Origin of the sequence: Runella sp. SP2 (genome assembly GCF_003711225.1) — a bacterium.
GTDB lineage: Bacteria > Bacteroidota > Bacteroidia > Cytophagales > Spirosomataceae > Runella.
Map to the genome: position 1 here is coordinate 3,052,212 of NZ_CP031030.1, position 57,671 is coordinate 3,109,882.

Annotated in this window: 53 protein-coding genes (1 of these 53 only partly in view); 32 read left to right on the forward strand and 21 right to left on the reverse strand. The window is 43.9% G+C overall.

Features of this window, described 5'->3' with window-relative positions:
* Positions 1–27 precede the first annotated feature (27 nt).
* Positions 28–432: a hypothetical protein gene (locus DTQ70_RS12755; RefSeq protein WP_122931154.1), complete on the forward strand. Its 405-nt coding sequence runs from the start codon at positions 28–30 to the stop codon at positions 430–432.
* Between the two features lie 142 nt (positions 433–574).
* Here the strand turns inward: DTQ70_RS12755 and DTQ70_RS12760 are convergent, their stop codons facing one another.
* On the reverse strand, positions 575–820 hold the full coding sequence (locus tag DTQ70_RS12760) for a hypothetical protein (protein ID WP_164489995.1): 246 nt from the start codon (positions 818–820) through the stop codon (positions 575–577).
* A 428-nt stretch (positions 821–1,248) separates the two neighbouring features.
* The gene (locus tag DTQ70_RS12765; RefSeq protein ID WP_122931156.1) at positions 1,249–3,336 is read right to left on the reverse strand and encodes a TonB-dependent receptor; all 2,088 of its coding nucleotides are present in this window, start codon (positions 3,334–3,336) and stop codon (positions 1,249–1,251) included.
* 66 nt (positions 3,337–3,402) lie between these two features.
* Between DTQ70_RS12765 and DTQ70_RS12770 the strand changes: the two genes are divergently transcribed.
* The 5 genes from DTQ70_RS12770 (at position 3,403) to DTQ70_RS12790 (ending at position 9,024) form a co-directional block, all read left to right on the forward strand.
* A complete protein-coding gene (locus DTQ70_RS12770) occupies positions 3,403–4,320 on the forward strand; it encodes an AraC family transcriptional regulator (RefSeq protein ID WP_122931157.1) in 918 nt (305 codons plus the stop codon).
* Between the two features lie 125 nt (positions 4,321–4,445).
* Positions 4,446–4,892, forward strand: a complete 447-nt coding sequence (locus DTQ70_RS12775) for a CoxG family protein (protein ID WP_122931158.1) — start codon at positions 4,446–4,448, stop codon at positions 4,890–4,892.
* A gap of 218 nt (positions 4,893–5,110) precedes the next feature.
* Positions 5,111–5,572, forward strand: coding sequence for a (2Fe-2S)-binding protein (locus DTQ70_RS12780; RefSeq protein ID WP_122931159.1), 462 nt, complete (start codon positions 5,111–5,113; stop codon positions 5,570–5,572).
* 122 nt (positions 5,573–5,694) lie between these two features.
* Positions 5,695–8,058: a xanthine dehydrogenase family protein molybdopterin-binding subunit gene (locus tag DTQ70_RS12785; RefSeq protein WP_206019713.1), complete on the forward strand. Its 2,364-nt coding sequence runs from the start codon at positions 5,695–5,697 to the stop codon at positions 8,056–8,058.
* Positions 8,059–8,166: 108 nt separating this feature from the next.
* The gene (locus DTQ70_RS12790) at positions 8,167–9,024 is read left to right on the forward strand and encodes a xanthine dehydrogenase family protein subunit M (protein ID WP_122931161.1); all 858 of its coding nucleotides are present in this window, start codon (positions 8,167–8,169) and stop codon (positions 9,022–9,024) included.
* Between the two features lie 45 nt (positions 9,025–9,069).
* On the opposite strand, the gene DTQ70_RS12795 is transcribed toward DTQ70_RS12790, so the two are convergent.
* From DTQ70_RS12795 to DTQ70_RS12850, 11 genes are all read right to left on the reverse strand, one after another.
* Positions 9,070–9,642 (reverse strand): dihydrofolate reductase family protein, encoded by a 573-nt coding sequence (locus DTQ70_RS12795; protein WP_122931162.1) that lies wholly within the window; start codon positions 9,640–9,642, stop codon positions 9,070–9,072.
* A 107-nt stretch (positions 9,643–9,749) separates the two neighbouring features.
* The gene (locus DTQ70_RS12800) at positions 9,750–10,271 is read right to left on the reverse strand and encodes a hypothetical protein (RefSeq protein ID WP_164489996.1); all 522 of its coding nucleotides are present in this window, start codon (positions 10,269–10,271) and stop codon (positions 9,750–9,752) included.
* A 604-nt stretch (positions 10,272–10,875) separates the two neighbouring features.
* Positions 10,876–13,440 (reverse strand): cytochrome c biogenesis protein CcsA, encoded by a 2,565-nt coding sequence (ccsA, locus tag DTQ70_RS12810; protein ID WP_122931165.1) that lies wholly within the window; start codon positions 13,438–13,440, stop codon positions 10,876–10,878.
* Positions 13,441–13,453: 13 nt separating this feature from the next.
* Entirely contained in the window at positions 13,454–13,888 is a 435-nt protein-coding gene (locus tag DTQ70_RS12815) for a cytochrome c maturation protein CcmE (protein WP_122931166.1), read from the reverse strand.
* Between the two features lie 21 nt (positions 13,889–13,909).
* Positions 13,910–14,296, reverse strand: coding sequence for a type II toxin-antitoxin system VapC family toxin (locus DTQ70_RS12820; protein ID WP_122931167.1), 387 nt, complete (start codon positions 14,294–14,296; stop codon positions 13,910–13,912).
* Entirely contained in the window at positions 14,293–14,505 is a 213-nt protein-coding gene (locus DTQ70_RS12825; protein WP_122931168.1) for a DUF2281 domain-containing protein, read from the reverse strand. Before DTQ70_RS12825 ends, DTQ70_RS12820 begins: the two co-directional genes overlap by 4 nt.
* Positions 14,502–14,738, reverse strand: coding sequence for a CcmD family protein (locus DTQ70_RS12830; RefSeq protein ID WP_122931169.1), 237 nt, complete (start codon positions 14,736–14,738; stop codon positions 14,502–14,504). The genes DTQ70_RS12825 and DTQ70_RS12830 overlap by 4 nt, the downstream gene beginning before the upstream one ends.
* Before the next feature lie 19 nt (positions 14,739–14,757).
* The gene (locus DTQ70_RS12835; RefSeq protein WP_122931170.1) at positions 14,758–15,435 is read right to left on the reverse strand and encodes a hypothetical protein; all 678 of its coding nucleotides are present in this window, start codon (positions 15,433–15,435) and stop codon (positions 14,758–14,760) included.
* A gap of 9 nt (positions 15,436–15,444) precedes the next feature.
* Positions 15,445–16,101 carry a cytochrome c biogenesis protein CcsA gene (ccsA, locus tag DTQ70_RS12840; protein WP_122931171.1) on the reverse strand — a complete coding sequence of 219 codons (657 nt, stop codon included), beginning with the start codon at positions 16,099–16,101 and terminating at the stop codon, positions 15,445–15,447.
* Positions 16,102–16,120: 19 nt separating this feature from the next.
* Positions 16,121–16,783, reverse strand: a complete 663-nt coding sequence (locus tag DTQ70_RS12845; RefSeq protein ID WP_028522624.1) for a heme exporter protein CcmB — start codon at positions 16,781–16,783, stop codon at positions 16,121–16,123.
* A 63-nt stretch (positions 16,784–16,846) separates the two neighbouring features.
* Entirely contained in the window at positions 16,847–17,941 is a 1,095-nt protein-coding gene (locus tag DTQ70_RS12850) for an MFS transporter (protein ID WP_310588034.1), read from the reverse strand.
* Positions 17,942–18,377: 436 nt separating this feature from the next.
* Between DTQ70_RS12850 and DTQ70_RS12860 the strand changes: the two genes are divergently transcribed.
* From DTQ70_RS12860 to DTQ70_RS12890, 7 genes are all read left to right on the forward strand, one after another.
* Entirely contained in the window at positions 18,378–18,716 is a 339-nt protein-coding gene (locus tag DTQ70_RS12860; RefSeq protein ID WP_164489997.1) for a PadR family transcriptional regulator, read from the forward strand.
* Complete coding sequence (locus tag DTQ70_RS12865) at positions 18,713–19,453, forward strand: hypothetical protein (RefSeq protein WP_122931174.1); 741 nt, start codon at positions 18,713–18,715, stop codon at positions 19,451–19,453. Before DTQ70_RS12860 ends, DTQ70_RS12865 begins: the two co-directional genes overlap by 4 nt.
* A 167-nt stretch (positions 19,454–19,620) precedes the next feature.
* The gene (locus DTQ70_RS12870; protein ID WP_164489998.1) at positions 19,621–20,127 is read left to right on the forward strand and encodes a DUF2199 domain-containing protein; all 507 of its coding nucleotides are present in this window, start codon (positions 19,621–19,623) and stop codon (positions 20,125–20,127) included.
* Between the two features lie 372 nt (positions 20,128–20,499).
* Positions 20,500–20,871 carry a hypothetical protein gene (locus DTQ70_RS12875; protein ID WP_122931176.1) on the forward strand — a complete coding sequence of 124 codons (372 nt, stop codon included), beginning with the start codon at positions 20,500–20,502 and terminating at the stop codon, positions 20,869–20,871.
* A gap of 270 nt (positions 20,872–21,141) precedes the next feature.
* Complete coding sequence (locus tag DTQ70_RS12880; protein ID WP_229600146.1) at positions 21,142–21,387, forward strand: tyrosine-type recombinase/integrase; 246 nt, start codon at positions 21,142–21,144, stop codon at positions 21,385–21,387.
* A 69-nt stretch (positions 21,388–21,456) separates the two neighbouring features.
* Positions 21,457–22,143 carry a DUF3800 domain-containing protein gene (locus tag DTQ70_RS12885; RefSeq protein WP_122931178.1) on the forward strand — a complete coding sequence of 229 codons (687 nt, stop codon included), beginning with the start codon at positions 21,457–21,459 and terminating at the stop codon, positions 22,141–22,143.
* 372 nt (positions 22,144–22,515) lie between these two features.
* Positions 22,516–22,926, forward strand: a complete 411-nt coding sequence (locus DTQ70_RS12890) for a hypothetical protein (RefSeq protein ID WP_122931179.1) — start codon at positions 22,516–22,518, stop codon at positions 22,924–22,926.
* Between the two features lie 605 nt (positions 22,927–23,531).
* Here the strand turns inward: DTQ70_RS12890 and DTQ70_RS12895 are convergent.
* On the reverse strand, positions 23,532–25,016 hold the full coding sequence (locus DTQ70_RS12895; protein ID WP_122931180.1) for a glycine--tRNA ligase: 1,485 nt from the start codon (positions 25,014–25,016) through the stop codon (positions 23,532–23,534).
* A gap of 155 nt (positions 25,017–25,171) precedes the next feature.
* Here DTQ70_RS12895 and DTQ70_RS12900 point away from each other — a divergent pair, with 155 nt between their 5' ends.
* The 3 genes from DTQ70_RS12900 (at position 25,172) to DTQ70_RS12910 (ending at position 26,867) form a co-directional block, all read left to right on the forward strand.
* On the forward strand, positions 25,172–25,378 hold the full coding sequence (locus DTQ70_RS12900) for a type II toxin-antitoxin system VapB family antitoxin (RefSeq protein WP_122931181.1): 207 nt from the start codon (positions 25,172–25,174) through the stop codon (positions 25,376–25,378).
* Positions 25,359–25,766: a PIN domain-containing protein gene (locus tag DTQ70_RS12905; protein ID WP_122931182.1), complete on the forward strand. Its 408-nt coding sequence runs from the start codon at positions 25,359–25,361 to the stop codon at positions 25,764–25,766. The genes DTQ70_RS12900 and DTQ70_RS12905 overlap by 20 nt, the downstream gene beginning before the upstream one ends.
* Positions 25,767–25,901: 135 nt before the next feature.
* A complete protein-coding gene (locus tag DTQ70_RS12910; protein ID WP_122931183.1) occupies positions 25,902–26,867 on the forward strand; it encodes a helix-hairpin-helix domain-containing protein in 966 nt (321 codons plus the stop codon).
* A 7-nt stretch (positions 26,868–26,874) separates the two neighbouring features.
* On the opposite strand, the gene DTQ70_RS12915 is transcribed toward DTQ70_RS12910, so the two are convergent.
* Positions 26,875–27,903, reverse strand: coding sequence for a VPS10 domain-containing protein (locus DTQ70_RS12915; protein WP_122931184.1), 1,029 nt, complete (start codon positions 27,901–27,903; stop codon positions 26,875–26,877).
* A gap of 81 nt (positions 27,904–27,984) precedes the next feature.
* On the opposite strand from DTQ70_RS12915, the gene DTQ70_RS12920 reads away from it, so the two are divergent.
* Positions 27,985–29,385 (forward strand): S41 family peptidase, encoded by a 1,401-nt coding sequence (locus tag DTQ70_RS12920; RefSeq protein ID WP_122931185.1) that lies wholly within the window; start codon positions 27,985–27,987, stop codon positions 29,383–29,385.
* A gap of 177 nt (positions 29,386–29,562) precedes the next feature.
* On the opposite strand, the gene DTQ70_RS12925 is transcribed toward DTQ70_RS12920, so the two are convergent.
* The 3 genes from DTQ70_RS12925 to DTQ70_RS12935 form a co-directional block, all read right to left on the reverse strand.
* Positions 29,563–30,285: an ABC transporter ATP-binding protein gene (locus DTQ70_RS12925; protein WP_122931186.1), complete on the reverse strand. Its 723-nt coding sequence runs from the start codon at positions 30,283–30,285 to the stop codon at positions 29,563–29,565.
* Entirely contained in the window at positions 30,282–31,373 is a 1,092-nt protein-coding gene (locus tag DTQ70_RS12930) for a serine hydrolase (protein WP_122931187.1), read from the reverse strand. The genes DTQ70_RS12925 and DTQ70_RS12930 overlap by 4 nt, the downstream gene beginning before the upstream one ends.
* A 68-nt stretch (positions 31,374–31,441) precedes the next feature.
* The gene (locus DTQ70_RS12935; protein WP_164489999.1) at positions 31,442–33,970 is read right to left on the reverse strand and encodes a hypothetical protein; all 2,529 of its coding nucleotides are present in this window, start codon (positions 33,968–33,970) and stop codon (positions 31,442–31,444) included.
* A gap of 326 nt (positions 33,971–34,296) precedes the next feature.
* Between DTQ70_RS12935 and DTQ70_RS12940 the strand changes: the two genes are divergently transcribed.
* Together DTQ70_RS12940 and DTQ70_RS12945 are read left to right on the forward strand one after the other, a co-directional pair.
* Positions 34,297–35,040: a hypothetical protein gene (locus DTQ70_RS12940; protein WP_122931189.1), complete on the forward strand. Its 744-nt coding sequence runs from the start codon at positions 34,297–34,299 to the stop codon at positions 35,038–35,040.
* 42 nt (positions 35,041–35,082) lie between these two features.
* Entirely contained in the window at positions 35,083–35,718 is a 636-nt protein-coding gene (locus DTQ70_RS12945; RefSeq protein ID WP_164490000.1) for a TlpA disulfide reductase family protein, read from the forward strand.
* Positions 35,719–36,116: 398 nt separating this feature from the next.
* Here DTQ70_RS12945 and DTQ70_RS12950 read toward each other — a convergent pair whose 3' ends face one another.
* Positions 36,117–40,709 (reverse strand): translocation/assembly module TamB domain-containing protein, encoded by a 4,593-nt coding sequence (locus DTQ70_RS12950; protein ID WP_122931191.1) that lies wholly within the window; start codon positions 40,707–40,709, stop codon positions 36,117–36,119.
* Positions 40,710–40,750: 41 nt separating this feature from the next.
* Here DTQ70_RS12950 and tsaD point away from each other — a divergent pair, with 41 nt between their 5' ends.
* The 12 genes from tsaD to DTQ70_RS13015 all read left to right on the forward strand — a co-directional run bounded on the left by tsaD (position 40,751) and on the right by DTQ70_RS13015 (position 55,261).
* Positions 40,751–41,752 carry a tRNA (adenosine(37)-N6)-threonylcarbamoyltransferase complex transferase subunit TsaD gene (tsaD, locus tag DTQ70_RS12955; RefSeq protein WP_122931192.1) on the forward strand — a complete coding sequence of 334 codons (1,002 nt, stop codon included), beginning with the start codon at positions 40,751–40,753 and terminating at the stop codon, positions 41,750–41,752.
* A gap of 122 nt (positions 41,753–41,874) precedes the next feature.
* A complete protein-coding gene (locus DTQ70_RS12960; protein WP_122931193.1) occupies positions 41,875–44,277 on the forward strand; it encodes a gliding motility-associated C-terminal domain-containing protein in 2,403 nt (800 codons plus the stop codon).
* Positions 44,278–44,616: 339 nt separating this feature from the next.
* On the forward strand, positions 44,617–45,387 hold the full coding sequence (locus DTQ70_RS12965; RefSeq protein ID WP_409050426.1) for a DUF1080 domain-containing protein: 771 nt from the start codon (positions 44,617–44,619) through the stop codon (positions 45,385–45,387).
* 178 nt (positions 45,388–45,565) lie between these two features.
* Positions 45,566–46,417, forward strand: a complete 852-nt coding sequence (locus tag DTQ70_RS12970) for a sugar phosphate isomerase/epimerase (RefSeq protein ID WP_122931195.1) — start codon at positions 45,566–45,568, stop codon at positions 46,415–46,417.
* Between the two features lie 3 nt (positions 46,418–46,420).
* Positions 46,421–47,479: a ThuA domain-containing protein gene (locus DTQ70_RS12975; protein ID WP_122931196.1), complete on the forward strand. Its 1,059-nt coding sequence runs from the start codon at positions 46,421–46,423 to the stop codon at positions 47,477–47,479.
* A 30-nt stretch (positions 47,480–47,509) separates the two neighbouring features.
* Positions 47,510–48,337 (forward strand): sugar phosphate isomerase/epimerase, encoded by an 828-nt coding sequence (locus tag DTQ70_RS12980; protein ID WP_122931197.1) that lies wholly within the window; start codon positions 47,510–47,512, stop codon positions 48,335–48,337.
* Between the two features lie 145 nt (positions 48,338–48,482).
* Positions 48,483–49,295, forward strand: coding sequence for an alpha/beta fold hydrolase (locus DTQ70_RS12985; protein ID WP_122931198.1), 813 nt, complete (start codon positions 48,483–48,485; stop codon positions 49,293–49,295).
* Positions 49,296–49,301: 6 nt separating this feature from the next.
* Entirely contained in the window at positions 49,302–50,375 is a 1,074-nt protein-coding gene (locus DTQ70_RS12990; protein WP_122931199.1) for an aldose 1-epimerase family protein, read from the forward strand.
* Between the two features lie 61 nt (positions 50,376–50,436).
* A complete protein-coding gene (locus DTQ70_RS12995) occupies positions 50,437–51,657 on the forward strand; it encodes a class I mannose-6-phosphate isomerase (protein WP_122931200.1) in 1,221 nt (406 codons plus the stop codon).
* A 168-nt stretch (positions 51,658–51,825) separates the two neighbouring features.
* On the forward strand, positions 51,826–52,860 hold the full coding sequence (locus DTQ70_RS13000) for a sugar phosphate isomerase/epimerase (protein ID WP_122931201.1): 1,035 nt from the start codon (positions 51,826–51,828) through the stop codon (positions 52,858–52,860).
* Between the two features lie 100 nt (positions 52,861–52,960).
* Complete coding sequence (locus DTQ70_RS13005; RefSeq protein WP_122931202.1) at positions 52,961–54,115, forward strand: Gfo/Idh/MocA family protein; 1,155 nt, start codon at positions 52,961–52,963, stop codon at positions 54,113–54,115.
* Positions 54,116–54,490: 375 nt separating this feature from the next.
* The gene (locus DTQ70_RS13015; RefSeq protein WP_122931204.1) at positions 54,491–55,261 is read left to right on the forward strand and encodes an HNH endonuclease; all 771 of its coding nucleotides are present in this window, start codon (positions 54,491–54,493) and stop codon (positions 55,259–55,261) included.
* Between the two features lie 403 nt (positions 55,262–55,664).
* Here DTQ70_RS13015 and DTQ70_RS13020 read toward each other — a convergent pair whose 3' ends face one another.
* A complete protein-coding gene (locus DTQ70_RS13020; protein WP_122931205.1) occupies positions 55,665–56,741 on the reverse strand; it encodes a hypothetical protein in 1,077 nt (358 codons plus the stop codon).
* Positions 56,742–56,886: 145 nt separating this feature from the next.
* Positions 56,887–57,135 carry a hypothetical protein gene (locus DTQ70_RS13025; protein WP_122931206.1) on the reverse strand — a complete coding sequence of 83 codons (249 nt, stop codon included), beginning with the start codon at positions 57,133–57,135 and terminating at the stop codon, positions 56,887–56,889.
* A gap of 182 nt (positions 57,136–57,317) precedes the next feature.
* On the opposite strand from DTQ70_RS13025, the gene DTQ70_RS13030 reads away from it, so the two are divergent.
* A protein-coding gene (locus DTQ70_RS13030) for a PhzF family phenazine biosynthesis protein (RefSeq protein WP_229600125.1) crosses the window boundary here: on the forward strand, positions 57,318–57,671 show its beginning. The gene runs 483 nt beyond the window's last position; 354 of the gene's 837 nt are visible here — the first part of the coding sequence; it begins with the start codon at positions 57,318–57,320; its stop codon lies beyond the right edge, outside the window.

Here is a 57,671-nt window from a genome sequence, read left to right on the forward strand (position 1 = left end):
TTCGTACTTAAAACCCGAACCGACAACATGAAATCAAACCTTTTTTTCTACCTTATTTTGGCTGTATTGATAGTAGTAGATGCGTGGCTGCTCGCTCATCCCAATCTTCTAGGCAAAATTGGGGTAATGATGTTCAAATATGACATGATTAGAACCTTTCCCCGCGCCCTTGCCACCGTAGGTCTTACCGCTTTGGTATGCCAAGGAATTGTATTAGGGCTAAATCTCAAAGCCACCAAGAAGACTGCTTTCGCCGTGTTAGGTGCTTTTCTTGTGCTATCTATCGGTATATTAATCAATACTTATTTCAAATTTTCGTCAGGTACTTACGCCATGACAGGGGCAGGTTTTAAAACGGGTGCGCACCTCACGCCGCTGATTTTGATGCTTATTTTTGGGAATGGTCTGTACGAAACCTCGTCAAGAAAATAAAAAAAACACGCCCCAACTAAAAGTCGAGGCGTGTCCAACCCATACAGCCATTTTAAAAATATTTTGTCTTAACGTAAGATCGCTTGGATAAATTGTGTAACAACTTCTGTTGTTCTAACAACTATATAACATTCAATCCCTTTTAATTAGTTCCCTTACGTCGGTCTCTTCTATCTTCTTTGCGATCGCGAACATCTTCACGGCGGTCACGCTTGTCTTCTTTGCGGTCTCTGACGTCCTCGCGGCGGTCACGGCGGTCTTCCAAACGGTCACGGCGCCCTCCGTGGTGTCTTGCGTCGCGACGATCTTCCTTGCGGTCACGAATATCTTCTTTTCTATCACGTCGGTCTTCCCGATGGTCGCGTTTGTCTTCTCTTCTATCTCTCACATCCTCGCGGCGATCGTGGCGGTGATGTTTTCGGTGCTCAAATTTACGGGGTTTTTCCGTTGCCTGAGCCGAGATTGAGATAAATCCAAGTATTAACGCGGCAAAAATGAGTTTTGTTTTCATGGTAGCTGGTTGTCTAGGTAGTTTTTGTTTTCAATGATTAGACGCAGCATCCTGAAAAAGGTTTAACGATTTATCAACTTTTTTTTCAACGCTACCGAGACCATCCAAGTTGGGTGTACATAAACATTCTTTTTAAAACACATAGAAAACATTAGAATAAACACATAGTAAACATAGACAGTCTTTTGTGTGCTATGTAAAAATTCTATGTGGACTATGTGTTTACGTTTTCCTAGTCACCTGCAAAGTTTCGTACACCCTCCAAGTTTGATAACCGCGACCTAGAAACTTGGCAGGTCTTTCGATTACCGACTCACTCCCACTTTCAACCCACCAAACCAAAAGCGACCTTGCGCTGGCTCAAAATAACGGTTGGCACTCGCATTTATTTGAACGTTCTGAAAATAGGTTTCGTCCAACAAATTATTTACCCCCACAAACGGCTCAATGTGAAACTTCCGCCACGTTTTTTGTCCACCCAAACGCAGATTCAAAAGGCTATATCCATTGGCGGTCACGGCATTGGCATCATCGGCATACAGTTGGCTCGCATGGCGTACCTGCGCAATCGCAAATAGCCCCGAAGGCATAAAATACCGAAGTTCGACCTGCGCCGCGTGTTTAGGAATGCCTGGCAAAACATTTCCGTCAAATTTCCCCGCTGAGGTCTGATACTCACGGTAGGTGAAATCCGAATACGTATAGTTTGAGAACAATGTCAACCCTTTGGCCAACATCGCATTCAAACTTACTTCAATCCCCTGCCGTTTTGAACGACCCGCGTTTCGGTAAAACACCCGCCCCGCTTGCCCTGTAATTTGGTACGGCACCAATTCATCTTTCACTTCAATGGTAAACAATGCCAAATCGGCCCGTATCCGTTGTCCAAAATAAGTTTTCGCCCCTATCTCGTAATTCAAAGCTTGCTGCGGATTTAGCTCGGGGTTAAACCCACCCGTTCCTGAAGGATTATTCGACAACTCACTCATGGTTGGGGTTTCAAAGCTGCTTCCTAAGTTAGAATACAAATTGACCGCAGGAGAAACTTCCCACGAAAGTCCCAATGTAGGATTGATACGACTATAATTACGCCCGCCCGATTGGTCACCGTCCGACATAAAATAATCGGTTGCTTTTAAGCGAATCACGTCCGAACGCAGCCCTACCAACATCGTTATTTTTTTGTATGATAGCTCCTGAGTAATATACGAGGCAATGTTCTTAAACGATTCCAATTGGTCGAAAGTTAATTTTCCTCTCACCCCTGTCAGGTTATCAAATCGTCGGCGCGTGTCTCCTTGCGACTCTAAGTCAAGCCCCATCCGAAAACGGTAACTAAGGAAATCAAATTTCTGAGAAAACTGATACTGAAAACTCCCCCCTGCAAACGTTCGATTGATGGTTCCTGCCCCTGCGGCCTGAAACGCCAAATAATTGGCAAAATCACGTTTTGTCCCAAAAGCACGCACAAAAATCAGGTGATTACCCATCGTTTTTTCAAACGTAATGCCTATTCGTCCTTGAGTCACCGACTCACCTGCCAAAAATCGAAGGTTATTTGGGTGGGCTTGGCGACGGTTTTCGGCTACTTGCGCCAGCGTCAAACCGCCTGGGTCGTCGGCTAAGGGACTAGTACCGTAGTTGGCCAATACCGAAAGGCGCGTCAACGAATCAAAATCATAGCGGAGTTTAAGATTCAAAATCGTATTTTCCATGCGACTGTTTACGCGGTAACCTTCTGATTGATTACGAGTTGCGACAAACACCATTTGGAGTTTTTTGTGTTGCACCCCCGTTTTAAAACGCCAGCTTCGCAAACCGTACGAACCCACGGTTCCTTGCACCTCGGCCAATGGCATTTGAGCCACATTGTCGGTTTGTAGGCTTATTACCCCTCCCGCTGCGTTTCCAAACAACCCCGACGACGGCCCGCGCATCACCTCCAACCGCTGCATGGCGCCCATGTCGAGGTTATCGACGTCGGCTTGGCCATCGGGTGTGGATTCAGGAATGCCATCCACGTAGAGGCGAATCCCGCGAATCCCAAACGCTGCACGTGCTCCAAATCCTCGAATCGAAATACGGAGGTCTTGGGTGTAATTATCTGGATTTTGGGCAAAAAGCCCTGCCACCCCTCCCAGCGATTCAAACATCGAAAGTTGCGGCTGCCCTATTTGAATGCGGCCGCCGTTGAGCACCGTCAATGCCGCTGGCAAACGTTTTTCATTGATTTCAAGCCGAGTAGCCGTTACGGTCACGGGAGCGAGTTGACGCAGCAAAACCGTGTCTTTTTTCTGAGCTTTTACAGGCCCAACCCCAAGCAAAACAAATGTTGAAATGCTTAATAGAATTTTAATACCCAAGCCCTGTTGTTTTTGTATAAAAATAATCATAAAATTGTTGGTATATATCCAATAATCAGTGTGAACGGTCGCTATTCAAATTAACATTCCTTTTTTATGAATTCGTTCGACATTACAACCCATCTTCAGAGCAGAAAGTTAGAACTCGTTGTTGAAAACCGTACTGCTTATACCCTCGATAATGCCGAACTCAATATTTACGAAACCCACCAAGCCGCCCAAAACGTAGAGCTTACTTTTTCTAATCCCGTGTTGGCCAGCATGATTCGGGGGAAAAAAGTAATGCACTTGACCAACTCGCCTTCCTTCGATTTTTTTCCAGGTGAATCGGTGATTGTTCCTGCCCATCAAACCATGCGCATCGACTTTCCCGAAGCCAATAGCAAAAACCCTACCCAATGTTTGGCGTTGGCGATTTCGCCGACCAAAATCCGCACCATCGTCGAAACCCTCAACGAACATTCGCCGCTGGTGGATAATAATGAAGGCTGGCAATTTGCCAACGACAATTTTTATTTTACCAACGAAGCCGCTATTCATCAACTCATTGGACGCCTTATTTATTTGTTTACCGAAAACAATGCCGCCAAAGACTACTTCGCCAATTTGGTACTGCAAGAACTGATTGTACGGCTCATGCAAACCAGAGCCCGCATGGTGCTTAGTACCAACCTTCAGCAGTTGGCTAATACCAATCGGCTTGCGTACGCGATTAAGTATGTACAAGAGAATATTCACCGAAATCTAACCATCAAAGACCTCGCCGACAAAGCCTGCATGAGTGAGCCTAACTTTTTTCGGTGCTTCAAACAACAGTACGGCATTACCCCCGTAGAGTACATTAACCAACAACGGATTCAACTGGCAATGAAGCTTTTGTATAATACATCGTACAGTGTTTCGGACATTTGTTTTGCATGTGGCTATAATAACCTCAATTATTTCCAAAAAGTCTTCAAAAAAGCCACGGGCGATACCCCCGCCAATTACCGCAAAAAAATTGTTAAGTTCTAATTACGCCTTTTGATAGAATTGTTCTATTTTTTAATACAATAGTGCCATCCTTAGACTGGAAGATTATCGTAGCTTTGAATATTATTATTTTAATAATTTTTATTACTTAATCACGTCTTTGCTACATGGAACTTACAGGAACTCACACCCTCAACGCACCCGCAGAAACCATTTGGGCGATGTTGATGAATCCCGATACGCTGGCCAAAGTAACGCCAGGTATATCGCGCCTTGAACTCGAAAGCGAAGGTGTTTACAAGGCCATTGCTGAGGTAAAAATTGGGCCAGTTGCGGGCAAATTTGAAGGAAAAGCCGAGGTAGCCAATGCCGTAGCTCCCGAGAGTTTTACGTTACGTGTAGTTCAAAATAGCAAAATTGGCAACGTCAATGCCGACATCAACATGACGCTAAAGCCGCTCTCCGATTCCCAAACCGAATTATCATTTGACGGCAAAGCTGATATGTCAGGGCTATTGGCTCGTACGGGAAACCGCGTAATGAGTGGCGTCGCCAGCACGTTGACCAAACAATTTTTCAAAAATTTCGAGGACGAACTCTCCGCAGCAGGTTAAAAGTGCAAAACGTGCTGAGGGTTTCTCAAAACCCGACCTAAGAGACCTTCAAACGTGCAGAGGGTTTCTCAAAACCCGACCTAAGAGACCTTCAAACGTGATGAGGGTTTCTCAAAACCCGACCTAAGAGCCCTTCCAAGTTTTGAAGACTTGGAAGGGCTGAAACACAAAACATCTTTCCTTTAAACCGTGCGAAAGCACATAACCTTTTAAGAAGTATGCCAAAAATAACAGTAACTGTCAACGGTACTCAACGCACTCACGAGGTAGAAGGCCGATTGCTTTTGGTACATTACCTACGCGATGTGCTTGGCCTCACTGGCACCCACGTAGGCTGTGATACCAGTAGCTGCGGTGCTTGTACGATTCACCTCGACGGCCATGCGGTAAAATCATGCTCTATGCTCGCTGCCCAAGCCGACGGTGCCACCATCACTACTATTGAAGGGTTGGCCTCGGGCGACGAATTGCATCCACTCCAAGTAGGCTTTAAAGAAGAACACGGCCTTCAGTGCGGTTTCTGCACCCCAGGCATGATTATGTGCGCCGCCGATTTGCTCAAACGTAACCCCAATCCTACCGAACAAGAAATCCGAGAAGGATTAGAAGGGAACATTTGCCGCTGCACGGGCTACCACAACATCGTTCGGGCAGTGCAGCACGCGGCAGTAGCCCCCTAACCCCCAATGGGGGAAACATAACCCAATTTTTAGCGATTTCATAAAACCAATTGACTCCCTAATCAATGACGGTTAACAAGAGATAAAAAAACTCCCCCATCGGGGGTGGGGGGCTAACTATCATGAGCAATAAATTCATTGGAAAATCAGTAAAACGCGTTGAAGACAAGCGTTTTATTACGGGTAAAGGTCGCTATACCGACGACATCAACCTCCCAGGTATGACCCACGCCTATATACTTAGAAGTCCATACGCCCATGCCCGCATCAGGAGCATCGACACCTCTGCAGCCGCTGCTATGCAAGGAGTTGTAACCATTATGACGGGCGATGAAGTAGGCCATTATGGCGTTCCTTGTGGCTGGCAGGTCAACTTTAAGAATGGCGAAACGATGAAAGAACCGCCACATCCGCTGTTGGTCAAAGACAAAGTGCGCCACGTAGGGGATGCGGTTGTGATGGTCGTTGCTGAAAGCCGCGAAATAGCGCAAGACGCAGCCGAGGCCATTATTGTGGATTACGAAGTACTTCCTGCCATTACCGATGCCTCGAAGGCAGTAGAAGCTGGTGCGCCTTTGGTTCACGACGATGTTCCTAACAATATCTGTTTTGACTGGGAAATCGGCAATCCAAAAGCCGAGGTGGATGAAGCCATGGCGTCAGCGGCTCACATTACTACCTTAGAGTTTGTCAATCAGCGGGTTTCTCCCAATGCCATGGAACCACGAAGCTATATTGGCCATTACGACGGCGTTTACGATAAATATACGCTTTATACTTCTACCCAAAACCCTCATCTCATTCGCTTGTTAATGTGTGCATTCGTGTTAGGCTTGCCCGAGCACAAGGTTCGCGTAGTAGGCCCCGACGTAGGTGGTGGTTTTGGTTCAAAAATTTATCACTATACCGAGGAGGCATTGGTAACTCTTGCGGCTAAAAAAACAGGCCGCCCCGTGAAGTGGACCGAAACCCGTTCGGAGGCGTTTTTAACCGATGCTCACGGCCGCGACCACGTCACCAAAGCAGAAATGGGTTTTGATGGCGACGGCAAAATCGTTGGACTTCGTATCAAGACGTTTGCCAATTTGGGCGCTTACCTTTCTACGTTCTCAACAGCTGTTCCGACTTATCTGCACGGTACGCTTTTACAAGGACTTTACACCACTCCCAAGATTCACTTGGACATGACGTGTGTGTTTACCAATACCACTGCCGTCGATGCTTATCGTGGTGCAGGTCGCCCCGAAGCCACCTATTTATTGGAACGTCTTCTCGACCTTTCGGCCCTAGAAATGGGCGTTGACCCAGCAGAATTGCGCCTCAAGAACTTTATTCCTGCCTTCGACGGGGTGACGCAACCTGGCTACCAAACCAACGTTGCTTTGCAGTACGATAGTGGAAACTACCACGGCGTACTTCAACGCGGCCTCGAAATGCTTGGCTACGAAGACTTCCGCAAAGCCCAAAAAGAAGCCGCTGCTTCTGGCAAACTCCTTGGCGTAGGTTTTTCTACGTACATTGAAGCTTGCGGAATTGCTCCTTCGGCCGTTGTGGGTTCATTGGGAGCGCGGGCAGGTTTGTACGAAGTAGGACAAGTGCGCGTTCAGCCTACGGGAAAAGTAAGCGTATTTACAGGAGCCCACTCCCACGGACAAGGGCACGAAACGACGTTTGCCCAAGTAGTTGCCGACCGCCTCGGTATTCCGATGGAAGACGTTGACATTATTCACGGCGATTCTGACACGGTTGCGTTTGGGATGGGAACTTACGGTTCTCGTTCGTTGGCCGTAGGGGGTAGTGCCATTATGAAAAGTTTGGACAAAATCATCGAAAAAGGTGCCAAAATCGCCGCCCACAAACTCGAATGTTCGCCCGATGACATTGAATTTACGGATGGCAAATTTACCGTCAAAGGGACAGATAAATCACTAGGATTTGGCGACATTGCTCTGACGGCTTACGTGCCACACGTATATCCTGCCAACCTTGAACCAGGACTCGACTTTAGCAGCTTCTACGACCCGACCAACTTTACGTATCCGTTTGGTTGTCATATTGCGGTGGTAGAAGTTGATAAAGAAACGGGAGCGACCAAAGTCAAACGTTTCATCGCCGTTGACGACGTAGGGAATGTCATTAACCCAATGATTGTCGATGGACAAATCCACGGTGGTTTGGCGCAGGGCATCGGACAGGCTTTGTTAGAAGGAGTTGAATTTGACGGAAATGGCCAAATCATCAATGGTTCATACATGGATTATGCCATGCCTCGCGCGGATGATTTACCCATGTTTGAACTCGACCGCCAAGTAACGCCTTGTCCGCACAACCCACTTGGCGTCAAAGGAGCGGGAGAAGCAGGTTGTATTGGTTCAACACCTGCGGTAGTCAATGCCGTTGTCGATGCGCTTTGGTCAGCAGGCCATCAGGTAAAAGACATTCGTATGCCGCTTACTCCTGAGCGCGTGTGGTCGGCAATGCAATAGCCCCCAACCCCGAAGGGGGGTCTTTGTTCGGGGAATCTCTGCCCTAGTTGAGAGATAAAACTATACATCCCCCCTTCGGGGGCAAGGGGGCTTTTAATCATTCAAAACATGATACCACAAGCAGTTGATTATAAACGCGCAGGGTCGGTGAGCGAGGCAATTAGCCTTTTGGCAGAAAACCCAGACGCAAAAATTTTGGCAGGAGGCCACAGCCTTATCCCAGCCATGAAGCTTCGCCTCAACAGCCCCTCGTTGTTGATTGACATCGCTCGCATTCCTGAGTTACGTTATATCGAAGTCCGTGATGGTGGTGTCGCCATTGGTGCTGCCAGTACGCACCACGATATTATCTCCAATGCCGAAATTCAGAGTCGCTACGGGGCGATGATTGAAGCTGGAGAACTCATTGGCGATACCCAAGTGCGCAACGTAGGTACTTTGGGCGGAAGCATTGCCCACGCTGACCCGTCGGCAGACTGGCCTGCGGCCTTGATTGCGCTCAATGCCAGCATCAAAGTAGAGGGACCCAACGGTGCCCGTGAGATTCCAGCGACGGAGTTTTTCTTAGGATTTTTCTACACGGCACTTGAAGAAGGCGAAATTGTTACCGAAGTCGTACTTCCAGCCCCTGCGGCAGGTTCGCGGAGCGTTTATCGTAAGTTTATGCAACCTGCCTCTCGTTTTGCCATTGTAGGCTGTGCCGCTTCGGTCACCATTGATGGAGGTATTATCACCGACGCCACTGTTGCCTTTACGGGCGTAAGCGCCGACGGTGCTTTTTTGGACGAAGCCGTAGGAGCGGCGCTTGTCGGGAAGTCGGCCTCGCTCGAAGCCATTGAAGCCGCCGCCAATGCTGCGGCCGAAGGTGCTGAGTTGAACGAAGACCATTATGCTTCGAAAACCTACCGTAAACATCTGGCCAAGGTATATGCCAAACGCGCATTGGTAGGTGCTTGTGGCTTATAAGTAGTGCGGTGGGGCGGGTTTCTCAAAACCCGCCCCACCCAAACCTTACTGCGTTTTTTTACGGTAATTCATTACCACAATTCCACATTCAAAGGGCTTTGCGGTCACGAGTTCAAAGGACAATTTGTTCGTTAAATCCCCAAAAATGGGCATTCCGTTGCCAATAGCCACTGGGTTGACAAACAAATGAAGTTCGTCAATCAAGTTTTCTTTCAGCAGCGAAGACACAAATTTCCCTCCACCGTAGGCGATTATGTCTTTGCCTTCTTGTTGTTTCAACTGACTCAATTCTTCCGCCAATTCCCCATTTGTTACCACCGTATTTTCCCAAGGAGATGCAGTTAGCGTTTTTGAGAAAACGACTTTTGGCGTCGTGGTGAAAATTTTACCCACTTCTACTTCTGGGCTGTCAACGTTTTCGGCCACACTTTTCCAATGCGGAATAAACCCTTCAGCAAGATTTCTTCCCAGCACAATCGTATCAAACGAATTGGTCAGTTCAGTTACATAATTGATGAGGTCTTCTGTCCACGCAAAAGTCATCCAATCCATTTCTCCGTTTGGCCCTGCCACAAACCCATCAAGGGTCATTTGCATTTGTAATTTTAACTTTTTCACGCTGTGTATTTTTTGTCGTTTAATTGATAGAACAAAGGTAGGAGGCTTTTTGCTATCGTGAGAGGTGGAATTACGCCATTTTAAGGGGCGATTGCGACAAACATAGCTTACTCTGGGGTCAACACCAGTCGTTTCTCAATGTCCTGTAATTTGTATTTTATTTTCCGAACGCCACCAGTTGCTTTGGCATTGATGTCTCCTGCGAGATAAATAGGAAACTGTCGAATCAGGTGATCATCTTCCATTTTGAACATGTCGTGCCCCATGTATCCTTTTGATAATTCGGGCGTCAGAGGAGCCATGTGGATTTTGTCAAACGAGTCGGGGAAAAATTGATAGCCATACACTTTTCCAAACGCTCCGCTGCCGTAGGTACACGAGTAGATGTAAATCTCGGGGGAATTGTTTTGGTCCAAATCGGCGGTTTCGGCGTTGATAACCCAACCGTCGGTTTTCTGACGAATCGTAATTAATAATTGGTTATTTCGACTTACTTTCATCACCATTTCGCGCACCGCTCCCGCCTCACTTGTACTGATTTCAAATTGGTGTTTCTTAAAAATAAGCGTTTTTTCAAACCGTTCTGCCGTAATTTCTTCCGTTGTAGGCGGGCGTAGTGATGCTACCATTGTTACCATAACAAGGCCACTCAACAGCAGTATTTTCCCAAATTGAATCAAATTTTCAGAAGTACCTAGCTTCAAACCAGGCCATTATGTGTATTTATTTAACGATATTAAGCGTCTTTCTGTTAAAACACAAGCAAAAAGACGGCCAAAAGTATTTTTGCACCACAACTGCCCCTATTTTCTTTTGGAGTTCTTTCATTATTCACATCCAACATAACAATAGTAAGCCAAAACTGTATTTAGCAAAGAACTTTTCGATAAACAACAATTAATCAAGTTGTTACAGGGTATTTTTATGCTTTTTACTGTATATTTATTAGCTAGCTTCCTCAATCATTACTTTGTTATGAAAAATCTTTCAACCACCGTGTCTGCCTCACGAAAGTGTATTTACTGCGGCTCAAGTGCCATTGAGCGGGTACCCCGTCCTTTTTTATTCAAATATCCGTTGTTTTTTTTACCAATTCGACGGTACCATTGTGATGATTGTTCACGCAGTTTTTACAAATTCGTTTTGTGAGGAAGAAACAAAAAAGCAAGGACTTACGCCCTTGCTTTTTTGTTTGGTTAATTATCGTCCGACTTTTCGTTATTCATTCACGATTTAGTCCATTACTTTTTCAAGCTCCACACCTTTGTCACGAATCAAACGAAACTCCCTGAAACGACGTAGCGTTGACATGGTAAACCCAATGACCAGTACCAGCGTTCCGATCCAAAGTACGTTGATAAGCGGTTTTTCTACAGCTTTCATCACAATATAATCGCGTTGTTTGAAATTAGCATCAAAACTGAACGTTCCTGTTTTAGGGTCTATTTCCATAAATTGAATCCTAAGACCCAGTTCTTCGCTCACTTCGGGTTTGCGCATCACCATGCGGTCTTGATTGATGGCAAAAGTAGGAGCAACATAGTACTCACGTTCTTTGTCCAAAATCTTGATTTGTGCTTTTACTGCAATGTCATTCGGATTTAAGGCAACTCCTTCTACGGCATTCGTGCGAGTGACACTTTCGAGCACTGCCACGTAGTCGTTTACAAAAAAAGTATCTTGCAGCGCCACTCTGAAGTTTTCAGTAGGCGACCATTCTTCTGCGTCACCTGGATTGCTACCTATCATTGCGTATGAATACAAATCCTTGTTGAGTTCACGCTTAATATCTGGTGACGTTACCATACCCATTCGTTCGTTGAACTGTACGCGTGGAAAGAGCGTCGTAATTCTACCCGTTGGTTCACGGTACTCTACTTCATAGAACACGTTTTCAGGATACACCGCGACCGTATCTCCTTTTTTATGGTAAGTTTTTTCACCAACCGTAATATCCCGCAAACACACCGCGTGGAAATCCCCCTCGATGATGTCTAACCAGCTGCTTGGCACGTATTGCGGCACATCCCGAATTTCGGTGCGTGGCCCGCGGTAGGTCAGCAAGTAGTCGCCCATACGGGTTGATTGCCCCAACCATAATAACACGTTTTCTTTGTTTTCACGGTTATCGTCTTTGGTAAAAAAGTCTTCTTTTGAAATCAAAAGTCCTGAGCCATTGAGCGATACTACTTTTTGATAACCCGACGACCACAAAATACCGATCAACATCAAAGCAACACCGATGTGGGTAATGGCTCCTCCCGATAGCCGATAGCTTCCTTTCAAAACCCCCAGAATGATGGTCATATTTGCCACCAACGCAAACACTGAAGCCGTCAACAAAGCGATGTAAGGAAGTTTGTTAATTCCTCCAAACGTAATGAGGAGGGCTGTGATAAACAATGAAATCCAAACAGGCGTAAGCAAGTCCTGCATTTTGCCCTTTTGAACTCGTTTCCACCAAAAATACTGGCCAATTCCCGTCAAAATGGCAATGACCGCAAAAAACCAAAGCTGGAATTTCGTGTAATAGGTAATGGCATCGGTAGGTGGTGCCAGTTTAGATACCCCCCCGAAGCTTTCCACAATTTTATTCCACACAGGAATAGAAGTTGGAATAATGACCTGAAAACTTGCCAAACAAATCACGGTAGCACCAATAAATAGCCAAAACTCCCGTGAATAGGTTGAGACTTCTTCGGCATCGCTTGGGAGCAATTTCCAAGCGCGGGCCGATATAACAATAGAAACTGCAATGAAGGCCAACAAATAAAGCAATAACTGCCCAGAAAGCCCCAGGTCAGTAAACGAGTGAACTGATGAGTTGCCTAAAATTCCGCTTCGGGTAAGGAAGGTTGAATACAAAATCAGAATAAACTGAGCAGTAACCAGAATAATTGACGATTTTAGGGCTGACGCATTTTTCTTGGCAATAATCATGGTGTGCAAAGCGGCAATCCCTACCAACCAAGGCACATATACAGCGTTTTCGACGGGGTCCCAACTCCAATAACTATTGAAGCTCAGGGTTTCGTAAGCCCAGTAGCCTCCCATCAAAATACCAACACCCAAAATCACGCCCGTTAGAAGCATCCAAGGCAGCGCTGGACGAAGCCATTCTATCACTTGTTTTCGCCAAAGCCCCGCCATCAAATACGCAAACGGAACTAACGTGAGCGCGAATCCCAAAAACAGCGTCGGTGGGTGAATCACCATCCAGTAGTTTTGAAGCAAGGGGTTGAGCCCATTTCCGTCTTTAGGAATAAAATTGGGATTCATTGCCCAAACTTGTAAATCGGGCATAGCCTCGCGCATCGTTAAGAAAGGCGTACTTCCAATTTTGAAATCAATGCCTGGGATAATAACCCCTAAAATCATTGAGGTCAAAAATGCCTGTACCAACGTATAAACGGTCATCATGGGGGCTTCCCACAATTTATTGGTACGAATCAGTACAACGCCTAAAATAGCCTGCCAAAACATCCAAAGCATGAAGCTACCTTCTTGGCCTTCCCAAAAACACGAAATCATGTAGTACCATGGTAGCGCTTTTGAGGAGTGACTCCACGCATAATGGTACTCAAAATGATGCCCGTAAATGATGGTGTATAAAGTGGCGCATACGCCCAAAATAGCCGCAACATGTACGTAAAACGCTCCTCTTGCGAAGCGCTTCCAAGAACTAAGTTCTAACGAATCGGTTCGTAACAGCGTGACACGCAAATAAGCGTAAGTAGCCACGAGTGCTGTTACAAACGATAAAATGACGAGAAGGTGTCCTAAGTTTCCGAGGGTCATGGTTGAGTATTTTCTACAGTTTAGCAGCCGTCGCTTCTTTAAAATCAGGCTTTTCGTTGGTGTATTTTGAAGGGCACTTCATCAGGATTTTATTACAAGCGAAGTGGTCGCCTTCCATGCGCCCAATGACCACTACTTGTTCTGACTTATCAAAATCCTGTGGTTTGGGGCTACCATACACTACTTTTTTTACAACTTTGTTGGTATCGGCCAGCATAAACTCAAAGTGATTGGGATCCATAACGGGGTCGTATTTCATTCCAACTATCTGTCCGTTTGCGTCTTTGGTGAGTTTACCCACCACGTGAATTTCCGATTTTTCGCCTTCTTTGGCCAATTCTTCGGCTTCCGTAAAGTTGGAATATGTACTGGCGTTTCCGTAAGTTGAAACGATAATTCCAATCGCAATCGCGATGACTATAAGTCCAAAAATGTGTATCTTTTTCATTTGTTTACTGATTTTTGATGCTTACCAAATTCGTGTTACTCCGTACTCTTCAAATAATTTCTCTTTTGTTATAATGCTTAGGTTTTCAGTCAACGCCTGCGCAATCAATGTCCTATCAAATGGGTCGCGATGATGAAACGGGAGTTGAGATAGTTTGTTAATATGTTCCATTTCAACTTTCAAAAAATTAGACAATCCGTTTTCTAAAGCCCAATTTTCAGCTTCAATGAATGGTAACCCCAAATCCAGCTTATTCAAGCTACTTTTAATGGACATTTCCCAAAAAGAAGCCAAACTAACATAGCAATTTTGGAAGTCTGTTAAAATAATTTTTTTTGCCTTTTCAGAAAGCATTGCATCTCCACGCATAAACCAAATCAAAGCGTGTGTATCTAATAGGTATTTCATGGATACATGTACTCTTTAAAGTCCTCCAGAGGTTCATCAAAATCATCAGACATGATTATTTTCCCTTTAAAGCTCCCAAAAACTGGTTTCCGTTCTGGCGTTGATTCGCTTTTGGTTTTAGATACCAAAAAGTCAACAAAGTCTTCTACCTCTGTTTGTTTTTCCAGTGGTAGTTTTTCGATTTTGGCTATCAAATCTAAAAGGCTCATTTTTTTGCTTGTTTTTCTAGCTTTGAAACTTTCCTATCTATATTCACCAAAAAGGCAATAATCCCCACAAAAATGACCGATATAACCGCAAATACCACCCAAATTTTACCATCGGCACGCATTTGATCGGCCATTGATATTTCTTGTTCAACAGCTTGTTGTGCAAATAGGTTTACAGAAACCAACACAAAAAGAAGGGTAGTGATAAAGACGTTTTTGCTATATTTTTTCATTTCAACTCGTTATTTTAAATTATTCAATTCCTTTCCAAAGTACATACCCTAATTTGAAACCAATCGACGGGTGAGGTAGCATTTCAACATTGACTGGACGGGCTCGATTAAAAGGTGAATCGCTCGATGGTTTTCCTTCCATTCTTTTTTCACCCCACAACTCAAAGTTTGAACGATGAATCCGAACTCCTAAGCCAATAAACATTTCTAATCGCAAATGTTTATTCAAATTGTACAATACTCCTATTTTTGAAGCTGTCCCGAACACAAGACGGTCATATTCAGCTCTTCCAAAGGTATAATACAGCGAGTCTTGGGTCGAATACCCATTCCTTAGCTTGTAATTGTCCCTCATCACAAACACTTCTTGGGCAAAATACCATTCTGGGTTAGGGCCAGGCGTCATGTACCACCGAAACTCTTCCTTCATTTTGAAGTTTGCATGGTAATACTGCTGCCCCGAACAAGAAAGACAATTAACTCCGTAACTCAATCCACCTAGATTTGACCCAAATTCCGTGTTTATTCCAAAATTTCTTTTGGGACGGTATTCAAAACCAAACTGCCAAGCTGGACTTGTCAACGACATCAACGTGCTCGGCGTAAACTTAAAAGTCACTTTATCATACGCTCGACTAGAGGTTTGTCCCATCACCAACAAAGGGCTAACCACAAGAACTATCCACAATTTTTTCATCCATCTACTTTAGTCTGCCTGCTCCTCCAACATTCGCACTCGCACTCGTACCGTGGCCATCCACGTACCAAGTAACCCCCAACCAATCACTGCGGGATAAAAAATCCGTCGCATTTGGTTGTCCATGTCCAATTCACTGAACGCAGGATTTCCACCGTTGCCTGGGTGCAACGAATCGGTCAAACGAGGAAGAATAAAGATAAGAGGAATGAAAACTGCGTACGCCAAAATATTATACACGGCCGAAATACGCGCCCGACGCTGTTCATCATCAAACGACCCGCGCAAAATTAAGTAGGCAAAGTACATCAACATGCTGATAGCGACGCTATTGAGTTTGGGATCGCTTGGCCAAGGGTCACCCCACGTAACGGAAGCCCACAACGAGCCCGTAGCGCAACCCAAAATTCCCAACAAAATAGCGACATTGGTAAACTCTACCGACTTGAGGTCGTACTGCAAATCATTGGTACGCAAATACTTAATGGCATATACCAACGAGGTAGTGAGCATGGCAATCATGGCAAACCACATCGGTACATGGAAATACACGTTACGAATACTTTCATTTAGAATGGCACGGCGAGGAACCGTCCCCATCAATCCAAAGTAAAGTGTATAAGTCAGCAGTAGCACCGCTATTATTTTCCACCAGTTATTCTTCATAAGGTATTACTTTAATTCTCTAACTACGCCACAAATAAGGAAACAAAATTAAGGACAAACTAACCACAATGGCATCCAACGCCAACAAAATCATGACTTCTTCCGAACTAGACCCACGGTCTAAACCATCGAGGGCATTTTTTGCTAACTTCATCACCATCAACAACATAGGAATAATCACGGGAAAACTCAGAATCGCCATCAAGGCGCCGTTGTTTTCGGCTTTGGAGGCAATCCCCGCGACCATCGTCAACGACGACGCAAACCCGATGCTTGACAAAAAAATCGTTACCAAATACATCCACAGGTCACCGACAGGGTTTCCCATCACAAAAGCATAGAACCCAAAACCCGTCAACGACAAAACCAGCATCAATCCCGAATTATAAATGATTTTGGAAAGAATAATGCCTTGGGGACTTGCGATGGTATAATAGTACAAAAGACGTCCAGCGCGTTCTTGGGTAAAACTTTTGGAAATGGCATTCACTGCCGTAAACAAGATAATAATCCAGAACAACGTATTCCAAGTAATGGGAGTCAGCTGGTTAGCTTTGAGTTTAAAGCTCAAATAACAGACAAACACCGTGCTTACAATGTACAACAGCATCCCATTGAGGGCGTAGCGTTGGCGCCATTCGAGGGTTATTTCTTTTCCGATGAGGGTACGAAGTTCTTGCATCGGGGGCAAAATTACGACACAAACCAACGCGTTGTACTGAGGAACGTCATTAGTTTTTAATTTTTATCCAACTACGGTGCGATGCGTGCGTTTCCACCACAATAAGTAACCCAACGAAGCTAACGCCAAAACCGACGAAACATAAAAGGCCACGGGGATATTGGCGAGTTTTCCGCCGTACCACCAACCCGACCACCACGCCCCTACCCCAATACCTGCTTCCAAAGCGATGTACATGGTTGCCAATGCTCTTCCACGGTAATCAGGGTGGCTGAGGTCAATTGTCCATGCGGTCAAGGTAGGCGTGTTGAGTCCCCAAGAAAAACCAAACAAAATCGCCGCCGTCCAAAAACTCCACACCGATTGGCTAACGCCCAAAATACCCATCCCAAGCGCCAAAAGTATGGATGAAACAATCATCACAGGAACGCGCCCATAGACATCAGACGACTTACTAGCAAACACCCGTATCACCAACGAAGCAATGGTATAGACCGTAAAAAACAGCCCTTTGTTGTGAATCCCGAGGGTTTTGCTCACGTCTGGAATAAGCGTCAGAATAACGCCTGACGAAAATGAAACGGCAAACATCACCAAAAACACGTTGAGCACGCGCGGCTCAAACAAATCGGAACGGCTGATTTTGAGCATACTAAATCGAAAACGTTCTTTTTGCACCAACGTTTCTTTCATGTTGAGCAAAATCAAAATCGACAACAGTGCAAACGCCGATGACACAAAAAACATGGGGTTAATGCCCATCGACATCGTGAGGTAGCTTCCAATGGCGGGTCCTAACGACATACCCGTGGCGGTAAAAATACCCAACATCCCCGCCGCCTCTCCGCGACGGTTTTCGGGAATGATGTCGGCAACGTAGGCCGCCGTGGCGGTTGGTTTTGTTCCCGTTGAGAATCCGTGTAAAAAGCGAAGCAACAAAAAGCCCCATACCACGTGGACAAAAGGGTAAAACAAGCTCGCTACGCAGCACACCAACGACCCAAAAGCCATGACGGGCACTCGGCCAATGGTATCGGTCAGTTTGCCGCTGAATGGCCGCGACAACCCCGCCGTAAACGTAAAAAGTGCAATGATAAGCCCGATGTAAGGCTGTCCCCCCATCGCCGTCAGGTAATCGGGCAATTCGGGAATCATCATTTGAAAACTGGCAGAAAATAGGAAGTTACTGAGGCATAGAAGCCAAAATTGTAAATTGTACATAACGAAACTAACTGTGGAACAAAAAAACAAAAGGACTGAAAGTGTCCACGTGGTTTACTTTCAGTCCTTTTGACACAGCGATGAGGTTTGTAAACATGATAACTTGTAAAACCTCATAGCTGTTGCTCAATTTTATTTACGTTTATCGAATTCTAAAAACTGTTTCGGGCAAATCTTCCGTATTTGCATACAAATCAGCCAGCAGTAAATCGGCAAAATACGGCGAGAATCAACCAATAGATACTCTCTCAACGTCGGAATCTCTCGATAAAGTTCAAATTTTTCACCTCTGTCGTAATTGGCTGTACTTTGTGAGGTTAATTTTTATACCTAAGAAAATTTGGTATGTAGAAATATAATGTATATTTACAGTATGCAACAACAAACGTACCTCAAAGGCTGTCTGAGCGCCATTGTTCTTCAACTTTTGCAAGAAAATAGGCGCATGTATGGGTATGAAATTACCCAGCGGGTTCGCGAAATCACGGCAGGCGAACTGCAACTGACCGAGGGGGCGCTGTACCCTACCCTCCACAAACTCGAAGCAGAAGGGGTATTGACCACCGAAAACGCGCTCGTGGATGGACGCAACCGAAAATATTATAAACTGACCGAAAATGGCCATCAACAAGCCCAAACGGCAGTCTCAGAATTGACCGATTTTGTGTCTAACCTTCAAAAAATTTTGAACCTTAAACCTTCGCTCGGATGAAATTGACGACAGAACAACTCGACCTCATTAACAAAGAAATCATTCAAGGAGGCATCAAATACCAAGATTTGTACGAAGAACTCCTCGACCACTACATCACGGCCATTGAAGATAGAATGGCCAACGGAACAGCATTTGGCGAGGCTTTTGGAGAAGTAAATATCAGCTTTGTGAATTACCGCCCTCCACTTATCGAAAGATATTACTACGATGTCAGGAGCTTAAAAAAAGTTACTCAACACAGTAGTGGCCTTTCAAGGTTACAAAAAGATTATGAAAGAAATTTAAAAGGTGAAATCAAAAAAAGACACTGGCAAATTATGAAAAACTATTTTCGCTGGCCCACCATTGTTACGTCGCTTTTAGTGGGGGCGCTTACTTTTCAGTTTGCGTATTTGGTGCCCTTAAAAATTGGGGTTGGATTCTTCGGCTTCTTGTCTTTTGCTCCCTTACTCTTTTTATTACCCGCGACTTACCGACACACGATGGGTTATTTCAAGAAAGAGCGCAAGTTTATCAATTCACTCAAATGGACGGCCATCGGTGCGCAAGCCACCTTTGCACTTTCACTTTTCAATTGTTTCGTGTTTATACCAAGAGTAGTTGGCATAGAACTAAAAGCGTTTTCTCCTCAAATTCAAGTTGCAACGGTAGCCACTCTCATCTGCTTTTACCTCGCCTATTCCCTCAGCTTTTACCAGCTCTACAAAGAACGCTTTAAGGTCAAAACGACATAACCTCGATGGCGCGAGCGTCCCCGCTCGTAACCTTTATTAACAGGCTTCAAGCCTTTCTTGCGCCAAACTAGGCTCAAAGCCTTTTGATAGTTGTCACGGCTCGGGCCGCCCCGTCGCAAGAGGCGAGCGGCGGCGTTCTGAAATTTACTCACACTATTTTTATTCTTATGTCATCTTTTACTTTCAAATGCTCAAAATGTGATCAAATTCATGAGGGTATTCCAAGTTTCAATTTAGAAGCTCCTGTATATTATTATTCTATCCCAAGTGAAGAAAGAGAGTTCCGTACTAAACTAACCTCTGACACTTGTGTTATTGATGATGAATACTTCTTTGCAAAAGGTTTTCTAATAATTCCAGTTTCAGGCTTAGATGAAACTTTATTTTTCACCCCTTGGGTGTCACTAAGTAAATCTAATTTTACTAAATTTCAGGAATCCCTTGATATTGAAGATGCTTCAAAATATGGCTCAATGTTTGGTTGGTTTTCGTCACAAATTGAAGGTTTTGGTGATTGTGTAAACCTCAAAACAAACCTAATTTTACAAGATAATAATCATAGACCTGATATTGACATTGAGCCAACTGACCATCCTCTCTCCTTAGCCTATCACAATGGAATATCAAAAGAAAAATTAATTGAATTAGTTGAAATCTATTTACATAAATGGTAAACTATGTATAATTTATAGTTTTTTCCCGACTTCCCGATGGCGCGAGCGTCCCCGCTCGTGCCTTATATTAACAGGCTTCAAGCCTTTCTTATGCCAACTAGGCTCGAAGCCTTTTGATAGTCGTCACGGCTCGGGCCGCCCCGCCGCAAGATGCGAGCGGAGGCGTGGGTACCTATGAGGAGACACCACTATAACACAGCAATTATTACAACTAGAAAGTCCCTTGGCGAGCCTTCTCTAATATTTTCAATAAAAAAATAGGAAAATTTCTTAAAATTTGTTTCAATTGCTTAAAAATCGCTGCATACAATAGTGCTGGATGGTGCTGGTCTTTCGTACAATAACAAGTTGAAAAAATAAAATACAGACTCTTTGACATTAACTGAAAAAATACTTGTTTCGAGTAAAGACAACTTTACAATTGCACATAGAATTAAAATTGCAATTGAGGAGTCAAATAAATTATTTGCGATTTATGAAAATGAATCTGTCAATATTTTCAATAGCATTTTCGATTGGTTGACTTTTTTAGACTCCGAAGGCTATCCTCAATTACAAGATATTGACTCAATAATTATTTTTTTCACTCTCATGCAAGCAAGTTCGTTTGTTGAAGAAATAAACAAATATTTAAAAGTAAAATCTGACGATGATATTTTTCAATTCTACCGATTAAATGAAAATATTGTTTGGGGGTATTTGGTTAAATATGTATCAACCAAGGTAGTATATTTTCCCAACTGACCAGCATAGTAAATAGATTGATAAACTTTCAACAAAATACAGTTTGTTATATTGAGTTTTATGACTTGCATATTTTCGTTGGACATGTCATTTCAAGGTAGTTTCAATAGGTTTTTAAAATTATTGGGGAACAATAACTTACAGGACAGTTTCAAAGGTTTCCCCGATGGCACGAGTGCCACCGCTCGTGCCTTTTATTAGCAGGCTTCAAGCCTTTCTTATGCCAACTAGGCTCGAAGGCTTTTGCGGACCGAACCGCCCTGTTGCAAGGTGCGAGCTCTCAGGCACAGCTACACTACTCAATTACTCGAAAAGGGCATTGATGTAAGAACCTTACAAATATTATTGGGGCATACCTCACTCGAAACCACCATGAAATATCTACATGTGAGTGGTGAAGTCTGTGAACATGACATTTCTCATCAAAAAAAACCAGAAAAACTTTGCATTTCGTTCATTTCACCTATACATTTGTTAATAAGCTACAAAGTAGCCCAAAAATCATTAAACAACTAATAGTCAACATTTTAAAACGACCATTTATTTCATACTTTATATTTTGGAATTATGAGAAAGTAAAAGTATATGAATTACAAGATTTTTTCAGATGAAAGATACAATAATAACGTAATTTATATTGGAGGTATCTTTTGTACAAGCGAACGAGAACATATCTTATTGCCCCTTTTGCAAAGTGTAAAAGAAAATTTTAATTGCGAAGGAGAATTTAAGTGGACAAAAATTTCAAAGAGATCAATTATTGCTTACAAGCAATGGTTAAACATATTCTTTGATGACCCTCATGTTCGATTTTTAATTTTTAAAATTGACAAGAATACTTTGGAGTGGAGAAATTTTGAAAATGATAGTGGTTATAGAAATGCTCTAATTTCAGTTTATATTCAATTTTTATTATCTATTTTCAAAACAAAAAGCGACAATAATATTGGGTGGTTTATAAGTCATGATTTCGGTTTTTTCAAAAAAGATACTGATATAAAAAGCATTGAGATTAAACTTAACAAAGTTTATAAAAGGTCTTTGCCAAACAGAAAAAGGGTCATCCAACTATCAAAAACCATTGACTCTAAAAAAGACAATTTAATTCAGTTATCTGATTTATTAATTGGAAGTTTAGATTATACATTAAATCAAATAGAACCCGAATCTCAACCTAAAAATGAATTTTTAACATATTTTAGAAATTATTATAGTCTAAACCTATACACCAAAAATAAGTTAAAAAAAAATTGTCATTTACGATTGGGTTAGTCCTTTAACTTTTTGGGATAAAAAGCTAGAATCATAAGCAACTGACACAGTCTGATATTATTAATACATCCCCGACATTTAATTTGCTGAGTTTTTTTAAAGAACCTCAAGCATCACGCCGACAAGAAATTAGAGCGATTTCAAGGAGTCTTCAACTTTTTAGGGGGACAGCAACCACCTTTTTTCAAGGAATGCTTGCTTTATTCTAAATAGTCACTAAATTTGTTTTTGTTTGGTTAGGTTTCAAAATCAAATTAGAACGCGTCCCTGCGTTCCTTTTTACCATTCGTGCACCTCAAGTAATAAATCAAAAAAAGGCAAAACACGTATAAAGCCCAACTATCTCAATGCTTTTGGTTGGAATAAGAGAATATGAAGAAAACTTTAAAAATAATAACCTCAATCATTGGTATTTTCATTTTTACTCTATTCTTATTTTTATATTTTCTATTTCGTCCTGTAGGAAGTGGACAGTGGGAACTTGATAATTTTGAAAAAATTACCCAAAAAGATATTTACATTGATAAAAGCCCAAGTTCTGGTTTCGTTTTTTTGGTTAATGGTAGCATAGATGATAGTTTAACTATTTTGGCTGAGGACATATCACTAGACAGAAAACATACAATCAACTACTTAGGAAGTAAAGTTTTAATGAAAGGCAATTACGAAAATCAAGAATTTTTACGATTTGATTATTACAGCAAAGGGCATGTTAGATTTTCGTGCATACCCTTTAACAAAAAAATAAAAGGAAAAATAAAAATAATGTGGAGTGCATATTAAAATTTCGACAATAAACTATATTACAAGTAATTGCAAATCAACAAATCAACCCCAAGCACCACAATACTTTTGGCTAAAAGAAAAAAAGCAAAACTACAATTGATTAACCTCATCATCCGTAAGCCCAGTTGCTTCCTTAATTTGAGATTTAGATAAACCCATTTCCCGCATTTTTTTACTACTTTTTTTACTCCCTGTTGTACGGAGTCTTCCGTAGGGAGACTCCGTACCGAAAATAACCAGAGTGTTTACAACACGGTAAGTGCCAAACCATTTGCTTCATCGCCTCCCAAACCCCTTTATCCATGCTCCGATGGCGCGAACATCCTCGCTCATACCCTTTATGAGCCGTCTTCAAGCCTTTCTTGCCCCCAAACTAGGCTCGAAGCCTTGGAATAGTGAGCACGAGCAGGATGCTCGCGCAATCGTCTTTGTTTTTCCTTTTGTTACCAAAACTTCGCCTCGCTGAGGCTTTTTTGTTTTTAGGCGTTTAACCCAATAAAAAAGCCTTTGCCAGCGTTGTTAAACTTTGACAAAGGCTAGTAACTGTTCCCGAACTACGATTCGGGAACGTTTATGGGTTAGCGTCTCCGACGCCACGGCAATTAAATCGCTTCCAAAATCCGCTGTTCCGATACGGCGTAGCCAATCTTCGCTTTGAGTTCGTTGATGTGTACGCGCTCTTGCTCCATGCTATCGCGGTGACGAATCGTCACGGTGTTGTCTTCCAACGTTTGGTAATCAACCGCAATACAGAACGGCGTTCCGATAAGGTCTTGGCGCGTATAACGCTTACCGATCGCGTCGCGCTCTTCGTAAAACACGCGGAATTCGGTTTTCAACGCTTTTTCGATTTCGCGGGCTTTTTCTGGCAAACCGTCTTTTTTCACCAATGGGAAAATCGCGGCTTTGAAAGGCGCCAACGCAGGGTGCAATTTCAACACCGTACGCTCTTTTTGGTTTTCGCCTTCGCCCACCATTTCTTTGGTAAAGGCATTGCAGAATACCGCCAAAAACAAACGGTCTGCTCCCACCGACGTTTCTACCACGTACGGAATGTAGTTTCCGAAAGGCTTACCGTTTTCGTCGAGGTCGTTATCAAAATACTGTTGCTTTTTCTTTGAAAGCTCTTGGTGGTTTTTCAAGTCGAAATCCGTACGAGAGTGGATCCCCTCAATTTCGCGGAAGCCAAACGGAAACTGATATTCAATATCCACGGCGGCATTGGCATAGTGCGCCAATTTTTCGTGAATGTGGAATTTCAATTTTTCGACAGGAAGACCCACCGCTTGGTGAAATTTCAAACGCGTATCGCGCCATTGTTCGTACCACGCCATTTCGGTGCCAGGACGTACAAAAAACTGCATTTCCATTTGTTCAAACTCCCGCATACGGAACGTAAACTGACGCGCCACAATCTCGTTACGGAACGCTTTCCCGATTTGGGCAATTCCAAACGGAATCTTCATCCGACCCGATTTCTGTACGTTCAAGAAGTTCACAAAAATCCCTTGAGCTGTTTCGGGGCGCAAATAAATCAAGTTGGAATCTTCGGCCACCGAACCCACTTGCGTGCTGAACATGAGGTTAAACTGACGCACTTCTGTCCAGTTGGACGTGCCCGAGATAGGACATTTAATCCCTTCGGCAATGATTAATTCACGCACCGCCTCAAGGTTATTATCACCCAACAAACGTCCCATTTCGTTCAACAACTCCTGCGCTTTTTCGGTCTGACCCTCAGCGGCATACTGCTCGGCTTTTCCTTCGAGAAGTTGGTCGGCACGATAACGCTTCTTTGAATCTTTGTTATCAATCATGGGGTCGTTGAAGCCATCCACGTGACCCGACGCCTTCCACGTGAGCGGGTGCATGAAAATAGCCGCGTCAATCCCAACGATGTTGTCATTGAGTTGCGTCATGGCTTTCCACCACATGTTTTTGAGGTTGTTTTTCAGCTCTACCCCGTTTTGACCGTAGTCATAAACTGCTTGTAAACCGTCATAGATTTCAGAAGAAGGAAATACAAAACCGTATTCTTTGGCGTGAGAAACGATGTCTTGTAAAGAAGTTGCTGGAGCTTGGCTCATGAGGACGTTATGCGTTATTGGTTAATTGCGGTTTGCCGCTTCGCGGAGCCGCACATGCGGTTATCTTTAGTATTGGGGCGCAAAATTACGCAATTTGTGGCTAAACTTGTCGATGTGTATAATTTTTCTATTTTTGTGTGTAAATAACATGTACGATGAGAACGAATATAGAAATCGACGAAAGCAAAATTGCGGCCATACGGCTACTGAATTCAAATCTGAAGACGAAAAAAGAAATCATTGATATTGCCTTGGAAGAGCTTATAAACACCATGAGGCGGCAACGTTTACGCCAAATGCGTGGCAAAGGTTGGGAGGGAGATTTAGATGAAATGAGAACCCATGAAGTACCGCTTATATGACACCTCCGCTTGGATAGATTTCCGAAAGAACGTGGCCTCTGCTCTAACCAATCAGTTAGATGAAGACCTACTGGATAACTTAGTGTGTATCTGTCCCGTCATTATTCAGGAAGTATTACAGGGAATCCGAGAAGATGCTGATTTTGAAGCGTTAAAAGAAGATTTCAAAGCCTTGAAAATATTACAATTAGAGGCTACTGAAGTAGCTGTTGCAGCCGCCCAACTCTACCGCCAACTCCGCAAAAAGGGTGTCACCATTCGCAAACCCAATGACTGCTTGATTGCGGCTTATGCTCTTCATTTTGACGTAGAACTTTGCCACAACGACGTAGATTTTGATCAAATTGCCGCCCATACTGACTTAAAAATTTGGAAACCAGCTTTGTAAGCTAATGTGGCATTCATTCCTAAACACATAGAGCACAGTAGAATTTTCACATAGCAACCATAGCTAAAAGAATAAATCTAGGCCACATGTAGTAACTCCAATGCAGTCCTTGCGTCAAAGGCTAAAAAACAACCTATGTTTCAGCGCCTTTTATTTGCAATTCGTGACGAATTTGGGGTTTCCCGCAGCCAAGCGCGGGGTTTTATGGTGCTTGCCGCCCTGATGGTTTTGTCTTGGTTTGGGCCTTTTTTAGTAGGAAGGCTTCTCCCTCTCCCCTCCCCCGAAATAAGCCAAGCCGATCGCCAAACCGCCGATAGTTTGGTGGCTGTGTTAGAATCGATTCAGCCCGAAAAACCAACGTATTCTTCAAAAAATTACGCCAATTACTCCTCTAAAACGCCCGAAAGCCCACGCGCTCTCCCCGAACCATTTCCTTTTGACCCCAATACCGCCACCGTACAGCAATTTCAAGCCTTAGGAATGCCCACTTTCATTGCCGAACGCATCGAAAAGTATCGTTCCAAAGGAGGGGAATTTCGTAAAAAGGAAGATTTACAACGGATTTATGGGCTACAACCTACGCTCTATCAACGCCTCGAACCGTACATTAGCCTGGCAGCTCCCAAAGAAACAAATATTGCTACTGCTACCTCCGCTCCTGCTTCGCCACTACCTACTCCTCCTACTTTTGCTAAAAAAGCTGCCCCTGTTCCCTTCGACATCAACACGGCAGACACCACCCAACTCATTCGTTTAAAGGGAATTGGCAGCAAACTTGCGGCAAGAATTGTGAAATTCAGGGATGGTTTGGGCGGATTTATTTCAGTGACCCAATACAGCGAAATTTTTGGTCTTGATTCCCTGGCACTGAGCGAATTAAATCGTTGGGCGGCGGTTCGTACGCCTCCTCAAAAAATCAATATCAACACAGCTTCGGCTGAAGATATCGACCGACATCCGTACATTTCCAAGCGCCAAGCGCAAATCATCGTGCGTTACCGCGAACAACACGGCGCTTACAAATCAGCCCAAGAGTTGCTGAATATCAAGATTTTGGACGAAAAACTGGTTTCAAAAATAGCACCTTACTTGACTTTCTGAGAGCATTTTAAGGAAAACGCAAGTAAACCAGTGCGCCCTTAGCCCCAATCGCCCAGCAAGCATTTCCGACACAGGCCATGGCATGTAAACCCACAGGCGCGTCGGTCAAAGCTTGCCACGTTTTGGCATTGTCCTTGGATAAGCTTGTGCCCGCTGGGCCAACTGCTACAAAATAACCATTTTTCAATTTACGAACGGCTTCTTTTAAACCCGCTGGTTGAGTCGCAGTCGCCTTTTGCCACGTTTGTCCGCCGTCGTGGGTCACGATGACGTTATCCGATGCGTCTTTGTCAGCTTTGTAATTTCCTCCAACGGCTATCCCATTTTTTGCATCCCAAAAATTCAACCCAAAAATCCCAGAAGAAGCATTGGCCGCCATCGGGGTATCCGTTACTTGCCAAGTTTCGCCACGGTCGGTTGAATAAAATACGCGGGCGCGATCGCTCCCACCCGTGCCAATCCACACATTTTTCTTACCTTGGAGCACCATGGTAGAATTGCTAGCCGCAAAAGCTGCTTCACCCGCCTTATTTTCGGGCAACTGCGTCGGTGAAATACGTTGCCAAGTTTGACCGCCGTCAATGGTTTTAAGCAAATAAATTTTGGTACCAATGGGATCACCAAAAATCAGTCCATTTTTAGCACCCCAAAACGATATACCATCCAAAAAGACACCTTTTTCGGTTGTTTGCCAAACCTCTTTCCAAGTTTTGCCACCATCGTTGGTTCTAAAAATGCGCGCTTGTCCTTCCTCCGCCAAACCCGCACTTACTGCTACGGCCGTTTGGGCGTCTATGCCATGAATCCCACGAAAGTCTAGTTTTTCAGCACCTTGTACGTGCAAAACTTCCCAAGAAGCTCCCCCATTTACGGTATGTAACACCGTTCCTTTGGAGCCCCCTGCCCATACAATTTTCTCATTTACGGCCGAAATTGAACGAAAATGAGCATCAGTGCCGCTATTTTGTGGGGTCCACTGAGCATAACTTACACAAAGCGAGAGTTGTAGTAAAAAAAAGGACGCAATAAATTTCATCGTAGTCTTATATTTGTCGTAAATATAGTCAAAACAATCCTTGACATTTTACGTTTTTGCTTCATCAACCTTCTTAATGCCATGCACAAAACGGCCCTTAAATCACTTTCTTACGCAGCCTTGGTACTGCTAGTGACACTTTCTTCGTGTAGTTTGTTCAAAGAGGTAGCCTCTGGCGATGCCTTGGTGAATGAGTTCATCAAAGTAAACATGGAGTATTGGTATTATTGGAACGACAAAATTCCAAGCGGTGCTGACAAAAAACTGCCTTCTTCCGACTATTTTAACGCCATGCTTTATAGTTATGACAAGCAAGCACGCCCCGACGGAGACCGATTTTCTCGTTTTTTGGACAATGCCGAAACCACCGAAGCATCGCTCGCGGGGGAAAGTAAAACAACGGGTGCTCGACTCAGTTTGTACAACATCAATAATACCATTTCTGCCCTCGTTTTGTACGTCATTCCTGGCTCACCTGCCGCTCAAGGTGGTGTTAAACGGGGTGATATTATTGCTAAAATAACCGTTGATGGACAAGCAGTTACGGCCGACAACTATGCTAATTTACTCGCAGTTGGCACCAATTACGTCTTTACCTTGGGTCGATACGAAAATGCTGCTTTTGTAAGCACGGGACAAACCAAAACGGTAGTGGCGCAATCTCTCCAAGAAGACCCCATGCCGTTTGATACTGTTTATACCAAAGGCAACAAGAAAATTGGCTACTTGGTCTATAACCGTTTTTATTCTAAACCCAACAACAGCGACCAAGCCCTCTATGACCAAAAAATGGCGCAAATTTTTGGGAAGTTCAAAGCCGCTGGAGTCAATGAGTTTGTGCTTGACCTTCGCTACAACGGTGGCGGCTACATCTCTACGGCGGTGACGCTCGGCAGTTTTATTGCCAAAGGGGCAAATGACAAAGTACTGATGACCCGCGACGAATACAACAAAAACGTAACGCCTGACTTACAGAAACAGTACGGCGCCAACTACGGTCAGCGTTTTTTTGAAAATCGCGCCGAAAACATTGGCAGCAACCTGAGTCGGGTTTACGTCTTGACCAGTACACGCACGGCATCGGCCAGCGAAATGGTCATCAACTCCCTCAAACCTTTTATGGAAGTGTTTCTAATTGGAGACGTAACGGTTGGTAAAAATGTGGGTTCGACGGTCATAAAAGACACTAAAAAACGCTTTGTACAAGGCATCATGCCGATTATTCTCAAAACATACAACTCCGCAGGGCAGTCTGACTACACCGCAGGATTTACGCCCAATGTCACTGTAAAAGAGAGTATTACACAACCATTTTACACCTTTGGCGACTTGAGAGACCCATTACTTTCTGAAGCTTTTTATCAAATTACAGGCACGCGCAACGCCCGTAGAGGCATCAGCGAACCTGAGCCTATCGACAGGTTTAAAGTTCAACCTCAGGGGGCAGAAACTGAAATGTTTGTAGATATTCCCCAACAGTAAGTAATGTGTTACTGGATACTCACATCCAGCAAAAGAGGTTTCTCAAAACCTCGTCAAAAGTGGTGTTGGATGCTCACATCCAACAAAAGAGGTTTCTCAAAACCTCGAATTCGTTCGGTTTTGAGAAACCTCTTTGCTGGGTTATAGTAACCCACCACACAAAAATGCCCATTTAGCTTATTCGGCTTTCAACTGCGTTAGTTTTACTTTAGTGGGATTTGGGTTAATGATGTCAGTTTCCACTAGCCCGTCGCGCAAGCGGATGATGCGGTGGGCATATTTGGCGATGTCATCTTCGTGCGTAACAACGACAATCGTATTTCCTTTGGAATGAAGTTGGTCAAACAAATCCATGATTTCGTACGAAGTACGGGTGTCCAAGTTCCCTGTCGGTTCGTCGGCCAACAAAATACTTGGGTCATTGACCAATGCGCGAGCAACGGCCACGCGCTGACGCTGCCCCCCCGAAAGTTCATTGGGTCGGTGTCCAGCCCGTTGTTCCAATCCCACACTTTTCAGAGCAGCCATGGCGCGTTCGGTACGTTCTGATTTTGTATAACCTGCATAAATCAAGGGAAGTGCCACATTTTCGAGCGAAGTCATCCGAGGCAAAAGATTAAAAGTCTGGAACACAAACCCAATCTCTTTGTTTCGCACCTCAGCCAATTCATTTTCGGACATATCGCTTACATCTTTGCTATTTAAGATATACTTTCCCGAAGTAGGCGAATCCAAACACCCAATGATGTTCATTAATGTTGACTTTCCTGATCCAGAAGGCCCCATGAAAGCCACATATTCTCCTTTACTAACCGAGATGGTTACATCTTTGAGGGCGTCGATGATTTCGGTACCCATGATGTAGCGTTTGGCAATGTGCGATGTTTCGATAATTTTCATGACTGTATTTTTTTCAAAATGTCTAACACTTCCTTGCTATCAGCGTCATTTTTCATGATTCGCTTTAAAAACTCCTGAAACTCCGCCTGCAAAAGGGTTTGGTCAAACACCTTTAATTCATTGGTAAACAGGACAAATTCAATTTTATTTCCTTTTTTATCGGTGGCATACAAGGCATAATTCAACACAAATGCAGTTGAACCGCCTTTTGCCCCGAAATGCGTAAAATATCGCTTATTTTCAGGATTTAATCGCATTGGCCACTCCATCAGGTCATCAAGGACAGCTTGAGTGGCAGCGTCAAAATAGGTACGACTATTGATTTTTTGCATCAAAGAGCCATATTCTGCCGCCGTTGAAGATGGCAAACGATTCGACCAAACTTTTTGTACTGGCAACGGAATATTGGCTAACTTAAAATTGGCCTTGGCGGTTGTGTCTATTTTCAGTAATTCAAAATACTTATTGGCGCGTTCCACATAAACCGACATTGGTAAATTTTTCATCGCTGCCTCCGAATGTTCGTCCGAACAAACATACAGGGCCGACACAAAAGGGTACAACGGCTGGTGTTTTGTTAGACCAAGTTTTGGCAAATTATCATTGATGTTGTTCAACCCCAGTTTCCACATCAAATACTCCGTATTGGCATTGCTACTGTATTGAAGCATTCCTTTGGCTACTTCTAACAGCGGCACTGCGCTATTTTGCAATTTTTTGGTTTTTCTTTGTTCAGCCAACCATTGCGGATGAGCGCCGCCATCTGTTTCTGGAATGTAAAACCGCGCTAGTTCTCCTATCGCAATCAGTTCATCGGGTTTGATTTTTCCAGAAGCTACCTGCTGTGCAAACTCCACGGCAATAATTACCTTTACAGTACTTGCCAGCGGCATCAAGGTGTCCACCCTGTGGGCGACCTCCACCTTCCCGTTTTTAGCATAATAGATAGCACATTTTTGAGGATTTTTCTGAAGATACTCGGCTACAAAATCAGTTTCGTAGCGCAAATATTTAAAATAAAAATACCCAAACACACCGCTAAACAACAAGGCAAGTATGCCAAGACCCGTGGCAACAACTTTCCACATAATACGTGGTTTTTAAAAATTAACGAAAGTTCAAAAGCAGGGAAAAAACAATGCGTAAAGGTACATTTTTACTTGAAACTTTCGCGTTCTTTTTCGATGAGTGCGCGTTGGGCTTGATAGGTTTTCAAAAATGCTTGATAATCGGTAGTGGTCGTCATCTGAGCCAAGTCCTGTAATCCTTCCTCGGCAAAGTCTGTTAGATATAATTTTAAACACTGAAGAACATACAATTTTTGCAAATCGGGCGCTGACCGACGAAAGCGTAAGGCATTGAGTAGAATATCGTACGCCGCTTTTGGATTTTTTTGAGCGTTGAAATATTGAGTCGCCGCTGTTAATACACCCGTGTCAAACGGATGCTGTCTGACGGCTGTCCAAAAGTCGGCTGTTGTTTTCAACGTAGCAAGATTTACCAAGCTTGGACGGGCTTCTTTGATAAGCCAAAAATCCAGCATCTGACGGGCCATTGCTACCTTTTGGGAAGTATCCGCCACTGTTTCTGATGCCAAAATATCGAGGGCCGTCAATTTGTTTCGGGGATATTCCGCGTACGCTTGGGCTACTTGCAGTTCATGGTAAAAATTGCCATTGTTGCCCGTATTTATCAGTTTTTTAAACAAAATGGCTTGGTTTGTATCTTTCGTAAATTGCCCTAAGTTGTACAAATAAGCAAAGTTATTGACACTCAATGCCGAATCTTTGGCAAAATCTGGTGCGACCTTCACGGCTTCGGTGCGGGTATTTGTTAGCTGCGCAACGGCCAATCGGTTGGCTTCGTGCGACAGATTAACGGCTTTGTTTTCGAGCAACTGCGTTTCTTCAACGTCCTTTTTGGTAAGTCCCAACGACGCCAGCGACCCTTTCCCCGACGAGATAGTAAGTGCTTTTGCCCAGAAAGCCAGCAAATTACTCTCCGCCACGTCGCGGTTTTTAGCATTCTGACGGGCAAGCTCAAAGTAATAATACGTAGAATCTGCAATGGCCGTTCGAGAATACAAATACCCTAAATTATTTTGAATTTCACCATTATCAGGAAACGTTTTTAGTCCTTTTCGTAAATTAAAAACCGCATCAAAAAATAGGTTTTCATTCAACAGCGCTTGCCCCAAACCCACATACGCTTGAGGCGTTGGGTCTTTCTGCAAAGCTTGTTGAAAAAATGACCCTGCAGTTGCCTGATCACCTTGTCGCAAAGCCAAGGATGCCAAAGCGAAAGCCGACTTATGGTTTTGATAATCAATATCTAACGCCTGTTGGTAATAACCGCTCGCGACTGTCCACTCTCGCGTGACTGTGTGTAAATCGCCTAAGCCATTGTAATACCCCGCCTGCGCTTGGTCGATGGTATAAAAACGATTAAAAGCCAAAATAGCAACCCAGGCCATGCCACCAATCAGCCAAGCCTGCGACTGTAAAAATCGCATGGGTTTGTACACCACTTTATAAACGGCTTTGCCTTGTTTGAACAACGGCCAGAAGTTGAGGCCAACATAGACGACGAACAGCGTTCCGATGCACAATTGACTATACACCACCGCATCTTCAAAAACTTCAATGAACGAATTGTTGTGGGTAAAAAGCGCAAAAGACATCACGGTCGTCGTCACCAATCCTAGTCCGACGTATAACCATGCCCCAATCTCACGAAAAGGTAAAAATGCTTCGGTGCGTCGTGCAAAACTCCATATCCCTAAAACAAGGCTTATAGTATATATCACTACAGGACTTATATACCAAAACGCCGCATCGCTCTGACGGGTTACTTTGAGGTACAGTAGATAGGTACTAAAAATGTACAGCACCGACAAAAACAGAAAATTTAGCAAGCTCGTCTTGCCAAAACCTGTCCGTGGGTTGGTAACGACATACACAAAACCCGCCACAATTTCTATCGCCAACCAGCCGATAAACCCAACGCTCAACATCAACATGGGAAGCAAACTGTAGGTAGTAACCGTCAGTGCTGACACAGGTGCTTTGCTTCCAAAATAAAAAACGCCAACTAGGGTTCCTATGACCCCCGCAAAAAGAAAAATCCGCTGCACCATGGGCATATTCTCTCGAAAGGCGTGGATATAGTAACTTACTATGCCCAACACCGCAGCTACCACCACAAAGCCCGTTGAATTGTCGGTCCCAAAAAGTTGCAGTACCTCAAAATGGGACAGCGAAAACAGTGTAATGACTAGCATCATAGCGCCAATGTACCACCTACGCGGCAAGCCCGAAATTGCGGCCAACAATAGCACAAAACCCGCCAACACGCCGCCCAAATATCCCCAGCCAAGCCATTCGGGAACGTCGATTTGAACAGGTACAAATTGCTCTTTTAAAATATAGGTTTTTCCCAACAAAAAGAGGCTTTCTGCCGACCGCTGACTGCTATCCGCTAACTGCTGCCCGCTCACCTTCAAACTATCGAGCTTTACGGGTACTTCGTCCAATTCGCTCAAGACTTTCCACTCTATCGAATTTTCGATGCCACGGTAGTGAAAAAAGAGAAGACAAACCAAGCTAAACGTCAAAAGCCCTAAAGCAGTAAGGTACAAAAACCGTTCAGAACGGCTCCAATGTTGCCAAAAAAGAAGAAATCTCATTGAATTTGAATGAATACTGAATGTCATCAGGCGACCCTGAACCAAGTGTTACTAAAAACGCCCTTCCGAAACGGTTATTTTCTCGTTCTTCAAAAAATCGAAAAGCGTTAATCGCCGCAAGGTATAAAAGGAAGTCCAGTATGTCTTCAATACATTCACATAATTTTGTCGGGCTTGTACGGTTTCGTTGAGGGCGATGCTCAGGTCAGTCAACTATCGCTTACCTAACTTTGGACAACTACGGCTTTTTATTTTAAGAACAACTTGGTTATAGTCTTAGGTAAAAATTGTAGTTTTGGTATAGGCTAAAGTAATCCACTATTTCTATGAAAATACTCATCATTTCTTCACTAATTGCAATTATAAAAGTACTTGATTGCTTTGGAAATGGACATTGGAGCTCAAATAAGTATTTCCATTTTAGTCCTGATAGTTCGCAAATCGAATCAACAATTCGCTTCGAACTAAAAAACCTCCCAACTCCTTATATTATATTAAGATACAGTTTAAACTATCTAACTTATTCTACTGATACTTTAGCAGTTAGTAATGGAGTTTGCGAAAAGAAATATCATTTCGCAAAACCAATAAGCATGGAAGTGATAATAAATGGGATTCAGCGTAAAATATATATTGCGCCACGTCATCAACTAAGCGTTGTTATTGATAAAAATAACACTAAAAACGGAATTATATTTTTTGACTATTTCGGAATTGGGAAAATTGCTAATGATTATTTAGGAAACGTAAATATTAGCAGAAATTTACCAACTTTAAAAGATATAGGAAAAACAATAACTGAAGAGGAATATCTAGAAAAAATCGAAAGTCATTACAAAAAATTAGACTCAGTTTATTCTGTCTATGAAAATTTAAGCAACTCGCAGCCTGACGAATCAATTAAATCGTTTTTTAAAACTCAAAAAAGAGAATTAGCTTACCATAAATTGGGGCGTTTGATTAACTTCATTGATGCCCGAAATTACAAAGGAGATAAAGCAGTACAATTTTTTAATAAATATATCCAACCAGCAAGTCTCCTGAAAGAAGAAATTGATTTAAACTCATGAAGTAGTGTTCTTTTTTTTTGCTCGTATTTACCTGACTATATTTTGGCAAGGGTACGAGAATCAAAAGATAACGCTTTGTACCACAAAATTGGTCACTACGCCTATCTATTAGACTATTTATCAAATAATTACGATGGGGAAAAGCGCAATTACGCCATCACCAATAACTTATATTTTTTAGCTTCCGTAGCCAGAAAGTACCCACCTAACTATCCATCAGTAGATTCATTAATTACGCTATACGATTCTTACCTAAGCGAAGAAAGAAGAACTTTGATACGACAACGATATTATACTGAAATCGACCCTAATTCAACAAGATATACGGATAAAGGTTTTATCGATGAATTTAAAATTAGTACGCCTTCTAATCATGAATATGTACTCAATAAAAAGCTAACCCCTGTCACTGTCATTGATTTATGGGCAAGTTGGTGCGGAAATTGCATTGACGCATTTCCTTTGATTGAATCATTAACGACAAAATATTCTACCGAAAAAAAGGTTTCTTTTCTTAAAATCTCTTTGGATGATAAAGAAGAAAATTGGAGAAAAAGTACGAAGAAATTACAATTAAAACCTGAAGACTCTTACTGGATTGCTGGGGGTATGAAATCTGAATTTGCTAAAAAATTTGATGTAAAATATTTACCCAGATATATTATTTTAAATCAATAAGGTAAAATTTTAAAAATGTATGCCCCAGATGTTAGGAACACCAAAGAGTTTACCACTTTAATAGATAAACTAATCCAAGAAAATTAAAATGTATATTTAAACCATTAAACGTATGTCTTTTGAATACATTTGAAATAATATAAACCCATATCTTCGCTTAAAAAATGACTTATGAAAGCATATTATCGGCGTTTATCTGCGGATTTTAATCTGCGCCAATCAGCGGGTAAAACTTTAAAGAAACTTGGCTAACACTCTTTTTAAACTTAAAGGTGATATAATACACAACTCCCAGCGCTCTAATCGCTGATTTCGTCGGGTTGGGAGCAACCCTCCACACAAAAAATTCGGGTTGTGAGCACCCCTCGGCACATGTGAGCACCCCTTTACACGTTACGTTATTTCACAGTGGTTACCGAATTACGATAGGTAGTCAACCTTCCTGAGTCGGTTTTGGGAAGCGTTTCGGGGCGCGATTCTTTCGGCCCTAAATTTCTAAATGAATTGAAACTACGGGTAAACAAATAACTCGCTCCGTAGGAAACTGCCATCGGCGTACCTGTAGAAGCAAGATACTGATTTTGAACGTTGCGGTTGTACATCCGCAAGCGTTGACTTCCATCATCATTGAGCCAATATTCTAATGTCCAATCGAGCAATAAACTCGTGGCATCATATTGATTTTGGCCGTACGACAAGCGGCCATCGCGCGTGATACGGAAACGATCGTTTAAGAAACGGTACGAAAAGCGTAACTGCAAATTGTTGAGGGCATTGATGGTAGGGTCGTTCAAATTAAAGTTTAAGCCCGACACGCCCAGCTCTAAGTTTTCGTTCAACGACGACCCCCATTTGTTGATTTGGCTCGTTACCATTTCTCCAATGCTGTTTCCGATACCCGTCGCCGATTGCGCCAAGATGTTGTTTTGATCCGAAAAAAGCTGCCCAAATAACAACATACTACTCACCTGCTGCGACAGCGACTGTTCGTCACGCTTGAGGCGTTCTTCCAAAGCCGTTACAATGTACGAGTAAGCCGCAGGATATTCCTTAAACTTCAAACCATACGTCACTTGGGGCGACAGCATTCGCTCGCTTAGCCCAATGGTTACTTCCACTGGATAACGGCGCGACATAAGTGCGTCGCTGTTGGAAGTAGAAGTCGTAGTGGTACTTGCCGACAGTACAGGAGCCAACGAAACATTGGACAAATAACTTGCCTTTACATCGAGCGTAGCACCGTAAGGATCGCCCGTCCAAGAAATTCGGCTTCCTTTTTGGATTTGGAATTTTTTGTTGATGACATTTTGCAGGGTAAATAAATAGTCCCCGTTTTGAATCTCGTACGACCCTGCCATGTCAAACACGTCGCGGGTATCAATTTTAAGATTGATAAGCCCTTTTCCGTAGGCTTTGATGGCATCTCCTCCTTGTCGGTCAAACTGAATTTCGCAGTACGCATCGGGCGTCATGTTGAGGCGAAAATCCATTTTGATGTTACTTTCTTGGGCAGGAATAACTTTATCTTCTTTCGCGATTTGCGTGGTAGTGTCTTCTACTGGCGCCACAAACTGGACAAAGTCTTCGGAAGCCACTTCGGCCGCGCCATCGAGCGGAATGTATATTTTTGTTCCTTTATTGCTGGTCAAATCGGCACTGATATTCAAATTATTAATGGGACCGAAAATCTCCATTGTACCCGTTGTATAGGCGTTCCCGTAGAAAAGTTCATTGTCCCGAATCGTTGTATTTAACATTCGGAAATTGCGCATTTCAGCATCAAACCCTAACGAAAACTTGCTAAATCCATCGTGGTAAACGCCCCCACGTAAATTAGCCACGTTTCCTTCGGGGTCAGTTAAACGCAGATTTTTTACCCGAATATCACTTTCTCCAAAATAGACTTTGTCTTCAAAGGCCAGTACCGCTTTCAAATAGTCGAACGTCAAACGTCCTTTTTTCACATCTACCGTTCCATCCAGTACGGGCGATAAAGCCGCTCCTTTTACCGACACTTTGCCTGCTGCCTTGCCTGTGATGTTCGACACCAAACCCCGTGCAAACGGCTCAATCAAATTGAGGTTCGTTTCGTTAAACTCCGCAGTTAAGTCCAGCTCATCGTTGGTGCGGTCGGGGGTATAAGTCCCTGTAACGGTAAACTCACGTTTTTCGTTTTTGTCCAAATGAATGTCCACGTGCAAGTGCTTATCAACAGGATCCCACTCTCCATCGCCCATCAAGTTGCCCATCAAGAAATTATTGTAGGTCAGTTTCTTGATTTGGAGTTGGCTATCAAAAATCAACGTACGATATACATCCCTCATGGTCAGGCTGCCGTTGGCCACGCCCCCAAGGTTCACATTCAAGACGGGATTAAGCGTAGCCAATTCAAAATTATGGGTTTCAAAAGCCAGTTCCTCCAAAGGATTATTAGACATTTTTCCATTCAACGAAATCAACTGGTCTTTTTTGTCCGCTTTTAGGTTGACATTGCTCAAAAGCACTTCGGAGCCGTTGATAATAATCAGGTTGGTAGCATCCAAGTTCCAGTCTTCCTCCAACAAGCGGAGTTTCGACTTTTTGAATTGTAACGACATATAATCGCCCACAAACCGAAGTTCGCCGTTAAGCGTGGCGCGGTTAGGCAGTTTTTGTTGGCGTAAATTACTGCGAAACGCAATGTGGTCTTCGTTCCAAGCAGCCTCAATCTGCATGTTTTCGGTCGGGGCAATGCCCACTAACTTTTGCTGGTCAGACCGAATAATCGCCGATGCGAGTACTTGAGGCGTATTGGTAAACTTTGAGGTATTCAAATCTAACTCTGAGCGGTAAAACGAGTTATTCCCAATTTTGAGGGTATCAAACTGACCCGCCATCGAAAACATTGAAGTATTATCAACCGTAAACACCCCTTCCACGCGTGAACCGTTGGAGACATAACCTTCAGGAAAAAGAAACGCCAACAGACGATCCATTTTTTTAAATTTCAAATCGTACGCCACACTATAGCGCTCCCCGATTGGTTTCTTGAGTTGTTTATTTTCGTAATAAGCGATTTGGGCAGCTTCGTCTCCCAAAAAATACATTTGGTATTCATCAAACAAACGTGCCAAATCAACCACTGCTTTAGTCGGTTCAAAACGCCCATTGGCTTTAAAATTAAAGAACTCAGAGCGAATGTCTAAGTCACGATTTTTGTCTTCTAGGCGAGAGTCTACCAGCAAGGTATCAACGACCAAATTGCGGTTTTTAAAAGTAGCGTAGTTATTCAAAAATTTCGCCTTCCCCACCATTTCATCCATCGTATTCCCTTCCAAATCTACGTTCAACTCCGTATGAATCAGCAGTGAGTCTTTCATAAACTTGAGCGCGCGCAAATCAGCACGTTGTACAAAACCTTCGGCGTGATAAGAATACCTGTCTTTATTAAAGTTAAAAGTACCGTCCACGTCGGCTATGAGGTTGGTGTCACGGACAATCACCGAGCCTTTGAAAAGCTTATTTTGCAGCGTACCGTTCAGATATACATTTTTATAGACGTAGCCGTTGTAGGTAAATTTCGGCATTTTGCCATCAAAGCGCAGCCCTGCATTTTTGACGTCAAATCCTTTTCCGCTTATTTTTCCGTCCAAATCAAGTTGAGAAAACGCCTCATCCTCCACCAATTTTCCCAAATCAAAATCTTGGGTTTTCATGTCAGCGACGTAGGTAGGAACGGGCGCGGCAAGGTTCATCTCCAGTGCACGGACGTTGATTTGTCCCATCGCCGTTTTAAAATCCCCGCTCATGTTGAAGCGGTCTATTGTACCTTTGTATTTACCCGAGAAATCAACAACCCCGAATTTTTTCGCCAAATCATTAAACGATTTTTCGGGATAATATTGGTACAAATCAGCGGCATCGACCCGCGTCTCAACCATGTCAAAATCCAACAACGAGGTCGCAAATTCTGTGACTCCTTTGAAAGCTATTTTTCCACGCAGACGGCTATTTTTACCAAAACGTAAATCGGTGTTTGTCAATTTAAAATCATTGACCGTTCCCAGAAAATCCCCATGGACTTTCCAAGTTTCGTTGAGGGTAAACAAATAATCGGCAAACCAGCCCAAATCTTCCGACCGAACCCGCGAACTGTCAATGTGGGCTTTCATCAATACTTTGGCATTAAAATCGCCAAAAGCCGATGGCTTGTCGTAGTTGAAGGAAATATAATTGCGGATGATTGAATTACCAATGGGCGCGTACAAATCTGCCAACTCTAGCTTCGTACGGCAGTACATCACGTTAGAATTCAACCCTTTCACCGTCAAATTGGTGCGTTTATCGTAAGTATGCAGTCCTCGAACTTTCAAGGCAATGGTATCTCCCAAGACCATGAAATTTTTGGCCTCACCACTGATACCTTTCAAAGTAAAGTGGTTGTAATCAAAGGCTTTACCCGACATCCGTTGCTCACGAGGATCGTCAAAACGAAACGTCCCTTCAATCAAATGCACTTGCTTGATATAAAATGGGACGTTTTGGTCTTTTTTTCCAGGGGGAGAATTGGGGTTAGAAGTCAGCTCTTCGATACGGGCAATAAATTCGTCTAGGTTCAAATCGCCCGTTTTGGGGTTCTTTACCAACCACACCGACGGACGGTAAAGCGTGGCTTCATCGAGCCAAGTGCCAAAAGTCTTTTTATCTTTGCCAATCGCCAGCTCCAAAAAGTCGTGGTTGACGTCGAGGCGCTCCACTTGAATCATGGGGCGGCCTTTGCGGTCGCGAATCTCAACTTTTTCGAGCGAAACGGCGTTGAACCATTTAATGCTTACCCTTCCTACGGAAGTCGGGTGTTGTAGTTCTTTAGAAAGTTTTTGGGTAACGTAGCCTACGAGAGAGGTTTGTATCAGTGGAAATTGAATACACAAGCTTATCATCTCTGCCAACAGCACCACTGTGACAAAGAGGATAAAAAGTGTGTTCAGAATGTACCAAATGATACGTTTCATGGGCTGGGCGACTGCTCAAAATTAACGCAAAATTTCAACAAATGTCAACTATTTTAGCCATCGAATCTTCGTGTGATGAAACTTCCGCGGCCGTTATCTCTAACGGCAAAATCTGTTCCAACATTGTAGCGACACAAGTGATTCACCAAAAATACGGTGGGGTTGTTCCCGAATTGGCTTCTCGTGCCCATCAGCAACACATTGTCCCTGTGGTCGAAAAGGCGCTTCTGGATGCAAAAGTAAGCAAAAAAGACCTGAATGCCATCGCTTTTACGCGCGGGCCTGGCCTTTTGGGCGCATTATTAGTAGGCGCATCGTTTGCCAAAGCCTTTGCTTTGGGGCTGAATATCCCGCTCATTGAGGTAAATCACATGCAGGCGCACGTATTGGCACACTTTATTGAAGACCCAACTCCTTCCTTTCCGTTTTTGTGCCTGACGGTCAGCGGTGGACATACCCAAATTGTGCTGGTGCGCTCGCCCCTCGACATGGAAATTATTGGTGAAACGCAGGACGACGCCGTAGGAGAAGCCTTTGACAAAACCGCCAAATTGCTCAACCTTCCCTACCCGGGCGGCCCGTTGGTTGACAAACACGCCCAACAAGGAAATCCGTTGGCTTATAATTTCCCCCTCTCCGAAATGCCTGGGCTCAATTACTCATTTAGCGGCATCAAAACGTCCATTTTGTATTTTTTACAGGGTAAAACCAAAGAAAACCCACAGTTTGTCGAAGAAAACATCGCCGATATCTGTGCCAGTGTGCAGCATACGCTCATCAAAATGTTGTTACAAAAACTCCGCAAAGCAGCCCGCCAAACGGGGATTTCTGACATTGCGATTGCAGGGGGCGTATCCGCCAATTCGGGCTTACGAAAATCGCTTTTGGAACTCGGGGAAAAAGAACATTGGAATGTTTTTATCCCGCGTTTTGAGTACTGCACCGACAATGCCGCGATGATTGCGATGGCCTCTCATTTCAAATTTGAGGAAGCCGATTTCTGCGAGCAAACTGTCAGTCCCTTGCCTCGCATGGCGTTTTAGAGGCCGTTTAATAATTTTTTTTTAAATTTTAAATCATTGACTAGCAATAACCTATCATCATAACCACAAAATCACTAGCTTTATAATTCCTTTAAAACAACCCTTAACGTTTTGAATGCAGGATGATGAAGCGAGTGATTTTTGTGTTTGTACTTTTCTTGTCTATTTCAATTGATGGATGGGCTGTCCATATTTTTGGTGGTGATTTTCGGATGATAGCGCAGCCAACGCAGGGTAATTACCTTCTTACCCTCACGCTCTACTCTGACATGCTTACACTCAATCCAGTTGTAGGAGGTGATTTTTCCAACAACGACGCAAGTGCTACTGTGTACATCTTTCGTAAAAGCGACCATGTGAGAATGGACGCTTTTGAGTTGCCACAACAAGTAAACCAAAACAAACCTATCATTTATCAAAATGAAGCTTGTGCGGGAAACCAACAACTCCGTACCGTTGCCCAAATTTATAGTCGCGCTATTAGTTTGAGCCCCGCACGCTATAACGATTCTCAAGGGTATTACATCATTTGGGAACGTTGTTGTCGGACGGCTGGGGTGGACAATCTTCAAAATAGAGGTCAAAACGTCGGACTGGTTTTTACGTTGGAGTTTCCAGCCCTTACGCAAAACGGCACTTTTTTTCGTAATTCTTCCCCCGACCTCAGTATCCCCAACGGTGAATATATTTGTATTAATAGGCCATTTAGGATGAATATGAGCGCTACTGATGCGGATGGTGATGAGTTAAGATACACCTTAGTTACTCCCCTCAATGGTTACACCAATGAAACAAATCCGCGAGGACTAGGCGAATCGCGCAGCAGTTATCCCGAAGTTAGATGGGCGGCAGGCTATGGACTTTCCAATACCATTCCAGGAAATCCCGCATTGGCAATTCACCCGACTACGGGCTTTCTTACGGTAAGAGCTTCTCAATTGGGCAGATTCACCTTTGCTATTCTGGTAGAAGAGTACCGAAATGGGGTCAAGATTGGTTCAACCCGTCGGGAGTTTCAGTTAAAAGTCATTGACTGTGGCGGCACTCCACCTCCTTCACCCACAGTATTCAACAGCACCAATACCAGTTTACCCGCTTCGGTCGTCGAAATTTGCGAAGGGACGAATGCGACACTCCAGTTTACGTCACAGCCCAATGTTTCGTACCAATGGCAAAAAGATGGTATCAACATTCCAAACCAAAAAAGCACAACTGTCACCATCAACCAAGCAGGTGAGTATCAAGTAACGGCTAGTTATACCAGTCGGTGCGCCCTCGACACGGTTTCTCAACTCGTGAAAGTTGTCATAGTAAAAGGACCAACTATCAACTTTTCCCCCTCTGATACCCTGAGGATTTGTAATGGCGATACGGCTATCATACAAACCACCCAAGGAAACGGTTTTGTTTATGAGTGGCGTAGAGATGGCGCTGTGCTTCCAACTGAAACCCGTTCTAGTTTAGCCACAACTCAAATAGGCACCTATCAAGTCGCGGTTCGGGGTACAAATGCCTGTATCAGTCGTGACACCGCCGTCGTTATACTGCGCCCTTCGCCAGCAAAGCCAGACATTACCTCGGCCAAAACTCAATTATGTGGCCGTGACTCTATCAAATTACAAACAGTTCTAGCCCCTGGCTTATCCGTCGAATGGCGCTTTAATGGCCAAGTCCTTCCCCAACGTTCCAACGAGTTTAACACTAAGCTTGCAGGAACTTACCAAGTGCGGGTTTCCAGTGGTAGCTGTTCGGCCCTTTCAGACCCCAAAAGAATTACCCAAGTATTGGCAGACACCATCCGATTCGACTCATTGCTTGCGGTTTGTTATGACCCCGCACTTCGGGTGGCGCTTCAAGGTAGCCCCGCAAACGGGATATTTGTGGGAAATGGGGTTGAAACAAACAACTTAAATGTTCAAACAGCGGGGGTTGGTCGTCACTCTATTCAGTATCAAGTAAACTTTGGCAATGATTGTGTATTGTCCAAAACCCGCGTTTTGGAAATCAAACCTATTCCCGTTTTAAAAGCGCCCAACAGCGTTACTCAATTAAAAGATGCTTCGGTGAATGTGCAAGTCCAAAGTGAAACACCCAACGGCGAAACGTACCAATGGACTCCTCCAACGGGTATTGAAAACCCTACTGCGTTACAGACCAACATCTCAACCCCCGACAACGAAACCTATACCCTTACCGCCACTGCCTCCAACGGGTGTAGCGCTCAAATTAGCATTAAGGTGGTGGTGGTACATTTAATGTTTATTCCCGACGCATTCAGCCCCAACGGCGATGGTACGAATGACACGTGGGAAATCAAAAACCTTGAAAAATTTCCTGACGCGGAGGTATTTGTTTACAACCGCTGGGGTGAGCTCATTCACCATCAATCCAAAGACCACCCCTTGCCTTGGGATGGTTTTTACGAAAATAGCCCTGCTCCCATTGGCGAATATACCTACCTCATTTTGCCCAACACGGAGTCCGACAATGTAGCTCGACGGGGCAAGGTTTTACTGCTTCGATAGCCCAAATTCTGCACAATCTTCACATATTTTATCAATAAAAAGGGGTAATAATGCCCCTTTTTTTGCTTTAGAATAACATAACTTTGGGTTCAAAGCTACCCTTTTTTTGTATTCCAATAGAATGGGTAAACAACTGATTATAAGTCAAAAAACGCGGAGCACAGCGCAAATACAGTCAAAAATAATATAAATGAGCAGGTAGGTGTAGGATAGTCTTTCACACTCTTTTTAGAAATATTTGAATATTAATTTGTCCGTTGCTTAGTTCCTAAACCATTTTTTGGCTAAACATCAGGCTTATTCCTAAAACATAAAATCGTTATCTACATGCTTAACAAAATGAGTGCTAAACTTCTTCAAGCAGGTTTTCTTTCTGCGTTGATTGTATTAGGTGGTTGTAAAGTTTCTAATACAAGCACGGGTGCTTCTGAAAAAGGCTTCAAATCCATTTTTAACGGTAAAAACCTCGACGGTTGGGATGGTGACCCTACCTACTGGCGCGCTGAAAACGGTGTACTTATCGGCGAAATTACTCCCAGTACGTTGCTCAAAGCCAACAACTTTCTTATCTGGAAAGGTGGCGAACCTGCTGATTTTGAACTAAAAGGCGAATTTAACATCGCCAAAGCGGGCAACTCAGGCATCAATTATCGCAGCGAAAGATTAACGGATGTACCGTTCGCGCTGAAAGGCTACCAAGCTGATATTGATGGTCAAATCAATTACACTGGTCAAAACTACGAGGAGCGTAAACGCACTACCCTCGCTTACCGTGGTCAAATCACGACGATTAGCCCTCAGTCTTCTCCGATGACACCCGAGCAGGTACGTGCCAAAGTAAAACGCAATGCCTGGACCGACCTCCAAGTGACAGGTTCATTGGGAACTTCAGACGAATTGAAAACAAAAATCAAATCAGAAGATTGGAATGAATTTCATTTGGTTGTGAAAGGCAATCGTTTACAACATTATGTCAACGGCGTATTGATGAGCGATGTCACTGACAATGACCAAGTAAACGGCAAATCAAAAGGATTTTTGGGCGTACAAGTACACGTAGGTCCTCCCATGAAAGTACAATACCGCAATCTGCGTTTGAAGCAATTGTAATGCGGTTCACAGTTAATCGTTATTGGTTAATCGTTATCGGTGAAACCTCGATGGTGTAATGCTATAACCAATGTTAAACATCTAATAATCAATATGATTATACAGTTAACGATTAACAGATAACAGTTATACAAATAACAGTTAACGATTACACAGACAAAACTGCTCGAAAAGAATTATGAATAAAATTGGCTTTAATGTATTGGCTTGGTCGGCGGGAATGTCTGACGAATTATTTCCCATCATCGAACGCCTCAAAGAAATTGGCTACGACGGCGTCGAATATTTTATCGGTGCCCCCGATGAAGACGCCTACAAACGGGTAGGAAACCGCTCGCGTGAACTAGGTTTAGGCGTAACGGCCGTGACGGTAGTAAGTCCTGATACTAACCCAGTCAGCGAATCGGCAACGGTACGCGCCCAAGCCCTCGACCAACTTAAATGGGTGATTGACCGCGCCCACGACCTAAACGCCGAAGTACTTTGTGGCCCCTTCCACTCGGCACACGCGCATTTTGTGGCTCGTCCAGCTTCGGTAGATGAGTTTGCCCGCGCCGCCGAAGTACTACATGCTGCGGGAGAATACGCCGCGCAAGCCAACTTAATTTTAGCCCCCGAAGCCCTCAATCGTTTTGAGTGCTACCTCTGCAATACGATGGAGCACCTTGCCAACTTGGTGCAATTGACCAACCACCCCAACGTACGGGCCATGTTCGACACGCACCATGCCAACATCGAAGAGAAAAAATACGAGTCGGCCATCCGTACCATTGCACCTTACTTGAGTCACGTCCACATTAGCGAAAACGACCGCGGCACGCCTGGCGATGGGCATATCCCGTGGGACAATGCCTTTGCGGGATTGGCGGCGGTTGGCTACAAAGGCTGGTTGACGATTGAAGCATTTTCTCGCAATGACCCAGATTTTGCCAATGCGATTGGGGTATGGCGCGAGTACAATGACCCTTGGCACATTGCCGAAAATGGTCTGACGTTCATCCGCGAAATGTCTATCAAGCATAATTTATAACGTATGAAAAAAGGAAGCTTCCTCTTTATTTCCTGCTGCCTGCTTTTTGGACTGTTGGGGTTTGCAACGCCCCTGCCATCGGTTCATCCTGAGGATGCGTACAAAATTGTCTATAAAGGAGAAAAAGGCCCAGGGAGGGGCAAAAATATCGTGTTTGTCACCACCGACCACGAATACCGAAGCGAAGAATCTCTCCCCGCGTTAGCTCGTATTTTGGCCAAACGTTATGGTTTTACGTGCACGGTCGTTTTTGGATTAGATGACCATGGCAACATCTTCCCTGGAAGTTCTAATTTAAAAGGGTTAGCGGCCCTCGATAAAGCCGATTTAATGGTATTGTTTACGCGTTTTTCCCATTTTGATGATGAAGAAATGCAGCACTTCGACGCTTACATTCGTCGCGGAGGCCCTATTGTTGCTTTTCGAACTTCGACCCATGCTTTTAACATCAAGAGTGGCTCGAAGTGGGAGCATTATTCTTGGAACTACAAAGGAGAAAAAAGTGGGTGGAAAGACGGTTTTGGTGAATTGGTATTGGGCGAAACGTGGGTATCTCACTACGGCACCAACCACAAACAATCTTCAAAACTACTGTTGGAAGATTCCCAAAAACAACATCCTATTTTGCGCGGTGTCAAAGACGTTTGGGTGCAGTCGGGAGGCTATACCGCCTACCCCAACGGGGCTACCACCTTGGCACGCGGGCAAGTGCTCAATGGCATGACGCCCACCTCAGCCCCCGACCCTACCAAAGAGTTACTCCCTGTTGCATGGGTTAAAAACTATTCAGTTGAGTCTGGGCCAACGGGGCGTGCTTTTACTACCACCCACGGTGCATCTGAAGACCTGCTCAACGAAGGATTCCGACGCATGGCAATCAACGCCACTCTTTGGGCAATGGGAATGGAGAAAGAAATCAAAGCCAACAACCCCATTGAATTTGTCGGTCCTTACCAGCCCACACCTTTCAATTTTGACGGGTATAAAGTAAACGTAAAACCTGCTGATCTAGCAGATTTCAATTCGTTGATTATGCCTGGTGAAATTTTCAAGAAAAAATAATTTGTATTCATAACCCATCCTAATTCTAGTATGTCAGTAACACTTCCATTTCGTTTTGGCTCAGAAGTTTACACTTGGTTCATGAGCGGAAACGGTGCCACACACCAAGGGCGTTTAGGCCACATGATTGAAATTATTTCCAAAGCAGGTTTTACGGGAATTCAACCCATTTTTACGTGGATGGGCGATTTGGTAAACCCTGATTTGTTGGAAGCTAAGTTGAAAGAACAAGGCATTGAACTAGCCGCCGTGGCTTTGGCCTTGGAGTGGAATGGTAACGGAGAAAACGAAGACGAACGCCGCATCGCCGACAATGCCATCGCTTTGTTACAGCGTTTTCCTGGGGCGGTTTTAAATACGGTTCAAATTCCAACGGGCCGCCACGACCTCGCCGCGCGTCAGAAAAGCCTGGTGAATATTGTCAATACCGTTTCGGCCCGTGCCAATGCGTTGGGCGTGCCTTGTAGTTTTCACCCCAACTCACCGCATTCATCCATCATCCGTACCGAAGAAGACTATAAAATTGTGTTGGAGTCGTTGGATGCAACCGTGACAGGCTGGACGCCCGACGTGGGTCACATCATCAATGGCGACATGGACCCGCTCGCCAAAATGAAAGAATACGCCTCGCTTATCAACCACGTACACTACAAAGATTGGGACGGTAATCCTGAATTTACGTTGATGGGACGCGGAAAAGTAGATTTGCTCGGTGTTACGCAGTGGTTGAAAGACATCAATTATTCGGGTTGGATTATCTGCGAAGACGAAGGCGAAGAAGCCCTCGACGACCCCGATTTTGTGACCCTCCACGACGGGCGTTGGATTTTAAACGATTTAATTCCAAATCTGAAATAACCTTAAACTGATTTAACCACATAGAGCACAATAGAATTAACACATAGAATACATAGATAGCTAAATCCTCCTAGGTTTTCTATGTAAAAAAACTATGTGAGCTATGTGGTAAAAAAGCAAAGTCTCGTAATCAATCCTCAATAGTATGCCTTTCGTACAGACCAACGGTATCAATTTTTACTACGAAGAGCGGGGTGATGCCAACGCTCAGCCATTGCTCCTCATCATGGGAATCACGGCAGCAGGCGGTGTGTGGGAGCCCCACGCCTCGTACTGGGCAAACGATTTTCGGTGCATTATTGGTGACAACCGTGGCGTAGGCAAAACCGACAAACCGCAAGGCCCCTATTCAACGGCTCAAATGGCCGACGATTATGCAGGATTGCTCGACGCGCTGGGTTTGGAAAATGTGCACGTAGTTGGCTGTTCGATGGGAAGTACCATTGCCCAACAACTGGCGATTCGTCACCCTAAAAAAGTGCGCTCGTTGGTGCTGATGTGTCCGTGGGCGCGCTGCGATAACGTGGCCAAAGCCATTTTTACCCACATGATGCACTGCAAAGCACGCTTCCGTCCCGAGGAATTTAGCTTGTACATTCAGCAGTTGATTTATTCAAAATCGTCGTGGGATAACGAAACCATCGCAGCAGAACTGGAAGCAGGACGCGCCCAAGCGGGTCTCGACCCGTTCCCTCAGCCATTGCACGGACTGGAAGGACAAGCTTCGGCCTGCATTTCGCACAATGCCTTGGCGGATTTACCGAACGTTACGCAACCGACGCTTGTGATTGGTGGCCGCGAGGACATTTTTACGCCCGTTTGGATGGCCGAAGAAGTGACCAATGCGATTCCTAACGCGGAGTTGTATTTGTACGAAAATGCGGGACACATTTTCCATTTTGAGCACTTGGACGACTTTAACCCACGGGTAAAGAATTGGTTAAGTCAGCATACTTAATTATTTATGAACACAAACGAAACAAACACGCAACCTTGGACCAACAAACTGTCGCACGTGGCGCAGTGGGGAGGCATCGAAACCTCCGTACTCGACAACGGCGCAGGACGTGGGACGCGCATTGCGTGGATAAATACGGGAACGGGTTTGCGGTATAAAGTGGTGCTTGACCGCGCCATGGACATCGCCGAAGCGTTCTACAACCAACACGGTTTGGCTTGGTTGAGTCATGCAGGTATTACGCCACCTCAGCCTTTTTCGGACGGTGGCATTGATTGGCTTCGGACGTTCGGTGGAGGTTTAGTTACCACGTGCGGGTTGAGCCACATTGGTGGGCCTGAGTCGGACGAATACGGTCAGCGCGGCCTTCACGGCGAAATCAGCAATATTCCCGCCGAAATTGAATCCATCGTTCAGCCCGACCCTGTGGCGGGCAAGTTGGACATGAGCATTACGGGGATTATCAAACAAGCCCGCGTTTTTGGGCCCGTGTTGGAACTGCGTCGGACAATTTCGGGAACGCTCGGACAACCGACCATCAAAATCCACGACGAAATCATCAACCGCGCCAATACCCCCGCCCCGCACATGTTACTTTACCACTGCAACTTCGGTTGGCCGCTGGTGGACGAAGGAGCACGCTTAGTGTGGCAAGGCAAATGGCAGTCGCGCGATGGCAATCCACAAAATCCGATTTTTAATAACGACAACGATTTCCGCCGTTGCCCCGCGCCGCTCGAAGCCCACAGTGGCTTTGGCGAAGAGGCCGCCTTTATCGACATCGACGCTGACGCCAACGGACAAGCAAGTTGCGGAGTTTATAATGAGGCACTTGGGTTTGCCGTTGCAGTTCGTTTTCCCAAAGCTCAACTGCCTTGGCTCACCAACTGGCAGCACTGGGGCAAAGGCGAATACGTCACGGGCTTAGAACCTGGCACCCACCCGCCGATTGGGCAAGCGGCAGCACGGGCACAACAAACGCTCATTGAACTAGCGCCAGGAGAAAAGCGCAGTTACACCCTTGATATTGAAATCATTACCGACTCAGCCGCGCTTCGCGACTTTGTTGGGCACCCCTAATTATACACACACAATTTTCATTCATTAACTCTTAACAAGTGCAATTGCACCCCCTGAAAAAATGGCAAATTCAAGTATAGCAGCAAAAGCATTAGAGCAAGGACAAGGTATTTTACGGCTTGCCCCTACGTGGGTTCCGCGCTCGTTTTGCGTTCCTGGTCGTCGTATCAAACTTCACCCTGACGATTATTATGTACTAGGTGGTGTTCGTGGTGGTATCGACGAGCGTTGGCTTTCTTCTACCACTCCTGCCAAAAATGGTCCACTTACGGGCGAACACGAAGGTTTGAGCAAAGTAGTTTTTGAAGAAAATGGACAAACCGAACAAGTGTTGTTGAAAGACGTCATTGAAGAATTAAAGGGCGAAATCGTTGGCGACCGTCTTTGGGACGAATACCAAAGCTGGCCAATGTATTCAAAATTCTTTGACAACATGGGGCCACTGCCGCACCATATCCACCACAACGACGAAAAGGCAGCTTTGGTAGGGCAAAACGGAAAACCCGAAGCCTATTATTTCCCTCCCCAACTCAACAACCACGGTGGTGATTTCCCCTATACTTTCTTCGGAATTACGCCAGGTACTACCAAAGAACAAATCAAGCAATGCTTGATGGACTTCAATAAAGGTGACAACAAAATCACTAATTTCTCGTCGGCTTATAAATTAGAACCGGGTACAGGCTGGGACGTTCCTCCAGGAATTTTGCACGCGCCAGGTAGCTTGTGCACCTACGAGCCACAAAAAGCTTCCGATATTTTTGCTATGTACCAAAGCCTTGTGAATGAAGCAATTGTACCAGAAGAGTTGCTTTGGAATGGCACACCACAAGACAAAATGGGTGACTATGACGAGTTGGTTTCGGTGATTGACTGGGAGGCCAATGTTGACCCCAATTTTGCCGCCAATCACTTTATGATGCCTAGGCCCGTACATCCGTTGGAAGAAATGCAAGCCCAAGGATACGTAGAAAACTGGATTTGTTATCGTTCTGAGGCATACAGTGCCAAAGAACTCACCGTCTTGCCAGGCGCTACCGTTACCATTACCGACAACGCGGCGTACGGCTTAATCATGATGCAAGGACACGGCAAAATGGGCGTGTGGAACATCGAAACGCCTGCCTTGATTCGTTACGGACAATTGACCAACGATGAGTTTTTTGTCACTGAAAACGCAGCGAAAGCAGGTGTTACCATTACCAACTATTCGTCAACAGACCCTATCGTGATGTTGAAGCACTTCGGGCCTAATAACCCTGATTTGGTCGTAGTGAAGTAGTTGTGTTAGTTATCTGTTAATTGGAAACTGTTATCCGTTAACTGGAAACTGGATTATTGCTATTCTTACATTGCTGATACTCAACACCATTAACAGATAACAATTAACTGATAACGGCTAACAGACACTCACATAAAACTGAACATTCATAAACAAACCTTTTAGACAATGGCAGAAAACAATTTTCCAAAACTCCACAACGCCACTTGGCCTGGGATTGTGGGTAAAGGCCCTGATTCAGAGCCTGCAATTGCATTTGATACCATGCTCGAAATGACTGCGGCAGCAGAAGTGGACGGCGTAAAATTTGACGGCGTGGACGTTGGTCTTTTTGACCCTCACTACGACCTTGATATATCGGACGACGGCATCAAGCGCCTCGCCGACAAAGTAGCCAAGCACGGCCTCGAAGTAGGTAGCTTGGTGGCACCTATCTGGGGTGGCCCCGCGATGGGTACCAAAGAACAACGTGCCGAATTTGTTGAAATGGTGCGTAAGTCTTGCCACATCGGTCAAAAACTCCGCGAGTGGGGCCTTCGTCCAAACGGCATTGTTCGTATCGACTCGGCAAGTAGTCCGCACGATTGGGCCAACGACCCTGCGGGCAACACCAAGCTCATCGCCCAAACCTTCCGCGAAGCCTGCGACGTAGCCGCAGATTTTGGTGAAAGCCTAGCCGCCGAAGGAGAAATCTGCTGGGGCGGAATGCACTCGTGGAAATACATGCTCGATACGCTAGAGGCTGTTGACCGCAAAAACATTGGTTTCCAAGCCGATATGTCGCACACGACCTTGTATTTGTTGGGTTACAATGCGCCAGAACACCGCGTATTGCCCGAAGATTTCCAATGGGGCGACCGCGAAACGTTCCTCGAAGGTTTGCGCAAATTGACCGCCGCATTGCGTCCGTGGACCATCGACTTCCACGTTGCCCAAAACGACGGCACCGTGTTTGGTTCAGGCTCGCACGACAAAACGGGTCGCCACTGCCAAGCTACCGACCCGAACGGTAAACTCGACATCACCAACGACGCAGGGCTTTGGCTTCGCAACGAAAGCGGCGAGTTGACCAAAGCATTCAAGCACATTTGCTGGGATGGCTGTATGTTCCCGAACGCGGTCATGAACAACCAACAAACGTGGAACGACATCCTCGCGGCCATGATTAAGGTGCGCAAAGCACACGGATGGGTGGCCCCCTAACCCCCAATGGGGGGACTAGTTTTAGTCCTTTAATTCTACTTGTAAAAAACATAAAAACTGCCTTGTTGTTCCCCCATTGGGGGCCAGGGGGCTTGACTATATGAAAAAAGAAATCAGAATCGGATTAGTTGGGACGGGTTTGATGGGCCGTACCCACGCCAACGGATATAATCGAATTGCCAATTTCTTCCCAGAATTGGAATACCGCCCCGTTTTGAAAGCGGTGTGCTCACGTAACCCCCAAAATGTACAGGCATTTGCCGAGCAGTGGGGCTTTGAGTCGTACGAAACCGACTGGAAAGTATTGGTGAACCGCGACGACATCGACGCAATTGACATTTGTACGCCCAACGACAGCCACGCCGAAATCGCGTTGGCAGCGGCGGCAGCGGGTAAAATGATTCTTTGCGAAAAACCACTTGCGCGCACCTTGGCCGAAGGCGAAACCATGGTAGAAGCGGCCGAAAAAGCGGGGGTAAAAACCACCGTTTGGTACAACTACCGTCGGATTCCTGCGGTGACGTTGGCCAAACAAATCGTGGATTCGGGGAAATTGGGCAAGATTTTTCACTACCGTGCCAACTTCCTACAAGACTGGACCATCAACGCCGACCTACCGCAAGGAGGAACGGGGTTGTGGCGCATGGACGTCTCCTCGGCGGGCTCGGGCGTAACGGGTGACTTGTTGGCTCACTGTATCGACACCGCAATGTGGATCAACGGTGCTATCACCGACGTATCGGCCATGACCGAAACTTTTGTGAAAGAGCGTATGCACCAGCTTACGGGTAAAGTAGAGCCTGTGGGCATCGACGACGCATGTCTTTTCCACTGCCATTTTGCCAATGGTTCGTTGGGCTTGTTTGAGTCAACGCGCTATGCACGCGGCCACAAAGCCCTTTATACGTTTGAAATCAACGGCGAGCACGCTTCGATTCGTTGGGATTTGCACGATTTGAACCGCCTCGAATACTTCGACCACAAGGACGAATCTATCGTACGCGGCTGGCGCTCCATCCACGTCACCGACGGCGACCAACCGTACATGAACCGTTGGTGGATTCCTGGCTGCGGTATCGGATACGAGCACAGCTTTATCCACCAAGTAGCCGATTTCTTGAAAAGCCTCGAAGACGGCTCACCTTGCGGCCCAACGTTCAGAGACGCGCTCCAAACCCAAAAGGTATGCGAAGCGGTCATTGAATCGGCCAACTCTCGTAGCTGGAAAGATACGGGTGCTGAGACGATTGGGTAATCATTCTAACCTTTCCAAGGTGTTGAACCTTGGAAAGGTTAAATAAAAATTTGAGTTTTGTACTCATGGGCTTTTATCATTGGTTCTACGGTCAAAGAACCCTATTTTTTTAATTCTTCTGAATAATTTTCTACATTTAGGATTTTCAAGCAATCTCTAATCTGACCAATACTGCTTCCTAATGAAATCCTTCTCTGAAATTTTTATCTATTCTGACCAGCCAGTAACTTGCCCAAATTGTGGTTCAAGGTCAGAGATAATTTTAGAACTATCCCAAATAAACTATCAAACTCAAATCCATAAATGTAAGAATACAAAATGTGTGCATGAGTTTGAAATGCAATATGATGAAGAGTTTGATAATGGAGCTTTATTATGAAACAAGGGCAAAGACTATGGACACGAGATGAATTAATATTGGCAATTAATTTGTATTGCAAATTACCCTTTGGCCGTTTACATCGTTCTAATCCAGAAGTAATAAATCTTGCCACGCTGATAGATAGAACGCCAAGTTCAGTAGCATATAAATTAGTAAACTTTGCCAGTTTAGACCCAAGTCTAAAAGCAAGAGGTATAAAAGGTGCTTCTAATGCAAGTAAAGCAGATAATGAAATTTGGAATGAATTTTTCAACAATTGGGATGTACTCCCCTATGAGAGCGAAAAATTGTTAGCACAATTTGAACATACAACTGTTGAGCAATTATACCAGATTCCTGAAGATGCTCTACTAAAAGAAGGAAAGACAAGGGAGCAAGTAGTAAAGGTAAGAGTTAACCAATCATTTTTTAGAAGGTCAATACTAGCAGCGTACAATAATACTTGCTGTATTACAGGAATTAATACGCCTGAATTTTTAATAGCAGGACACATTCGCCCATGGGGGATTGATGAAAAGAACAGGCTAAATCCAAGAAACGGAATAGCAATAAACGCTTTACATGACAAGGCTTTTGAGGCTGGATATATTACAATTACCCCAGATTATAAAGTAAAAGTTTCGCCATTAATCCTGAAAAACAAAGATCAGCATACTCTTGATTTCTTTGGTAAATTTGACAATCAACCCATTATTCTTCCTTTACGTTTTTTACCTGACGTTGAGTTTTTAAAATATCATAACGAAGAACGATTTAAAATATAGCGATTGAGGGTTAGAAGCAAAATTCAAGAAAGAATTACGCCCGTTAATCAATATCTTTGAGCAATTTCTATGTTCAATAAAAAGAGCCTTTATAACACTTTCCCCAAAGCTGTGTATAACAGCTCTTTTTAAGCCTATTCCTCCCTTTAGAACTCAAACCAACTGAGTCATGATGACAAAGTAGAAGAGAAAATTACTCATCCTGTATGAGCTCACAGTTGTCAGGTTCGCTACATTGAAAGAACGCAATTGCGGATGTGTTAGGGTTTCAAGCCCAGTTGTCACATATTTTAAATTTTATTCTCCAAAAAATCTAAAAAAATCTATCAACTTAACCATTAAAACGGTTCAAAGTGATAAAAGTGAAAGTACTTTAGTAAATCAATTAAAATAGTAACTCAAACTATTCTCCAAAAACTTCAATAAGTTTTAACATGGCTACATTTGGGGCAGAATCTCTTGTATTACCTCGTATTCCGTAAGGAGTAACTGAATGTATTTTTTTGGGTCTTTTAATCAGCACAGAATGATTTTTTTCATGCCAATAAACATCGTATATTATCCCTTTATAAATAATTGACTTACATTTTTTGTATTCTCTGGTTATATTATTAGTTTTAAGACCTGTAAAAGCATACTGGTCTTCTACTATTTTTCCGTTCATTACAAAGTCTACATTTTTTATAAACAAGGTGTCTTTGTAATACCTTTGGCTAGTATTAACGGAATAAGCACCATTACTCCAAAGTACATGAGCGCTGAAATTTATCAAAAGATTGTGATAAGGAAACTTAGACTCATATACGGGTATATTAGATTTTGGCGACAATGTATGAAGGTTTTTATATACATAGTTAGTATCATTATTTCTTTTGCTGAAGAGATAAAAATCAAACTCTTTTACATTTTCATCATTTTTAAAATTCGCTACTCTTAATGGGTTTTCAATCCATACTTCTACATTTTTAAGATACGTGTTACCTAGATTCCTAATATACATCATAGGGAAATAGACATTTTTATCAATTCCAATGTGAATTCCATAACCAAAACTTAGATATGGCTTATTATTACCGCCAGATAACTGCTCAAAAGAATTATTTTGAATATCAATTATTAACTTTTGAGTTCTATTTAATTCAAATTGAGCGTTGTTAAGTTGTCTGTTTAATGATAAAATTGAGAGCGCAGTATCAAGTTGAATTCGTGAAAGTTTAAGCAACTCATTTTGAAGTGAATCTTTCATTCGTTTTTCTTTTTCTTCTTTTGCCTCACTTATAATTTTATCATCTAATGATTTTTTACCTGACAAAAAAGAGATTACAGCACCGAGAACAACCAAGATAGAAGCTATGAATGCAAAATATTTACCAATTTTTTTATTGGCAACATCTGAAAAAAGCTTTTCAACAAAACCAATTACAGCACCCAATATAGTTAGTAAAATTCCTGCTATTAATAGGATGTAGTCTGTATTCATTAATAAATTTTTATTTGTACCTTTGGAAAAAACCTGAGAAAAGATAACTGTGTCGTTTCGTTAAAGAGATTTTTTAACACAGCGAGTATCAAAAACTTTGTATTTTTAATTTATTATTTTACAAATTTATACAGCTTTATCTATTCTATATAATCGAAGTGCTTGGAGTTATTTTTCTTTGCCATGCAGTTTTACGAATTTCATCAGCCGATAGTCTTGGAGTCTCATCATCCCACGCACCACATAAATTGGAGAAAACGTGCAAATCGCCCTCCCCTTTTACAACCCTTTCATTCTCAATTTCCTCCACCTCCAAATTATCCATCTCGTTCAGTAATTTACGCAAAGCCGAGGCAGTTTTCTCATTTTTTACACTTATTCTAAACTCAGTCATGGCTTAATTTATATTTTTTACCCTGTCCAGTTGATACAATAACCAAAGATATAAAAAAACTAGTTATTACAAATTTTCTCCATATCTTCAAACTCAGGTTCGCAGTATCTACGCAGTCGCTCGCATCCATCTTGCGAATAACGACTCTCACGTAAAAGCCAAAGGTTTTAGATGCCTACGGCATGACAAAAGGTAGAAATAACAACCCTTCCACCCTAACCAACGCCCCCATGCAATTGCCTCTTTATCAAGTCGATGCTTTTACCGACACCCTTTTTGGAGGAAACCCCGCCTGCGTAGTGCCGCTTGAATCGTGGCTACCCGACGAACTTTTGCTCAAAATTGCGAAAGAAAATGCCGTGGCCGAAACCGCTTTTTTTGTGGACAAAGGCGAAAAAATTCATTTGCGATGGTTTACGCCCGAAATTGAAATGGACTTGTGTGGTCACGCTACCTTGGCTACGGCGCATTGCCTAAAAACTATTCTGAACTACCCCAATGACACGCTTATTTTTGAAACCCTGAGCGGAGAGTTA

Excerpts from the sequence above, each read along its gene's own strand:
- tsaD (WP_122931192.1), top strand. The coding sequence starts at position 40,751 with ATGTCAACTATTTTAGCCATCGAATCTTCGTGTGATGAAACTTCCGCG.
- DTQ70_RS12785 (WP_206019713.1), top strand. The coding sequence starts at position 5,695 with ATGAGCAATAAATTCATTGGAAAATCAGTAAAACGCGTTGAAGACAAG.
- DTQ70_RS12960 (WP_122931193.1), top strand. The coding sequence starts at position 41,875 with ATGATGAAGCGAGTGATTTTTGTGTTTGTACTTTTCTTGTCTATTTCA.
- DTQ70_RS12970 (WP_122931195.1), top strand. The coding sequence starts at position 45,566 with ATGAATAAAATTGGCTTTAATGTATTGGCTTGGTCGGCGGGAATGTCT.
- DTQ70_RS12825 (WP_122931168.1), bottom strand. The coding sequence starts at position 14,505 with ATGAGCCTTTTAGATTTGATAGCCAAAATCGAAAAACTACCACTGGAA.
- DTQ70_RS12870 (WP_164489998.1), top strand. The coding sequence starts at position 19,621 with ATGTCATCTTTTACTTTCAAATGCTCAAAATGTGATCAAATTCATGAG.
- DTQ70_RS12820 (WP_122931167.1), bottom strand. The coding sequence starts at position 14,296 with ATGAAATACCTATTAGATACACACGCTTTGATTTGGTTTATGCGTGGA.
- DTQ70_RS12885 (WP_122931178.1), top strand. The coding sequence starts at position 21,457 with ATGAATTACAAGATTTTTTCAGATGAAAGATACAATAATAACGTAATT.
- DTQ70_RS13000 (WP_122931201.1), top strand. The coding sequence starts at position 51,826 with ATGGCAGAAAACAATTTTCCAAAACTCCACAACGCCACTTGGCCTGGG.
- DTQ70_RS12905 (WP_122931182.1), top strand. The coding sequence starts at position 25,359 with ATGAAGTACCGCTTATATGACACCTCCGCTTGGATAGATTTCCGAAAG.
- DTQ70_RS12755 (WP_122931154.1), top strand. The coding sequence starts at position 28 with ATGAAATCAAACCTTTTTTTCTACCTTATTTTGGCTGTATTGATAGTA.
- DTQ70_RS12910 (WP_122931183.1), top strand. The coding sequence starts at position 25,902 with ATGTTTCAGCGCCTTTTATTTGCAATTCGTGACGAATTTGGGGTTTCC.
- DTQ70_RS12780 (WP_122931159.1), top strand. The coding sequence starts at position 5,111 with ATGCCAAAAATAACAGTAACTGTCAACGGTACTCAACGCACTCACGAG.
- DTQ70_RS12815 (WP_122931166.1), bottom strand. The coding sequence starts at position 13,888 with ATGAAAAAGATACACATTTTTGGACTTATAGTCATCGCGATTGCGATT.
- DTQ70_RS12890 (WP_122931179.1), top strand. The coding sequence starts at position 22,516 with ATGAAGAAAACTTTAAAAATAATAACCTCAATCATTGGTATTTTCATT.
- DTQ70_RS12935 (WP_164489999.1), bottom strand. The coding sequence starts at position 33,970 with ATGAGATTTCTTCTTTTTTGGCAACATTGGAGCCGTTCTGAACGGTTT.
- DTQ70_RS12950 (WP_122931191.1), bottom strand. The coding sequence starts at position 40,709 with ATGAAACGTATCATTTGGTACATTCTGAACACACTTTTTATCCTCTTT.
- DTQ70_RS12770 (WP_122931157.1), top strand. The coding sequence starts at position 3,403 with ATGAATTCGTTCGACATTACAACCCATCTTCAGAGCAGAAAGTTAGAA.
- DTQ70_RS12920 (WP_122931185.1), top strand. The coding sequence starts at position 27,985 with ATGCACAAAACGGCCCTTAAATCACTTTCTTACGCAGCCTTGGTACTG.
- DTQ70_RS13015 (WP_122931204.1), top strand. The coding sequence starts at position 54,491 with ATGAAACAAGGGCAAAGACTATGGACACGAGATGAATTAATATTGGCA.
- DTQ70_RS12915 (WP_122931184.1), bottom strand. The coding sequence starts at position 27,903 with ATGAAATTTATTGCGTCCTTTTTTTTACTACAACTCTCGCTTTGTGTA.
- DTQ70_RS12995 (WP_122931200.1), top strand. The coding sequence starts at position 50,437 with ATGGCAAATTCAAGTATAGCAGCAAAAGCATTAGAGCAAGGACAAGGT.
- DTQ70_RS12980 (WP_122931197.1), top strand. The coding sequence starts at position 47,510 with ATGTCAGTAACACTTCCATTTCGTTTTGGCTCAGAAGTTTACACTTGG.
- DTQ70_RS12990 (WP_122931199.1), top strand. The coding sequence starts at position 49,302 with ATGAACACAAACGAAACAAACACGCAACCTTGGACCAACAAACTGTCG.
- DTQ70_RS12850 (WP_310588034.1), bottom strand. The coding sequence starts at position 17,941 with ATGATGATTCCCGAATTGCCCGATTACCTGACGGCGATGGGGGGACAG.
- DTQ70_RS12845 (WP_028522624.1), bottom strand. The coding sequence starts at position 16,783 with ATGCAAGAACTTCGTACCCTCATCGGAAAAGAAATAACCCTCGAATGG.
- ccsA (WP_122931171.1), bottom strand. The coding sequence starts at position 16,101 with ATGAAGAATAACTGGTGGAAAATAATAGCGGTGCTACTGCTGACTTAT.
- DTQ70_RS12865 (WP_122931174.1), top strand. The coding sequence starts at position 18,713 with ATGAAATTGACGACAGAACAACTCGACCTCATTAACAAAGAAATCATT.
- DTQ70_RS12895 (WP_122931180.1), bottom strand. The coding sequence starts at position 25,016 with ATGAGCCAAGCTCCAGCAACTTCTTTACAAGACATCGTTTCTCACGCC.
- DTQ70_RS12790 (WP_122931161.1), top strand. The coding sequence starts at position 8,167 with ATGATACCACAAGCAGTTGATTATAAACGCGCAGGGTCGGTGAGCGAG.
- DTQ70_RS12975 (WP_122931196.1), top strand. The coding sequence starts at position 46,421 with ATGAAAAAAGGAAGCTTCCTCTTTATTTCCTGCTGCCTGCTTTTTGGA.
- DTQ70_RS12930 (WP_122931187.1), bottom strand. The coding sequence starts at position 31,373 with ATGTGGAAAGTTGTTGCCACGGGTCTTGGCATACTTGCCTTGTTGTTT.
- ccsA (WP_122931165.1), bottom strand. The coding sequence starts at position 13,440 with ATGACCCTCGGAAACTTAGGACACCTTCTCGTCATTTTATCGTTTGTA.
- DTQ70_RS12830 (WP_122931169.1), bottom strand. The coding sequence starts at position 14,738 with ATGAAAAAATATAGCAAAAACGTCTTTATCACTACCCTTCTTTTTGTG.
- DTQ70_RS12965 (WP_409050426.1), top strand. The coding sequence starts at position 44,617 with ATGAGTGCTAAACTTCTTCAAGCAGGTTTTCTTTCTGCGTTGATTGTA.
- DTQ70_RS12985 (WP_122931198.1), top strand. The coding sequence starts at position 48,483 with ATGCCTTTCGTACAGACCAACGGTATCAATTTTTACTACGAAGAGCGG.
- DTQ70_RS13020 (WP_122931205.1), bottom strand. The coding sequence starts at position 56,741 with ATGAATACAGACTACATCCTATTAATAGCAGGAATTTTACTAACTATA.
- DTQ70_RS12900 (WP_122931181.1), top strand. The coding sequence starts at position 25,172 with ATGAGAACGAATATAGAAATCGACGAAAGCAAAATTGCGGCCATACGG.
- DTQ70_RS13005 (WP_122931202.1), top strand. The coding sequence starts at position 52,961 with ATGAAAAAAGAAATCAGAATCGGATTAGTTGGGACGGGTTTGATGGGC.
- DTQ70_RS12925 (WP_122931186.1), bottom strand. The coding sequence starts at position 30,285 with ATGAAAATTATCGAAACATCGCACATTGCCAAACGCTACATCATGGGT.
- DTQ70_RS12775 (WP_122931158.1), top strand. The coding sequence starts at position 4,446 with ATGGAACTTACAGGAACTCACACCCTCAACGCACCCGCAGAAACCATT.
- DTQ70_RS12835 (WP_122931170.1), bottom strand. The coding sequence starts at position 15,435 with ATGAAAAAATTGTGGATAGTTCTTGTGGTTAGCCCTTTGTTGGTGATG.
- DTQ70_RS12800 (WP_164489996.1), bottom strand. The coding sequence starts at position 10,271 with ATGGTAGCATCACTACGCCCGCCTACAACGGAAGAAATTACGGCAGAA.
- DTQ70_RS12940 (WP_122931189.1), top strand. The coding sequence starts at position 34,297 with ATGAAAATACTCATCATTTCTTCACTAATTGCAATTATAAAAGTACTT.
- DTQ70_RS12765 (WP_122931156.1), bottom strand. The coding sequence starts at position 3,336 with ATGATTATTTTTATACAAAAACAACAGGGCTTGGGTATTAAAATTCTA.
- DTQ70_RS12860 (WP_164489997.1), top strand. The coding sequence starts at position 18,378 with ATGCAACAACAAACGTACCTCAAAGGCTGTCTGAGCGCCATTGTTCTT.
- DTQ70_RS13025 (WP_122931206.1), bottom strand. The coding sequence starts at position 57,135 with ATGACTGAGTTTAGAATAAGTGTAAAAAATGAGAAAACTGCCTCGGCT.